This is a genomic window from Terriglobales bacterium, from assembly GCA_035567895.1.
Taxonomy (GTDB): Bacteria; Acidobacteriota; Terriglobia; order Terriglobales; family Acidobacteriaceae; genus Gp1-AA112.
Genome location: DATMPC010000088.1, coordinates 1 through 57671, shown reverse-complemented (window position 1 = coordinate 57671; position 57671 = coordinate 1). Strand labels below are relative to the sequence as shown.

The following is a 57671-nucleotide window of genomic DNA, read 5'->3' as shown; positions in this document are numbered from 1 at the left end:
GATGGCTTTCTTAAAAACGAGGCGATCAGGATTCTATTGCCGGAAAAACTTCGCAACGTAAGCAGCGGCTTGCGCGTCATAGGCATGGGCTCGCAGGTAGATTCGCTCGAAGTTGGCATGAATCGCGCCGCCGAGCAGGCCGCGCCCGCAGCAAAGCAGATCTTCATCAACGCCGTGACGAGGATGTCGTTCGCCGACGCCCGCCAGATCCTCTCCGGCGGCGACACCGCCGCAACCGAATACTTCAAACGCCAAAGCTCAGACCAGCTGACCGAAGCCTTCGCGCCCCTGGTTCACCAAGCCATGGAGAATGTTGGAGTCGTGCGGCAATACAACCAGTTCATGCGCAATCCCATGGCCGCACGCGTCGCCAATTCACAGCGATTCAACTTGGACGAGTACGTCGTAGGCAAGACCATGGACGGCCTCTTCTACGTGATGGCGGAAGAGGAAAAGAAGATCCGCAAGGATCCCATGGCGCAGACAACGTCATTGCTGCGCGAAGTGTTCGGCAGGAAGCAGTAAGGACCTTCCGGAACCCAGGAAGCCGAATCCGGCATTAGCGAATATACAGCGATGGCGAATAAAAGCAATTAGAAGCCCGTGGCGAGGTTCTTGCCGCCTCAGAAGTGTCCAGGAGCCACCGCTTCTCTCCGACGCCTCAAAACGCCTGCAATCGCAGATTTCCCAATCTGGCAAAATCACTGCCGGCGGCGGTAGCCGCTGGGTTCTGTAATAAGGATGAAAAATCGACTTCATCACACTCAGGACGCTGCAATAGCGGCGCCAGAGTTTTCAATCCATTTGCATGGAAGCCGCTGCGCGCTGGTGCGTTATTTTGAGGCAGAATCGCGCACTTTTTGGGGCACTAAAGCGCAGCTTACGAGGCATTTTGAGGCACCGGAAGGGCATCCCAAAGGCTTTGCGGTCGCTTGGCAGACGTTTTCAGCCGCTGTATTAAGGTGCCTCAGCAGCTGTCTTTCTGGAATTCGCCAATCTGTGATTAACTATGCGATTCGCAGTCGAACAGTCTGATGCGACGGAGGAGGATTTTTGAGGTCGCAATTTGCGACCTCAAAGAAAGCTCGCGCGAAGCGTTCCGGATAGAGGAATTCTAAGTGAGCAATCCTACGACTGCGCAGACAGATTACTGTCCCACCTGATACCTAAGCACCGACAAGGTTGAAAGATATGCGTATCTCGCATTCGTATTCCCGATCTGTGCATCAGTTTGCTGGAGCTGGGCCTGGCTGAGTTCCACGATGGAACTCAGGCCGAGGTTATAGCGCGTTTGGGCTAGATCGAGGGCCAGGCTTGCCTGCTGCAGCAGCTGGGCGGTTACGCTTACGCGCTGGTAGGCGGTGTTTGCTTCGAGCCAGGTGACGCGGACGTCGCGGGCGATGCGGTCGCGCAGGTCGCGAGTCTGCTGCTGGAGGGCTCCGGCGCGGAGATCGGCTTCGTGGGCGCGCCCGGAGAACAGGAATCCGTTGAAGATGGGAATGCTCATGTTGACGCCGACTCCGCCGTACCATGATGTGGTGATCTGGTCGGCCCGCACTGGGGTTCCTCCGACTGCGCCCAGCGCGCTTATGCTGGGGCGATTCAATTCGTGCTCGGCCCGGGCGAAGCGTTGCTGCGCTTGCCATTGATCGTCGATCGCGGCCAGGTCGGGACGCGATCTTAATGCTTGCTGCACCAGGTCTTCCTGATTGTCGGGTGGCTTGGGGACGCAGGCTGACGGCGCGTCCGGCTGACTCCCCGCGCACGACGCAGAAAAGCACCCCCGGCTACTGCAGGGGGTTCTGTCCTCAAGCACGTATGTCGCCTGCTTCTCGAATCCGAGGATCTCATTCAGATCGGCGAAGGCTCCGTCCTTCTGGTTCTGGGAGTCCAGAAGCAAAAGTTTGGCTTGGGCGAGATTGACGTTGGCAAAGCTGAGATCGAGGTCGGAGCGCAGTTTGTTTTTGGCCAGTGCCTCAACTTGGTCGGCCGTGGACTGGCGGGCGTTGACTGTCTGCTGAGCGACTAGCAGTTCGGCTTGTGCGCTTAGAGCTCCATAGAAGGCTCGATCGACGGCGAGGGTTACGTCGGCGGCTGTGGCTAGCTCGGATTGTTCTTGCGCCTTCTCTCGCAATCCGGCGGAGGCTACCAGGTTTTGGGTGCGGCCGAAGTCGGTGATCAGTTGTCCGATGGTGACGCCGGCGCCGGCGCGCTGAAAGACGCTGGGATTATTGAGGACGCCGGCGGTGATGCGCGTGCCCTCGTGGGCGTCCACTGCGGTGAGGTTCGCGGTGGCTGACGGCAGCTCGGCGGAACGCGTTTCGCGTGTGACCTGGTGCTGCGCGAGCGTCAGCAGCTTGGCGACGCTGATCTGCGGATTGTTCTTCAGTCCTAATTGTTCAGCGTCGTGGAGAGTGAGGCGGACTACGTCTGGAAGTTGGGGAGATGTGGTTTGCGCCAATGTCCAAGCCGACGCGCATAAGCACAAGATCAGCGCGGAAAAACAAAAGCGTTTTGTCATTTTCTTTCTCAACTCTGTTGTCCCACGGTCTGGGGCTCTTCGCGGCGATGTATAAGCAGGTAGGCAGCCGGAACCAGGAAGACGGTGACGACGACGGAGACGGTCAATCCGCCGATGATGGCGCGGGCTAATGGGGCGTACTGTTCGCTTCCAGCCTCCAACGCCAGAGCCATCGGGATCATGCCGAGGATGGTCGCGAGGGAAGTCATCAACACTGGCCTAAGTCGCATGCGGCATGCGGTGGAGACCGCCTTCTCCAATGGCATCCCTTCGCTGCGGAGGTTGCGCGCTACGTCGACGATCAGAATGCTGTTCGAGACTACGATGCCGGTCATCATGATTACGCCCATCAGCGACATGACGTTCAGGCTGGTGTGGGTGACCAGAAGAAAGATGATGACGCCGGCGATGCCGGGAGGAACTGCGAGCAGGATGATGAGTGGATCGATGAAGGAAGCGAATTGGGCCATGAGGATGAGATAGACGAGGACGATGGCCAGGAGGAGTCCGATGCCGAAGCTCTTGAACGACTGGCGCATGCCTTCGACGGATCCACGGACGGAGACCCGGACGTTGTCGGGGATTTTTGTTGCGTGAATGATTGCGTCTACCTTGGAGGCGATGCTGCCGAGATCTTCGCCTGAGGGCGCAACATAGACGTCGATCACGCGCCGAAGTTGATAGTGATCGACCTCGGTGGGCGAGAGGAACGCTGCGATGGTCGAAACTGCGCCTAGTTGCGTGGTGTCTTCGGCTTTGGGAGAGCGCAGGGGGATCTGCTTGAGGTCGTTCATCGACTGGATTTGGGCGTCGGGATATTGCACCGTCAGCATGTAATCATTGCCCGTTTTGGGATCGACCCAATAGCTGGGCGCGATCATCTGGTTGGAATTGAGCGCGGTGATTACGTTGTTGACGACTTCGCGCGATGAGAGTCCCAGGCGCGAGGCCATCTCGCGATCGACATCCACCTTGAGGGCGGGATAGTCGAGGTCCTGGGGAATGAGGACGTCGCCTACGCCTTTGAGGCCGCGAATTTTCGTTGCCAGCTCTTGGGCGGTTTTGTAGGCGGATTGCAGATCGTTGCCGCCAACCTGAATGTCGATCGGCGCGGGAAGACCGAGGTTGATGACGGCGTCGACTAGTCCGCCGGATTGGAAGTAGGTCGAGAGTTCCGGCAGGTCGCCGGCGAGCTTGGCGCGGACGCGGTTCATGTATTCGTAACTCCCGACTTCATGTCCGTCGCGCAAGCTTACCTGCACGGTCGCGGTATGTTGCCCGGAATTGCTGGTGTACATCGCCGAGTAATCGGGCACCACGCCGATGTTCGAGACGACCACTCCCAGATCGCGCGGCGACACGACATCGTGGATGTCCGACTCCACTTTCTTGATATACCTGTCTGTCATTTCAAGACGTGTGCCAGTGGGGGCCTTGATGTTGATGACAAATTGCCCTGGATCCGTTCTGGGAAAGAAGGAAACTCCAAGCAGCGGATAAAACGCGAAGCTGAAGAGACATACGCCCAGAATTCCGATCACTGCGGCTGCCGGCCGCAGAAGGGTGCGGCGAATGCTTACGTCATACTTCGATAGCATGCGCTCATAGCGCTTATTGAACCAACGAACGAATCGTCCGAACATTGAACGTCGCACGTCATGTCCCTCTTCTTCATCTGCCTCCAGCTTGTGAATGAACTTCGCGCAGAAGAGTGGTACTAGCGTCATCGCGACCGCATACGAGGCAAAGAGAGACAGCACGACGGCGAGTGCCAGAGCTATGAAGAGAAACCGGCTGACTCCGTATAAGAAGATGACCGGGAAAAAGACGATGGCTGTGGTGAACGTGGCAGCCAGAACCGGCAGCCCCATCTCCCGCCCGCCCTTCTCTGCTGCCTCTTCTGCGGATTCGCCCATCTCCAGGTGACGAAAAATGTTTTCCAACACCACAACCGAGTTGTCGATTAATCGGGAGAATGCGAGCGCTAAGCCACCCAACACCATCGTGTTGATGGTGCTTCCGCCGGCATTGAGCGCAAGGAAAGCTGCCAGTGCCGAAAGCGGAATGGAAAGCATTACGGCGACAGTGGCGCGCATGCTGCCCAGGAAGATCAATATCATTAGGGCAGTCAGCACGAGGCCGATGCCGCCCTCGACTCCGAGATTCTTGATGGCAGTTTTCACATAAACCGACTGATCGAAGACGACCTTAGCGACGAGGTGCTTGGGAACATCGAAAAGGTCGCCGAGAGCCGACTTGATTCCGCTAACGATCGCGATCGTATTGCTGTCGCCGCCTTGTTTCAGAACGGGAAGATAAACCGATTTCTGGCCATCGACGCGGACAATGTTGTTCTGTATCTGCGCGGCATCCATTGCGTGGCCAACGTCGCCGACCATCACAGAGGCGTTGCCAACTGTCTTCAGCGGGAGTTGATTGATCTCAGCCGTACTCGGCAGCTGGCTATTGGTATAGATGTTGAAGTCCTTCGGGCCAATGCGCACGTCGCCGGCAGGAAGGATCATGTTGGAATCATTGATCGTGCGGACGACATCCATCACGCTGAGCTGGTGCGCCTGCAGTTTTACCGAATCCACGTACACCTGAATCTGCCTGTACTTGCCGCCGAACGGTTGTGGAACCGAGGCTCCGGGCAGGTTCGCTACCTGGTTGCGCACGTTGTATTGCCCGAGATCGCGAAGCTCCGTCTCACTCAATCCGCTGCCTTTAAGCGTGACCAGGCAAACCGGAAGGCTCGACGCATCGAACTTCAGAATTACTGGCGGCAGAGTGCCGGGCGGTAAGCGTCGCAGATCGGCCATCGCCAGATTGGAAATCGTGCTTACGGCCGCATCGGCGTCTGTTCCCGGCTGGAAGTAGATTTTGATCAGGCTGACTCCGGGAAGAGAGCGCGACTCCATGTGATCGATGCCGCTGCCCAGCGTGAAGAAGCGCTCGAATCGTCCGGTGATGTCTGATTCAATTTGCTCAGGAGGCATTCCCGAATAGAACGTTGCCACGACCACAACGGGAATGTTGATGTTGGGGAACAGGTCCACCGGCATTCTGGAAACGGTGACCACGCCGACGACGAAGATCATCAGGCACAGCATGATCACAAAGAATGGATACTTGATCGCGAAGCGTGACATCGGCTATTCCTTCCCCTCGTCGCTCGCAGTCGCTGTAAGGGCACTTAGCTTTGGATCGACTAATTCTCCTGCCTGATATGAGCCAAGGTTGGCGACGATCACTCGCTCTCTCTGCTTCAAACCAGAAACGACTTCGGCGGAGTTGGCGTCCTCAATGCCGGTTTGAATCGCGCGCACTTCAACGCGATTGTCATTGCCGACTACCATTACCGTAGGATTGCCTGCGTGATTCACGGCCTGGATTGGAATCATCAGGGTGTCTGAGTGCTCCTGGACTCCGAGCACGACATTGGCAAACATTCCGGGAGCGAGCTTGAGCTTCTGATTGGGAACGTCGATTTCCACTTGCTCGGTACGTGTAGCCCGATCAAGAGCGCCAGTTGAACGTGTAACCTTGCCGCTGAAGTGTTCGCCTGTTGCCTGGACTGCGATGTCGGCTGATGCTCCAGAATGCACGCTGCTCACGAGCGATTCCGGAACGGGAATCCTCAAGCGCAAAGTGTTGACCTGCGCAATCTTTACTACGGGTTGTGCGCTGCTGCTCGACGTGCCTGCCTGCACTAGCGCGCCAGTGTCAGCGTAGCGCCAGGTCACCACTCCATCGAAAGGCGCGACGATTCGGGAATAATCCGACATCGCGGAAACCTGAGAATGATTCGCCTTAGAGACATCCAATTGCTGGCGTGCCGCTGAAAGCGCGGATTTCGCCCCCTCCACTTGCGCCTCGGAGGCGCGATCCTTCGCCTCTGCGTTGTCGAGTTCTTGAGCGGCAATCAGCCCCGGACGCGATTCAGCAGCGTGCTTGAGACGAAGGGCCGCGGCGTGGAGTGCTGCATGATCAGCTTCATCGCGTGCAACTTCGTTCTGTGCGCGGAGAATTTCGTCCTGACTGTGTCGCACGCCGGCATCGGCGCCTTGTACCTGCGCCGTAAGCTCGGGTACCTCAAGCACCGCAAGAACCTGGCCCGTGCGGACGCGATCGCCGATGTCGACATTGATCTTGCGAATGTAGCCTGCGACCTTGGCATGGAGCTCGACCTCCTGATAGGGCAGGAACTCCCCGGCAATCGACAGAGTGTTGGAGATATCTCCGCGACGAACCAGAGTGATAGGCGCGCGCGGCACAGTACTGCCGGCCACGTTTGATGGGGCATTCGCTCGCACGCGGGCTGCGACGACAAATCCGAGAATGACACAGACAATTGAGATCCCGACAGCTGGGATCATGTACCTGCGGTGGACTAACACAAGATTTCCTCGCGATCGTTAGTTCTCGGGCCACAGGAAATGCCGGATCAATGAAATGATCCGGGATGCTGCGCTGCGACTCGAGTTGGTGAATGATCAGTAAGCCCGAAATTCCAGAGTTCAGAGCCGGGCCGGAGAGGAGACTAGATGGCTGGTGGAGGTCTTAAGAATCTGTGTAGTTGAAGTAATTCGAATGCCGTGGGAGTGGACGTTTGAAATTGTGCTCGAGGCCAGCGCAACTTCTCGCGCAGCGGTCGCAAGAAGATGAAGGCCACGCTGAAGATTGCCAGCACCAGCGAACTCGGTGTCTGTGCTTCCATCTTCTGTCCGTTAAGCCAGAGCTTCGCACTGCTCGGTCCGTTCACAGATGGAGGGTAATCATAGGCGGACAACTTCGCATTCAGCGCCAGAAAGAACACCAGGAGCGACAGAATCACTATCCCAAATCGAAGTTGCGTCGCCCGGCGAGGCATCAGAGGAGAAACTCCAGCCTTATTATACTTCGTCAGCTTACTCAGGAAGTTGAACCGATTGTGAATCATCAGTGGGCCTCAGGCTCTAAGTCCTCCGAGTTACCTATTGAAACGCTGATCATCGTTGGCTTTGCTTCACGACGAGTCGTGTACTCTTAAATCCATTTTTGGGCATTCATCTCGTGAACCGGAGCTGCCGTGATGAGGTTGCTGCTGTCACTTCTGCTGATTGCGTCCTTCATTTCCCCCGCTTCGAAGCCATCGCCGCCGTTAGCCCGAATAGCGCACGTGGCGTTTCGGGTGAGTGATGTTGCGAAATCTCGAGAGTTCTACCAGAAACTGGGATTTGAGCAGTCCTTCGAGTTCAACGATCCCCGCAAGCCGCCGGTTTCCTACATGAAAGTCAACGACAGTCAATTTATCGAACTGTATCAACGCAAGGACGACACTCAGCCTCTTGGACTGATGCACGTCTGCTACGAAGCCAGTGACATTGAGGCCGTGCAGAAGGAGTACGTGCAACACGAGATCAAGGCTCCTGAGCCCAAGAAGGCCCGCGCCGGCAACATGCTCTTGGTTTTTCGTGATCCTGAAGATCAGACCGTCGAATTTACCCAATACATGCCTGGCTCACTGCATTTCGAGGATCGAGGAAAGCATTGGGCGGAGCATCGAATCGGATCGCATCTAGCGAGAGCCACGATCAACGTCCGCGATCTGCCTGCGGAGCGTTCTTTCTACAGCGACAAACTTGGATTCGAGGACCTTGGAGCTAAGAGCGCAGGCAGGCTGCGAGTGCCAGGCGCTGCTGCTGACGAAATCGAGCTTGACGCTGGTTCGCCGGCAAAGACGCGGATTGCGTTGTCGGTCCCGAATGTGGAGCGCGCGGGTGAGGAGTTGCGTCAGCGTGGGTTGCCTGTGCGGAAGGATGGCGAGGGAGTGGCGGTTGTTGATCCGGACGGGGCGGTGGCTGTATTTGCTCGTGGGCGGTGAAAAATCCCGACAAAAGCGGATGAAACCACGAAGGACACGAAGGGACACGAAGGATTGTTGTGGCTTCGTTCCGATCTCCTTCGTGTCCTTCGTGGCTAGCTTTGGCTTTCTTCGGTGACTCCGTGCATCCGGGCTCGCATCCATCAACAGCAGATCCCCCGCGCCGCAACCGCCGTGTTTCTCGAGTCGATCGACTTAATCGCGGGCGGCGCGAGGGATGACAGTATCAAAATGGGATTTGCGCGTTCATCGAAAAGCGACTGCTGAAACAATGCCAAGATCCTCCTAGGAGAGCCAGGACGCAGCAATCAAGTCCGATGCATTCCGGGAGATCCTTCGTCCGCCGCGGCGGACGAAGGATGACAGCCTTAAACTAGGGCCTCAGGATGACAATGGTATTGACACAATGTTCTCCACGGTATGCGTCGCTGCTTTTGTCAGCGGCAACACTTCCGCACTCAACTCGATTCGGACCTCTCTCCCGGGCTGGAGTGTTACGGCCAGTGGCAAACACTCGAATCCTGGGACCAGATTGAACGTTCGTTCGCTGGGCACCGCACCGAAGCCGTTCGGCGCATCAGTCCGCACGATGAGCGATCCTTTATTCTTAGCAATGCGTACTGTCTTCGGATCAATGCTGTGGGCCGTCTCCTCGCGATGCGCGATTACTGGAAGAATGAACCGCACCGGAGCCGGGCCAGCCTGATCAACTCCGGCCACGATCTCTACCTTGGTTGGTGTAAATCGGTAGGACAGTTGATAGTGCATCTCGTTCTTCGGCATTGGCTGATGCGAAGCTGTTAACAATCGTCCGTGCGCATCAAAAGCAACTTCGTCTGGACGACTGGTTCCCGTCAACGATGCGTCGAAGTCGCTCAGACTTGTGTATGTGAGATCGCTCGCGCACTCGATGCGCGGAGTGAGCGTCATGTGCGGATAGTCGCGATGCGCCTGCTGGTTTGAGATCTCGAGTGCCTGATACTCGGTCATACTCGCCGTGAGGATGGGGCCGAGCGCGCGATGATACAGGAGCGACAGGACTCCTCCACTCGCGTGACCGCCTCCGGCGCCTGCTCCTCCTGCCTGCACGTGTTCTACATACTCCCAATCGTTCTCGGTGACAGTGGCTCGCCAGTCGCCGATTGCAGCCAGCCGCGTGCCGATCTCTGGAAAGGTCTTCAGGCCATAGGCTTCGTCTCGGGGAAGAGTTAGCCGCTGCGCGGGTGCCAAATCGGAACCTGCGCGATCCAGTACCGTCGCCAGTGCCTTGGCATGCGTGAACGTGTGATGGATACAGGGCAGGTCTCCGTGGACGAAGTAATGCGGTCCACCGTACAGCAGGCCATTGTGGGTGCAGGCTGCCATGAGTTCAAGATTGCGCCATGCAACCTCGCCGAACTTTGGCTCGTGATGCGCCAGCAAAACAAACGCCGGATGGCAGCCGTCGCTGGTGCGGCTCCCCCACCATGTCCACTTGTAGTTGCGGCTTCCCCAACTGTTGTCCCAGGCGCCATCAGGCAGCATGAATTCCATGTGCGTTTTCAAGGCGGCGATCACACGGTCTAGCACCGGCTGATCGTTTGTCGCGAGCGCATAAAGCGTCAGTGAGGGCAGCGATTCTTCGACGTTGTAGCCGAGGTCAACCGGATGACATCCTTTGCGAGTCACAGCTTTCACCGGATGTCCCTCGCCGAACAGGATCCCATTCGGAGTGAAGTAGTCGAGGCTTGTGTGCGCCATCTGCCGCGCACGGTCGAGCAGGTGTGAGTCTTCCAGCACCTGACTGCAGAGAGCAAAGCAGTAGGAGCTGGTGACCGGATAGTTGATGTTTCCGGTCTCGATGGTCATGAAGCCATCGAGAAACTTGGCGGCTCGCGCCAGGCGATCAGTCCACTTGCGACGCGTCGCGGCATCGAGAAGCTCGCCGTGGTGATGCAGCGCCTCCGCCAGTGCAATGGTGTGGAAGACGGTAATGCCCTTCCATGAACTCAAATTGACGTCGTTCACCCAACTGCCATCGGGACGGCTTACCTGCTGCTCCGTCCATTCGTGCACGCGAACGGCCGCATCGAGGTATTTCGAGTTGCCAGTGCTCCGAGCCATGCGCAGGAAGGGATAAACGGCGTCGCCGCAGCGTCCGTGAATCAATACGCAAGCAGGACAGAGCAGACCGCCATAGAGTGCGGGTTCGTGGATAGCGGTCACCTGGCGAGCGATCATGCCATCGCACCATGTGGTCAAGAGATCGGCGTAAAGGTTTGCTGTTCCCTTGGATTGATCGGGAGTCTGCCTTTGCTTCTCGCCTGCGATGGTCCAATTCGGGAATGCCAGTGTGGCTCCAGCCGTGGCGGATAATCGAAGCATCTCGCGGCGTGTAAGTGCACTTCGTGAGTCGTCTTCATTCATGGAGGGGACATTCTAAAGAAAGGCTTGTTGAGTCCCCGAGAAGTTTCAGGCTTCGAAAAACCGTCGGATCTGCGGCCAGTACTTCCGGACGATGTAGTCGGTGCTCAAGTGACCGCCACGCGCGAGCAGCTTCAGCTGGATTCCAGAACGCAAGGCGAAGCGCTCGACCGATCGCCAGGGAATGTAAGGATCATCCTTCGCGTGAAACATCAAGATCTTTGACGCTGTGAGTTCGTGAATGTGGTGTGCTGGATTGAAGAAGGTGCCGTTGCTTAGCTTTGCCCAGTTCTTCTCTGAAAGCCGATAGCCGTTGCCAAAGGCTTCGCGGATGTATGCCACGTAACTCGGATTCGAGGTCTCTTTCTTTTGTTCCTTTGGAAGAATGCTCCAATCCACGACAGGGCAATTCGCGATCACCTTCCTTACTCGTGGATCGAGAGAGGAAAGGATGGCAGCAGTTCCGCCGAAGCTTCCTCCGATTATGTAAATCTCCTCCGGTGAAAGGGCAAAGGTCGTCCCAAAGGCAGCCTCGCGAATTCGACTTGGCAGCTCGTCAATGATGTCGCTCAGATCCTTAGCCGGCGACTTTTCAAGGAAGCGGCCGCCGCTCTCCCAGGCTCCACGCCAGCGTGGGTAGATCACCCAGTATCCTTTCTGGGAGAGAAACTGTGCCAGCGGTTGTTTCCGTGGAACAGAAGGCATTCCGTCGCAGAGAATGATTAATCTCTGTCGCTTAATTGAGCGAGCGGGAAGTAGAAACTCGGCGACGATTTCCTTGCTGAAAGTAGTCCGATACATCTCCGGGCAGTATAGGCGGATCGCACATTGTTAAGAGCACCTGGTCGTTGATTGACATGCTCCCCCTTCATGACCTACCTTCGCCTGTTTGTCCCAATACAACATGACTCGATCAATTGCAGCACTCCTGTTTGCGTGCGCCTCGCCACTTGTAGTCTCGCAAACATCTCCAAATCCTCTGACCACCAGCGGCGCTCCGCAGGCGCGCCAAGTTGAACGGGCGCAGCCACCAGCCGCACCTCCGGTTACCTTAGGAGCGGTGAGTGCCTCTCATCAGTTGCCGAATGGCGTGGAGATAGCCAGCGAAAACGGGCGCTTGCAAATCACTGTTCTCCAAAATGACGTGATTCGCGTGCGCGCAACTCGCGGCTCGGAGTTTCCGCAAAGGTATTCCTACGCTGTTCTGGCGGTTCCTGCTGGAGTGCAGTCTGCAGCGGCTAAGGCGCAGGTGCGAGATGCGCCGGATCGAATTGAGTTGAGCACAGGATCGCTGCAGGTGCGAGTCGATCGACGCGATTCAACCATCAGTTTTCTCGCTGCCGACGGCACTCCGATTTCACGCGACGCTGCGTCGATCACGTGGCAAGGCGAGACGTTTACGGTTACGAAGTCCATGCCGGAGGACGAGCACTACTACGGGCTCGGCGACAAGGCGGGACCACTGGACCATCGCAATCAGGCCTTCACCATGTGGAACACAGATGCTTACGCCTGGCAGGAGTCTACCGATCCTCTTTACAAGACTCTGGGATTCCTGGTTGCTCTGCGCAAAGGCACAAGCTACGGAATTCTTCTCGACAACACCTATCGCCAGCACTGGGACTTGGGGAAGGCGTCGGCAGACGAGTACTCGTTCGGCGCCGATGGCGGTGAAGTCGACTACTACTTTATTTATGGGCCGCGTCCGAAGCAGGTGGTGAGCACGTTTACTGCGCTGGTGGGCCGGTCTCCGCTTCCACCACTCTGGAGCCTTGGATTCCAGCAATGCCGGTACAGTTACTTTCCTGAATCCCGTGTGCGCGAAATTGTGCAGACGTTCAAGCAGAAGAAGATTCCGCTGGACGTGATCTACCTCGATATCGACTACCAGCGCGAGAACCGTGTGTTCACGGTTGATCCGCAAAAGTTCCCTAACTTCACCGGAATGGTTCGTGACTTCGCGAAGCAGGGCGTGCGTACGATCGCAATTACCGATCTGCACATCAAGCAGGAGCCTGGATACGCTCCTTACGATACTGGCAAAGCGATCGATGCTTTCATTAAGAACCCTGACGGCAGCGAGTATGCAGGCCGAGTTTGGCCCGGGACCAGTGTCTTCCCCGACTTCACGCGCAAAGCTGTGCGCGACTGGTGGGGCGGCCTCTACAAAGAATTTGTCAACAATGGTGTGGCCGGTTTCTGGAACGATATGAACGAGCCTTCCGTGTTCGACGTGCCGAGCAAGACCATGCCCGTCGATGCGGTCGATCGTGTGGAGGAACCGGGCCAACCCAGTCGTCAGACAACTCAGCGCGAGATCCATAACGTTCTCGGCATGCTGAATTCTCAAGGAACGTATGAAGGGCTGCTGAAGCTTCGCCCGAACGAGCGGCCTTTTGTGCTCACGCGCGCAACTTACGTCGGCGGACAACGTTTCGCCGCTACGTGGACTGGTGACAATTCGAGCACTTGGAACCACATGCGCATTTCGGTTCCAATGCTCCAGAATCTCGGTATCAGCGGCTTTCCCGTTGTGGGAGACGATATCGGCGGATATAAAGGCAGCCCGCAGCCGGACCTGCTCACGAAATGGTTGGAACTGGGCGCCTTCAATCCCATCGATCGCGACCATACCGAAAAGGGAAGCGCCGACCAGGAGCCCTGGGTGCATGGTCCGCAGCATGAAGCCATTCGCAAGCGCTACATAGAAGAGCGGTATCGTCTGCTTCCATACATTTACACGGGCATGGAGCAGTCTTCCCGAGATGGGATCCCGTTGATGCGTCCGATGTTTCTCGAGTATCCGGATCAGGAACCGCTACTCACCGAAGGCGAATGGGCGAACAGTCAATACCTGTTCGGCCACGATCTGCTGGTTGCGCCTCAGCCCTACGAATTCCTCCAGGATGTCCGCGTGATGCTGCCAAGCGGCAATGTCTGGTACGACTACTGGACGGGCAAACAGCTTCAATCCGGTGAGATCACGGTGAAGCCAGCACTCGACACCCTGCACGTCTATGTTCGCGGCGGCGCGATCATTCCACGCCAACCGCTAATACAAAGCACTGCCGAGAAGCCCCAGGGTCCATTGGAACTGCGTGTCTATCCCGACCGCACCTGCCAGGGTTCGCTGTACATGGATGATGGGGTGAGCTTCGATTACACGCATGGCAAGTATTTGCGCGTGGATTACACCTGCGAAGGATACGAAGACGCCCTGCGTATGAAGATCTCGCCACAGCTGGGAAGTTTCACGCCGTGGTTTAATGAAGTGCAGGCGGTGATCTATGGAGTAAAGCGCCAGCCCGTAAGCATCACCCTGGACGGCAAGGCCGTCAAGCGAGCATCGTTCGATTCTGGTTCGCAGACGCTGACTCTGCAGTTTCCATATACTGCGGGCGGCGGTGAGTTGAGACTGAGCTGCGGAAGTCCTGGTCAGAAATCAGAAGTGTGCTTTGCCATGGGGCAGCCCCCCAGCGTTCCAAAATGAGAGGGCCGTAGGCCCGACTGGCCAAACGTGAGCCCAGTCCCGGAAGGGCTGGGCTTGCGATTCGAAACAAACGAGCGCCATAGGCGCGGTACCTCTCCAAAATGCGAATACCGCGTTGCGGTTTAGACCTCGCCAATCGCAAAATTGATTTCGGCTAAACGCAGTGAGTGTCGCGCCTACAGCGCTCAATTCAACTCAAATATGGTCCCAGCCCTTCCGGGACTGGGCTCGCGTTTGGCCAGCCAGGCCTACAGCCCTCTGCCTCTGAGAGTGTCGGAGTTCTGGTAGTGACTAATCTTCTCAGTGGCTCCCAAAAATGGAAACGGCTCCGCTGTGGTTGCAGCGGAGCCGCCGGGGGACGAAGTCAGTGAACTAGTCTCCCGAAGGCATAAGCGCCACTTCTTCCTCATCGAATCGAGGAAATACCTCTGCTTTCGCTTCAAACTTCGCCGCATGACCGTTCGGCTTCGCATGCCCATTTGTCTTTTCATGGCCAATGCTGGCTGTATGACCATTCGTCGGAGCATGCGTCGTTACCGGCTTGCTTTCGAATTGCTCTGCCTCTGTGGATCCTTCGAGCGCGCGGGTGGAAGTCTGTCCGGCCGAGATTACGGTCGCTACTGCGTCGAAGTATCCGGTGCCAACGAAGCGCTGATGTTTTACTGCGCCGTACGCAAAGCGCTCTGCGAGATCGAACTCGCGCTGCTGTAATTGTGAATAAGCCGCCATTCCTGTGCGCGCATACTCGCGAGCCAGCTCGAACATAGAAAGATTCAGCGCGTGGAAGCCCGCCAGCGTGACGAACTGGAACTTGTAGCCCATCTTCCCCAGCTCGCGCTGGAAGTTGGCAATGTCGCTGTCCGAAAGCTTTGCCTTCCAATTGAATGATGGCGAGCAGTTATAGGCAAGCAGCTTGCCGGGGAACCTGGCGTGGATCGCTTCCGCGAAGAGGCGCGCTTCCTCCATATTTGGCTCCGACGTCTCGCACCAGATCAGATCCGCATACGGAGCATAAGCCAAGCCGCGTGCGATGGCAGCGTCGAGTCCGCCACGCATCCGATAGAAGCCTTCCACCGTGCGCTCGCCGGTGATGAACTCGCGATCGCATGGATCGCAGTCGCTAGTGAGCAGCTGTGCTGAATTAGCGTCGGTGCGGGCAACCACGAGTGTCGGTACGCCCAGGACGTCGGCAGCGAGACGAGCTGCGACCAGTTTTTGTACCGCCTCTTGAGTTGGGACGAGGACTTTGCCGCCAAGATGTCCGCATTTCTTCGCCGAAGACAACTGATCTTCAAAATGTACGGCGGCAGCCCCAGCCTCGATCATCGCTTTCATCAACTCAAAGGCGTTGAGGCACCCGCCAAATCCAGCTTCGGCGTCCGCGACGATGGGGAGCATCCAGTCGATGGTGTCGCGTCCTTCGCTGTGCGCGATTTGGTCAGCGCGCAGTAGAGCGTTGTTGATCGCTCGTACCACATTGGGAACGCTGTTCGCGGGATAGAGGCTCTGGTCGGGATACATTTGACCGCCCAGGTTTGCGTCAGCGGCCACTTGCCAGCCGCTCAGATAGATGGCTCTCAAGCCGGCGTTCGCCATTTCTACCGCTTGGTTCCCGGTCAAGGCTCCCAGGGCTGGAACATAAGGTTCTTCGTGCAGGAGTTTCCAAAGCTTCTCAGCCCCCTTGCGAGCAAGCGAGTATTCAATTCGGACGGTTCCGCGCAGGCGCTCAACATCTTCTTCTGTGTAGGGGCGAGTGATGCCTGCCCAGCGGGTAGCGTTCCAATCCCAATCTGCGGTTTGCGTTCGAATCATGGCTCTCTCCAGAAAAGTCTTGCTGCCTGCAAGTACGTCCCATTAGAAGCAAAAAGTGAGGATCCGGCAAGCGGAGTAGTCCGAATCGGACCAGTAAACGCTGGAGCCGCCTTCTGTGAAAACTAACAATATAGCGCTGATAAATAAGAGGTTACATACATAATCAACGGATAGAATAGCTGGAATCTCAGGCCGCTATAGACCGATATGGATGAGTGGGCTACAATCCGCCCATGTCGGCGCTACTCGGACTCACGGGCATCCTGAACCAAGCGCTCGCCCTTCGGCGCATCCAGGAGGGATTTCAAATCCTGGACGAGAACGCGAGTGAGCTCGAAAGGTTCGATCCTCAGCAAACTAGCGCGGCACATGCGGTGCTCTGTATTGCCGAGTGGGTGGATGCTGGCTATGCCGACCAGAGGTTGATCGAGTCTCTTCTGCACAAGTTTTCTGCCGAGCAGCGTCGGCGCATGCCGATCGGCGAATATCTGCTGCTGCGAATGGCGGAGGCGTTCAGTTGCATTGCAAAGGAGGACGCCGATTCCGCGATCAACCTGCTGCACTTCGTTCTTCAGGCGGAGCGTGAACTGAACGATCCTCGACTCGTGGTGCTGGCCCATTTCTGGAAAGGCCGCGCACACCGAAAGAAGGGTGAATACGATGCCGCGCTGCACGATATAGCTGAGGCTCGCCGCCTCGCGAGTCGCGTGCATGCCTCGAACCTTACTGCCTTGATCCACGTCCAGGAGGGCTGGATTAACTTTCAGCTAGGGCGTCCCAAAGAAGGACTGCGCCTGCTCGATCAGGCGGAAGCTGGACTCAAGTCCTCAGACGATTGGCTTGCCCTGGGAAACATCGAGTCGGCGCGTGGACGCATCGTACGGCGCTCCGGTGAGTATGCGCAAGCGCTTCATCATTTCGACAAGGCGGTTGCTATCTACGCCCGTCGCTACCCCAACCATCGCAATCTCGCGCGTGCTCTGGTGAACGCTGCGTACGTCAAACGATTGATTGCCCTGCAACTCCGCAAGCGCATTGATTCGCGTGTCCCTGGACCGAACAGAGGAGTCGATGAGGTTGAGTCGCGCGGCGCGACACATTCGCGCTACATCAAGCTCTGTCGTGAGGCCCTGGATCAACTACATCGTGCCGGGGAAATTTACGCTCATCATCAGAATCACATCGGCACTGGAACGGTGCTGGTGAACGCCGGACAACTCCATCTCGATCAGGGAGAGATTGATCGCGCTTCACAGGAGGCCGTAAAGGCGTACGAGTTAGCACAGCAAAAGCATGATCACATCCTGATGGCGCGTGCCCGCTTGCTGCAGTCAGCCGCCGAAAATGCGCGTGTGGAGGAGCAGATCGAAGACGCCGACCTTGCATTGCACGCCAACCTCGCCCGTCAGCATTCGGAAGAGGCCATTGCTCTGGCGAAACACACAGAGAATCGGCGGCTCACCGCCGGTGCGTACCTCGCTCGCGGAAACTGTGCGGCCAACGACTTCTTCCAGGATTGGGATGAAGCCAAGCAGTATGTCGAACTCGCGGCGTCGTTAATCGGAGTTGCGGATCGCGATCACCTGTGGGAAGAGATGGCCATGCTGAAATCGCGTATCCTGCGCGCATCCAAGATCGACGACACGCTCCGAGCCTGGTCCGAAGGAATGCTAGGGGAAAAGACTTTTCAGCAAGTCACCGAAGAATTCGCAGAGATCGTGATTCCAAAAGTCTGGATTCGCGAGGGCCGCAAAGTTTCGCGTGTGGCCCAACGACTGTCAGTGTCGCCCAAAAAAGTGCGCCGCATCCTGCGCAATGCCGGCTTGCTAGCTGCCGGAGAGTAGCGCGCACACAGTAGAGACGTATCCCTGCAGAATTGAAATTGTCCCCAGCCCTGCTGAAGCTTTTAAAAGGAAAGAGCTGCTTCCATGTGAAGCAGCTCACTCCGGAATTGAGACATGACATAAGCCGCGCGCTTGAGGTCAGCTACGACGGTTATCGCAAGCTCGGTTGGATCTGACTCAGTTCGCCGCAGCAGCTTGCTCAGGCTCGGCCTGTGCTGAGCGCAGGGTTAGCCAGTCTGTACGGACCTGATCCCATTCCTGCACCAGAAGGCCGTGGGACTCAAACAGCTTCCGGATTTTCAGCCGCGGCCATCCGACGATCTCCTGCAGGATTGGCGCCAGCACGGCGAGCGCGCTCGTGCTTAACAGCGTTCGCTTGGCAATGTGAGCTACGTGTTTGGCTTCGGACACAGCGATGGTAAAGCCATCGCGCGTGTTTACGTGCAGCATCACGTGAATGTCGGAACTTCCGTCGCCCACATACACAATGTGATCAGGCGCGATCTGCAGCGAAGCTTGCAACTGATCGAGCACTGCTACCTTGCCATAGCCGGCAGTCGCCCGCTCCAGCCTCTCAACCTGTCCGCTGCCGCTATACACGAGCTTTGTTCCAAAAATATGATCCTTCGGAACTATTCCTTCGAGAGCCGAATGAATTACTTCCTCCGGTGAGGCCGATAGCACATAGAAGTCAAAGTGGTGTCCATCGATATCGCCATCAAGAATTTCGTAGAGCAGCTTAATGTTCTCCTTGAGGCGAATCTGTTTCCCGACCTCGTACAAGTGCTCTTTGCGAACTTTAGAGTTGAATTCCGGATCATGCAGCAATAAATAGGCAAGTTCCGCGCCTTGCTGCACAAGGTTCAGCTTCGCCATTCCCTGAGCTCTGCGCTCGAATTCCGAAGTGGGAATTCCCACCATCTCGCTCAACACGTATCCGGTGTCATTGAACGTGAGGGTTTGGTCAAAATCGCTGGCGAAGATGTATCGTTTTGCGAGCTTTTCCGTCATATTCACATTAGATTAGCCGACACAGGTGAAAGGCTAATTAATAATACAAATCAGAGCTATTACAGCGTGGTAAGTCTCGCGCCTTTAGTAATTTGCAAGGGGTAATTAACAAACATCGCTTCCCAGAAAGGAACCAAACCGACATCCAACTGGGTATGCGAGCTTCACCCTTTCGGGGAACTAAGGTCTTTGTGCGACCAAAATCAATATCAACTTTCGTCCCGGTAATCTCATCACGCCCCCGTGAAAACTGACGTCGGCTCGGCTTACCATTTCTTCAAGAAACTACAGGGAGAAGCCATGAACAAGAGCGCAATTCTTCTAGCGATCTGCGGCGCCAGCCTGCTTGCCGCCTGCGGAGGTTATTCCGGGATGTCGAACTCGCCTAATCAGACTCCAGTTGTTACTGGAGCATGGAACATGACGTTCGCTCCCTCCGGCGCACAAGGCTCAACGCTACCTCCAAGCACCGGATTGACTGTGAGCTTTAGCCAGAACGGCAATAGTCTCAGCGGGACCGTAACCGCGGTGAACAATCCTGCATCGTCCTGCTTTCCCGCAATCGCGCCTTCGGGAACAACATTCAACGTGACAGGGCAGGTGAGTTCCGGAACGGGATCTAACTTGAGTGTCGCAGTTGCCTTCACGTCCGGCTCAACCAGTGGCACCATTATGGGAAGCGGATCGCTAGCTTACCTTGGTTCGTCCGCAAGCGGGACATTCAGTTCTTCGACGACCGTAGCAGGTTGTGGCAGCGGCATGTTCACAATGACGAGGGTCGGATAGCGGTTAGATCGTAAATTGGAAGCAGTACCAGCTACTTCGGGCTATCCCGGTGCTGAGCCTTCACCTTATATCCGGCTTTGCTTAGCCGCTTAGCTACATCCTCGGCGATCATCACCGAGCGATGCTGACCTCCCGTGCATCCAAATGCGACCGTCAGGTAGCTCTTGCCTTCGCGGATATAGTGCGGCATTAGATAAACCAACAGTTCCGAAATTCGGTCGATAAATTCCTGCGTTTGCGGAAATTGTCGAATGTATGCTGCAACTTTGGGATGTCGGCCGGTCAGAGGACGAAATTCGGGAATGAAATGTGGATTCGGCAGAAAGCGAACGTCGAATACCAAGTCGGCATCGTTGGGAACGCCATTTTTAAAGCCGAAGCTGACGCACGACACCAGAATCGTATTGTTGCTGGTTCCTTCCTGGAATTTCTCAATGATGTGCGAGCGCAGTTCATGAACATTGAACTTTGACGTATCGATGATCACGTCGGCGAGGTTGCGCAAAAAGTCGAGGCGCTTTCGCTCGGTGCTGATCGCGTTTGAAATCGATGAGGTCTTTCCCAGCGGATGAGGGCGACGCGTCTCGCTGAAGCGACGAACCAGTGAATCGTCCGAAGCCTCAAGAAATAACACCTGAGTGTTTTTGATGGTCTTCTTTACCTGCTTCAGAATCTGCGGAAGCCGATTCAGCGCTCCGCCTTCGCGAATGTCAACTACGAGTGCCGTACGCTCGATCTCTGGAGATTGTCGTGCCAAGTCAGCGAAGCGTTGGATCAGCTCCAGGGGAAGATTATCGACGCAGTAGTACCCGAGATCTTCAAACGCCTTGAGGACTGAGCCCTTGCCCGAACCGCTCATTCCAGTGATGAGCACTAGTTCGGTGGGGCCTCCCTTCTTCTTGGAAGGAGGATGGGAATTGCGGGAGATCTTCGCCGTATCGTGCGCGGCTTTGGCGACAGTTGCCATGAGCGAATGGTAGCAGGGAATCGGGCGATCGGGTCATCGGGTGAAGGAAGACTTGGAGATTCGGACTTCTCGATATATCCAGATGTCGTGACTCTGAACGACCCAAAAAAGCAAGTGAGTTCAGTTCTTACTTCACCCGATCACCCGATGACCCCATCACCCGATTCTGTTACGGCGCTTCTATCAGCTCCATCTTGCCGTCTTTCTTCCGGTGCAGCACCTTGACGCGGCCTTCGGGATCGCGGAAGACAAACACTTCGCGATCGCGGAATTCGGCTTCTTTGACGGCCTCTTCGAGCGTCATCGGACGCATCGCTACTGAGTCGTCCGACTTTACGACATGGGCCTCGGTGAGTTTGGCGACGGCGGGGAATGAATGAACCACAACGGGAACAGCAGTCGCGGCATTACTGCCGACGGCCATTTGCTGTGCCTGCTGCTTGTCCAGCGCCGGAGACCACTGCGTCTTGCGCGCGTGGCGCTTCTTTGCCCGCCAGCGCGTCTTGTACTTGATCGCCTGGCGATCGATCTTGTCGAGCGCTTCGCCGACGGCGACGGACATGTCGGTCGATTCGGCGATGCCGACGATCGGATGATTGCGAACTTTTACGGTAATTTCGGCGATATGCCGGTGTTTCTCGAGGGTGAGGATTACGTGTGAATCGAACGTGCTGCCGAAGAGCTTTTCCAGTTTGCCCAAGCCGTGTTCCACCTGCTTGCGCACTGCGGGAGTGACTTCATACTGCCTTCCGGTGTACTCGACGTTCATTAACTCCCTCCTGAATACATTGGTCCTTGTGAATCGAAAGGCTTTGCTGCACTCAGTTACATGTCTGTGTGAGTTCCGGTTCCTCCTCTCCAGCAAATCAGCCGCGTTGCCAATCGGCAACCGTCAAAATGGCCAGTTCTAGTCTTTTACGCGTCTCTGATGCGTACTTGGAATTTTCATATCCTCACGATACTTCGCCACAGTGCGCCGTGTCACGTTGATTCCTTGCGACTGCAGAATCCGCGTGATTTGCTCGTCGGTCAGCGGACGGCGCGAATCTTCTTCTTCGATCAACTTCTTTACCCGCCGCTTCAGGATCATCAGCGAGGTCCCGCCACCTTCCGGACCGTTCACGCTCTCACTGAAGAAGTAGCGCAGCTCGTAGACACCCTGCGGTGTATGCACGTACTTGTTGGCTACCGCGCGGCTCACGGTGGAAGGATGAACTCCAATTTCCTCGGCCACTTCTTTGATCATCATTGGCTTCAATTGGTCGATGCCGTGGTCGAGGAATTCTCGCTGGCGCCCGATGATTGCGTAGCAGGTCTTCAGGATCGTCTGCTTACGCTGCTCGATGTTCTTCATGAGCTGAATAGCAGACTTATACCGCTCTTTCACATAATTGCGAACATCTTTTTCGGCGGCGTCGCGATTAAGCAACTTTTTGTATCCGGGATTCAACCGGAGTACAGGAATATCGTCTTCGTTCATCAGCACGAAGTACTCATCGCCCTGCTTCACGAAGGCAACGTCGGGCTCGATCAGTCGCGGCTCTACCTGGTTGTAACGCTGCCCCGGCTTGGGATCGAGCGTTTTGAGGAAATTCAGAGCATCCATCACTGAATCCAGCGGACGCTGGATGGCACGAGCGATGTCCTTATATTGCCGGTTCTGCACATTGCGCAGTTGTGTCTCGACGATTGCTGTTGCTGTCTGAATCTGCGCCAAGTGCTGGTTCTGGATCTCGGAATCGCCGTTCAGAACGCGATTGTTTACCTGATGTTCCAGATCGCGCAGTTGCAGAAGCAGACACTCGCGAAGGTCACGGGCAGCCACGCCGATCGGATCCATCTGGCGAATAAGATCGATAGCCTCGCGCAGGTCGTCGATGGTGAATGGAGGTTCAACTGCTGGCTCGCGCTGCCCGGAAGTCAGCGAAGGACTTGGTAAAACTGCAGGCTTGAGAGTTGGCGCTGGTGCCATTGTCATCGGCTGGGCGCCAACGTAGCTGCCAACCAGAACTTCGTCGGGCTCGTGAATGAAGGAGTCGTCCGCGTCTGGATCAAGGACTGCATTCTTCGCCGCAGTGGCCGTTCCATTAGTCCCCGGGGGTGGAGTAGCAGTCTCAAGTTCAACACTCTCGCCGCGAGCAGCAGCCATCAGCTCTTCATCGGAGGCGACTAAATAACCATCGTCACTCAAGTTGCCGATCACGAGTTCAGCGGCAGCACGAACTTCCGGCAGCACACTCACGGCGCCGAGCTGCCACATCAGGTGATCGGTCAAATTACCAGGCTTGGAAAGAAAATTCTCAAACGAGGGACGATCGGAGCTTTCAAAATCCTGTGGGCTCCGGAATCCCGGATCGAGATAGTCCTTGAAATAGGAGCCGAAATCGATTTCTTCGAACGGATCCTTTTTCTCACCGGCCTGTTCTCCCGCGGTGAGCGGTGGCTGTTCAGGGGCTTCCGCACGCTCGCGATCAGCCTCCCTGCCAGCGACTTGATCGAGCAGCGGAATATTGGATTCGAGTTCCTCCAGAACGGGATTCTCGACGATCTCGGCATTGATCATCTCCTTCAACTCGAGCTTGTTCAGCGCAAGAACGCTGACCATTTGCACGAGCCCCGGTGTGAGGATCTGCTTCTGCGAGACCTTGAGATTAAGTTTGTTCTGAAGTAGGACCATTAACTTCCAATGAGTGCCCGGATTTCTTAACTTGGTTAAACGAGAGAGAAGCTCTCTCCCAGATAAACTCTCTTCACCTCAGGATCGTTACCCAACTGCTCGGGCGTCCCCGAGCGGAAGATCTTGCCTTGATTGATGATGTAGGCACGATCCGTTACCGATAATGTTTCGCGCACGTTGTGATCCGTGATAAGCACTCCGATTCCGCTGGCCTTCAGATCAAAAATGATCTTCTGCAGATCGAGCACCGCGATCGGATCGATGCCTGAAAACGGCTCATCCAGCAAAATGAATGTCGGGCGAATGCATAAGCAGCGCGCGATTTCCACGCGGCGTCGTTCGCCGCCCGATAACGCATATCCACGCGTCTTACGGATATGCCCGAGTCCGAGCTGTTCAATCAGGGTCTCCATGCGGCTGCGCCGGTTCTCCCAGGAGAGCGGCTGGGCCTCAAGGATGGCCATGATGTTTTCCTCGACCGTCAGCTTGCGAAAGACCGAAGGTTCCTGGGGAAGATAGCTGATCCCATAATTTCGCGCCCGCAGGTACATCGGGACATCAGTTATGTCCGCGCCATCGATCGCAATCCGGCCCGTGTCTGGCACCACCAAGCCGACGATCATGTAAAAACTCGTCGTTTTGCCGGCCCCGTTAGGCCCTAGCAAGCCCACTACCTCACCCTGATTTATGTGGAGAGTGACCCCGTTCACTACCCTCCGACCCCTGTAGGCTTTGCCTATCTGGTCGGTCGAGAGGGTTTGCTGCATCATTTCTTGAACCGAGTCTGGGTTATGGACGTTGAATTGCTACCATCCACGAGAACTCTACCATCGCGGTTGAAGAAGGTCAACGAAACTCCCGTAACTTGACCGTGTTCGGCATCAAAAATGCTAGGCGGAACGCTGGGTAGTCCGGTCAGAACGAACTTTCCTTCGTCAGTGGTATATACAAGACGCTCACCTATCGCTTTTCTGCTGGGTTGCTCAAGCTGAATATCACCCGTTGCGTCTATCGTTTGCACCTCGTTTGGAGCACCTTGTTGCTGAGCTTTAGGCGGTTGCGTTTTGGCTTCCTGACCAGCAGCTCGCGGCTTCAACGTGATTACTGCCTTGTTCGCGCGAAGTGTCGAATCGGCACTGTGGACAAGAATTGATCCCTCGAAAAACGCTTTTCTCTGGGCCTCTTCGTAACGCAGGCGATCCGCATTTACTTCGACGGGAGCGTTCTTCCCGTTCTTGTCCGGCTGTACAAAAACTGTGGAAACTCGCTGGCTGCCCTCCGCTCTGGCATCCAGAGTGCGCCCGTTTCGGTTGAACTCGATAACAGGCGCCTGAACGATATTGCCTCCTTGCCACAGCCGGGAGCGTCCTGAGTAACGGGCTGTGCCCGTAGAGTTCTTCGCCACCATTTGTTCGGCAGTGACGTGCACCGCCTGCGAAGCCGAAAGCACTCCTCCTGAGGGCGTTGCCTTTTGTTCGGCGTACGTCGTCTTGACGCCTCCGTTAGCGGACGTTTCCCCAGTCGCCCGGTTTAGGACCAAAGTGTCGCTGGTGAGTGCCGAGCCGGTCGCGTCATCCTTGTAGCGCACATTTCCGGTCAAGGCCATTGAATCGCTCGACTGATTAAACGTAGCCTGATCCGCCGTAGCCGAGCGCTTGGCTTCCTGCATCTGCACATCCCCGCTCTGGACTACTTCTTCGAGCGTCTGAGTCTTGCCCTTGCTGAACGTCGCGAGTAGATCGTGGCTCTGACTGATGCGGGCCGGTTGGCCCGGCGCTGCAGAAACGATTTTTACCGGAGAACTTCCAGCGAGTGTGGAGATTCGATTATCTTTCGCAAACTTCGCCTCAAATCGACTGGCCGTGATCACCGTCTTTCCGTTCTGTGGCTGAGCGCCCGTCAGTCCACTTTTTTGTGGAGTAGCCAGCGCGACTTGGGCGGCTCCGATGCTAGTCGCCGTCTGGACCTGGCTGCCGTTTATAACGACCAAGTCAAGCCCATCACCGCGAAACTCAGCGCTTTGCGGCTGTTCTGTTGCCTGTTGTTCCGGCACACCTGGCTGCCGCAAGGGCGGTTGTGGCAAAGCCGCCCTCGGCTGTGGGCCTTGTCCTATCAATGCCGCGTCCGTTTTCGTCGGAGATATCTGTTTCCCATTTTGGACCGAAGAAAATTGAACCAGATCTACGTTATCCCTGAGCTGCGCCGACTTGATCTGATTGTTAGGTCCGAACGCCAGAATGACGCGCCCGGCGTTCCCACGTGATGCCGTGGAGCCGCTGGTCTCCCATGTGACTCCGCCCGCGAGCCGCCCGCTGATGGCCTGATTCTGCGCTCCGAATGTGAAACTTGCCTCAGCGGCGTGAAGCTGCGCACGTCTTACTCCCTGCACAAGGGCATTCACTCCTCCGCTTGCGTCGGCACGCTCTACCGTATTGTCATCGCGCAAATGCAAAATCACTTGCTGCGCTTCCAAACGGCGAATGCCAGATTGCGCCCGCAGGTCTGTGAGCATCAATTCCTGCGATTCCTGCTCAAACAGAGCACTATCGGCTCGCAGGTTCATCGGCTTCGGCCCACTGGTCAACAGATGAATGTCAGAGCGAAGCTGGAACGTGTTTTTCTTCGAATCGTAGGTCGCCCCAACCGCCGAGCCACTTCCCTGAGGCAAAACGAACGCGATCTTCTCCGAGGTTTTTGCGACACCAGTAATCTTGTTGAATATGAGGCCGCTGGTCTCAAGGTGCAGCGGACTCCCGACCTTTTTGGGACTCGTACCGGGAGTGGCCGTTGCCGGCTGTACAGCCTGGAGTTCAATCGAGACCCTTCCTTTGGCGGTTATGTCCCCGCTCTCCGCGTCGTACTCGAAGTCGTCTCCAGTGATTTCATCCAGCCGGTCCGACTGCCGCCCGTAGGAAATGATCTTGACTTTGTGCAGCTCGGCCTTGCCGCCCTGCTTGTAGCGAATGGCGTTCGCGGCGCTGATGGAAAAAATGGTGTGCCCGCCTGCAGCCTGTGAGTAAGTGAAGCCTTCAGTGTTCTGCTGAATGTCTACGCCGAGTTTCGCGGGAAGCTCATGGATGGCCCGCTGCACACGGTAGCGTGCGTAGACATAGAACCCAGCGACAACCGCCACCATGAGCAGTGTCGAGAGTCCTACCCAAAATCGCAGGCGAGAGAAAACCGAAGCCACAAGATCAGGTTACAGGGTACGAGGCGCAGGGTACAGCCGCGAGCAAGATGGCTAGTTCGCTCTGGCTCGCAGCGCTGCGCCAGATTTGCCGAATGAAAGCCGCGGCGACCGCGTGACTGGCGGGTCGTGCGCGATGGGCATTTGGTTGTGACTAGGGTTCATGATTGAAGGGGGTCTATGATCTGTAGGCCATCGACTTCCTGCCCCGCCAGAAAATCTTTTGTCATACGGCTGCCGTTCCCTGCGCAGTCTCATCTATGCGTTGGTTCCCACTGCGAAAAAAATCGCACACCCGAAGCTCGATCCCGCCAAACTCCGGATGAGTATTTTCGTCCAGCGTAAAAGCGACATCGACACAGTCGTTGGCGAGGATGCCTTCGTTCGAGATTCGTTCGGCCATGCGCCAGGCCATGGCGTCGAAGCGCATGGCTCTTCCGTTAGTTTGTTCCACGCGGAGTTTTGTGTGCTTTTCTTTCAGGACCTTTGGCGGCAATAACACGCGCAGATTGCGCGAAATAAACATCGGCTCGCGGTTGCCGACACCGAACGGCTCCATGCGCTGAACTGTGCGAATCAATTCGGGAGTGATGCCGCTTAGCTCGATTTCTGATTCCGCTTCGAGCACGGGGATCAAGTCATTTGGCGTGAGGCGGTCGCGCGCATAATCGTCGAGTCGCTGACGCAGTTCTGCGATGCGCTCAGACGGTAGTGAGAAACCTACAGCGTGCGAGTGGCCGCCAAAGCGGGTGAAGAGTTCGTGGCAGCTTTCGAGTGCCGCCAGCAGATGGAATGCTGGAATGGAACGGCCGGAGCCGTGTCCTTCGCCATTCTCGCGGCTGATGACGAGGGCGGGCCTGTACGTGCGCTCGACCACCCGAGTGGCGGCGATACCGATCACGCCACGATGCCAGCCATCGCCATCGAGAACAATGCAACGCGCATCCGCGAACTGAGGTTCGGTGAGACGCTGCTCCAAAGACTGCACGATCTGCTGCTCGCTCTGTTGGCGGTCGGAGTTGAGCTGATTGAGCCGTGACGCCAGATCGCGCGCCTTATCTTCTTCTTTAGCCTCGAACAGTTCGATAACAGTTTGAGCTACATCCATGCGCCCAGCGGCGTTCATGCGCGGAGCGATGCGGAAAGCAACATCAGATGCCGAAAGCTGTCGTTGCTTGTCCGCGAGCTGGGCGACTGTCATGAGTGCGCGGAGTCCTGGGTTCCGGGGATCTCGCAGTCCTGCGAGTCCCAATTTGGCAATCACACGGTTTTCGCCGACCAGAGGGACAGCGTCGGCGATGGTGGCGATTGCCGCCATCTTAAGGAACGAGGGCAGCAGGCGTCGTCGGGCGTCGGCTTCATCGCGTGCTTCAAGCAAAGCTTGCGCTATCTTGAAAGCGATCCCCGCGCCGCAGAGAGACTTGCATGGATAAGTACAGTCCGGCTGATTAGGATTGAGGACGGCGAGCGCATGGGGAAGCTGTCCACTTTCGGGAAGGTGATGGTCGGTTACGATCAGATCGAGTCCGACGCGTCGGGCGGCCTCGGCTGCTGCGAATGCGCGGATGCCGGTATCGACGCTGATCACCAGCCGCACTCCGTCGGCAGCGGCGCGCTCGATCACGTCATCTTTCATCCCATAACCATCGCGAATGCGATGTGGCACGTGGAAGTCTGCAGCTCCACCCAGGATTTCGATCGCGCGTTTCAGGATGACGATGGCGGTGGTGCCGTCGACGTCGTAATCGCCATAAATAAGGATGCGCTCACGCGTACTGATCGCCTGTTGAATACGCGCGACGCCTTCGCGCATTCCCTTCATCAGATAAGGCGAATGCAGATGGTCTAGCTTGGGATCAAGAAAGCGAACTGCAGCGTCGGCTGTGGTTACTCCACGAGCCACAAGTAGACGGGCAACGAGCGGAGAGAGTCGGGCTTCGCGGGTGATTAGGCTGGTGAGCTGTTCGTCGACGAATCTGGTGGTCCAGCGCAATGCTTCCTCGGTGCCGCCTGCGGTAGCGGGCGGGGTAAAGCTCGTTGACCCATCCGCTACCGCGGATGGTACTGACGCGCCTGCCGGCAGTTGTACTATCTGACCCTTGCCAACACCAGTGTTACGTCATCGGGCTGTTCGTTCTCGCCGATCCAATCCTGGACCGCAGCGATCACGATCTCCGAGATCCTTTCGAGCGGCAGATGTCGATTACTGCGCACTAAATCGAGCAGGCGCTCTTCACCGAATTCTCCGAACTCATTCTCTGGCTCGGTAACGCCATCGCTAAAAGCAACGAAGATGTCGCCCTTCGAGAGCTTTACTTCCTCTTCTTCGAGCACGATTTCGGGAAATAGGCCAACTACCAATCCACCGGTTTCCAGTTTCCTCGAAGTGCCAGAATCGTGAATGACAAATGGAGGCAAGTGTCCGCCATTGGAATATGTGAACTTCCGCGATGGGCCGTCAAAAATTCCCAAAAAGAGCGTAGCGTATTTTTCCGGCGTAGTGCTGTTGTACAGGTGCCGGTTCAATAGAGTCAGAACATCCGCCGGCGATTGCATTCGCTCTGCGGCTACTGACCATCGTCGCGTCCGTGTGTTTGCTGTGGAGGCGATTGCCGCCGCTCCGGCTGCCACAAGCTGTCCACGCTCCGGCTCGGCGCCCAGCTCGAAGACGCGAACGGCTGAGTGAATTGTCGCCATCAGTAGTGCCGCCGAAATGCCCTTTCCGCTGATATCGCCCACGGCAATTCCCAATCGCTCTTCACCGAGTGCGACAAAATCGTAGTAGTCGCCGCTCACCGTGCGCGCCGGCTTGCAGATGCCATGGAGCTCCAGCGACTCCAGAGCCTTCGGATCGCGCGGAAAGAGTTGCGCCTGCACCTCTGCGCCGATTGCCAATTCGTTTTCGAGGCGCTGCTTCTCCTTCTGCTCCTGGAGCAGCCGCTCGAGAGACTGAGTCATGGAATTAAACGATGTTTCCAGCGATGCCAATTGGTCGTCGGACTCGACCTTGATGCGATGCGTCAAGTCGCCTCGATTTACATATTGTGTGGCTCGATACAGATGCGCGATCGAACCCGTAATGGTTCTTGTCAGTCTCACACCAATGACGAGCGCAATGAGTTCGATGATGCCGAAAGCAATCGCAACTGCAGTGAGAGCGATCAGAACTGCCGATCCGACATCGCCCAGATCAGTGAACACGCGATGATTCAAAACCGATGGACGCGTGTCTACCGTTACCAATGTTGGAATACTGCTGGCTGTGTGCCACTCGCTTGCAGGAAAAACGGATCCAAAGTGAAGTCGTGGATCAAACCTGTACTCCGGAACCGGCGCTGAACCGGCACTTACCGCCGGTATAGGCGTGAAGTTCTTATTTCCTTTGGCGTTCTTATCGGTGAAAGTAACCGAAACCTGGCCTCCAGTCTTGCTCTCTACCAATTCCATCGCGTATAGGGTGACTTGTCCCAAGTCGGGAACAGCTCTGGAAAGAAGCGCCTCGCTAATGGGTACCACCATTACGACCTGCAAAGTCCCGGCCGGTGATTTGTGCTCGCGGAAGCTGCGAATGATTAATCCGTGGTTGTAAGACACCACGCCACGTAGCGTGCGCGAGGGATCGGCCAGTTCCTCGCGAGGGGAACCGGCATTCATGATCTCGATTCGTTGGGCGTTCAACCAGGCTGCAATCGTCCACTGCGGGAAGTGCGCTGTCGGTCCGCCTGGAGCAAGGGTGGAAAGCTGAATTGGACCTTTGGCCTTCTTCTCCAAATGGCTTGCGATCTCCGCGGAAACCGTCGAGGTCAGTGTGTCCAAGCTCTGTACTTCTGCCAGCAAATCGCGATGTACGAGCAGCGTCGTGAGCTGGTTTCCGAGCAGATATCCGGAAATCGCGAACATCGCGAGGATCAGTACGACCGGGATCACGCCGATGAACACATAAGTAACGATGAGCCGGTTGCGCAGGCGCCACAGAAGCTTGCGTCTGATCCAACGAATCAGAAGCAGAATGCCGGAAAGGATGAGGACAAACTCAAAGAATCCGCCCCAGGCCGCGAAGATTCCCGCCCACTTCGACTTTGCCGGCGTAGCGAACGCGAGAATCTCTGACGCAATGTAGAGTGCGGCTACCCAAACCGTGAAGCGCGCGAGTCCGCTGCGCGGGTAGGAACCCCATTCGACAAGACGCCCTTTCAGTTTTCGGAGCAGCGCATTCATGGAGCTTAAGTGGGATTATATGTGCGCGGAAGATGAGTTATCGGCGCGCAAAACACTCAATTGTGCGCCCGCAAGCAGCAACATCCCGGACAAAAATGCCCAGAACATGAGCGTTACCGATAGCGCGAAGGGGCCATAAACGTCCTGAAAATCGAGCCAATGGAGCGAAAGAATGTACGCGTACTTGCTCAAATCCCAGATCAGACCGGTGAGAACTGCGGCGGGAACCACCGCCAACGGGCGTACTTTGCCGTTCGGCAGCAGCCAGTAGACAAGGAAAAACATGGCAATACTGGCGGCTACCGCAAACAATTTCATCACCAGAAATGCCGCGATTCGGAAGATAAGGTGATCACGGGAGCCGAATAGCGACAGCAACCATGTCTGGTTCTTAGCTGTTATTGCGACAGAAAGCAGCGCCAATGTGCCGCAGGCGAGCGCAATAACGAGCGCCATTGCCTGATTTCCAAGGTATTTTCGGTTGCTGGTGAATCCCCAAACGCGGTTTAGCGCGACTTCCAAGGGTACGAACACCCCAGTAGAAGAGATCAGCAGCATGATTAAGGAGAAAATCTTCATTCCACGATGCGGTGTGAGAGCCACCACACTGCGAACCACAAAATCCTGTCCCGCCGGGAGATAGCTGCGGAGCAGTTGCAGCACCACGTCGTACATGGCTTGGGAGTGAAATACCTGACGCGTAAGCGTCAACAGCAGCACAATGAACGGAAAAAACGACAAAATCACGTTTGCCGCGACGCTAAATGCAAACGTATGCACCTCTGTCTGCATGAGATAACGCATGAGTGAACGCAAATGGAATCGTCTGGCGTTTTCACGGAGGACAGACGAGAAGCGAACCGACGCATTAGGCGTCAAAGACGGTTCCGATGCCGCAGTTTTTGCTGCTGTTACTCCCGTGCCGGGGGTGGAAGACATGCTGTGGAAATCGTAGCAGAGCACATTGTTTTCATCGCTCAGGTGTTCAACCGTAAAATTTCCGGTTTCATGACGGAGACAGTAGCGCACGGAGACAGGCGATCTGGGATCAGACAGTCAAAGCTCGCGTGCTCGTCGTGGCGCAATGTGAGACGGCGAGCGATTCCGTGTGGTAACTCGCATCTCATTACTGGTTTTTTCTGTCTCCGCTCGGCGTGAAGCAGAGTTTGTGCAATTCTTCTTTACAAAATCGTGAGTCTCTGAATATCATGCCCTCGCTCGCATTCAACGCAGCATTGTCGCGTAACGATTTCTTCTAAACGGATGGAGATCTGCACGACAGTTTTCGAGGTTGAGGTTCTTGTTCGTCGTCGCAGTCTGTAGAAAGAGAACGCACGCCGGTTTTGCTTGTGACGGTTGCTAACGGCCGCCAGTCGCAGCGAAATCGGCTTTTCTTTTTGCACCGGTTAAACGAACCAGATCCTCGATTGCGACTACTCACTTCAATGGAGTCTGGGATAACCAACCTGGGGACCATTAGGGGGAGACTTTTGATTCGAAGGCGAAAGGAGTTTTCGTGAATAAAGAGAAGGGTACAGTGAAGTGGTTTAACGGAGCCAAGGGATACGGTTTCATCCAGCGCTCCACAGGCGAAGACGTGTTCGTCCATTTCTCCGTCATCCAGGAAAATGGATACCGCACGCTCAATGAAGGTGAAGTTGTGGAGTTCGAACTCCTCAAAGGTCCCAAAGGACTCCAGGCGTCGAACGTTGTGCGCGGCAACGCTTAACCCACCCCACCCCCAGTCCTCCCTTCCAGCATTTCTGCTTCCGCAGAGGCGAAAGACAGAAACGTTGGAAGGGATTTCACGTTTTCTAGCTGCTAAGCTCCTTAGCTGCTAAGCTTTCGATTCAGTCTTGCCATTGCCCAAGTGGCATGCTCGGCTACCACTGGATCACCATCCGCCGCCATCTCTTCAAGCGCGTCGACATATCCCTCGTGCCCACTATTACCCATCGCTACGGCGACATTGCGCAGAAATCCAGAATGCTTCGCGCGCGAGATGGGAGAGCCGCGAAAACGTTCGCGAAATTCTTGTCGAGACATTCGTGCGAGCTGAGCGAGATCAGGATTCACTAGCGACTCATCCACCTGAAAATCCGGATTCGCTGTGAACGGAGCCCTGCGATTCCAAGGGCAAACATCCTGGCAGATATCGCAGCCGAAGACGTGTCTGCCGATCTGCTCGCGGAAATCTTCGGGAATCGCTCCTCGTTTCTCGATCGTGAAATAAGCGATGCAGCGAGACGCGTCGAGTTGGCTCGGAGCAACGATCGCCTCTGTGGGACACGCATCGATACAACGCGTGCAACTGCCGCAACGATCGGCCGCGATCTCAAGCTTTTCATCCGCGACAAAAGCAGAGTATTCGAGCGATGTCACGATCACGCCGAGAAAGATCCAGGAACCAAGCTGCTGATTAATGAGGCAAGTGTTTTTCCCCAACCAGCCGATCCCCGCATATTTTGCGTAGACACGCTCAAGCACAGGACCAGTATCAACATACGAACGAACGCTTACATCAGCACCCACGCTGCGCATGTGTTCCATTAGCGCGGACTCAACGCGGCGCAGTTTATCCAAGACGGTGTCGTGATAATCGCCCGGACTGAGAGCGTAACGCGAGATCCATCCCTGTGTTGGAGCGGCAGGTTCGGTTGACTTTGGGACCGGCGGATTGTAGTTCATCGCGGCTACTACAACTGACTTGGCCCAAGGCAATGCCTGTTGCAGCGAACTGCGTTTGTACTCACCAGAATCGCTGCGGCGCTTCAGATACTCCATCTCACCGGCATAACCGGCATCGATCCACTCAGGGAAATACTCCAGCTCGCGTATCTCAGGATGAGAAGCCGGAGCTACGCCAACGCGCTCGAAACCCGCGGCACTAGCGGCATTCTGCACGAGTTGGAAGAGTGGAGTGTGCACGTGACCATTTTCGCATCGCGAGCGAGCATTCACCACGGAGACACGGATTCACGGAGAAAGACGGGTGAAACTACGAAGGACACGAAGGATCATGAAGGAACTCGGGACGAGCTGGAACAATCCTCTGTGATCCTTACGTGTCCTTCGTGGTTAGCTTTGGCTTTTCTCCGTGACTCCGTGACTTTGGAGTGAAGGGATCTACTCTGGATTAAGGGCAAATTAAGGGCAAATTCTTGCGAGCCGCAGGAAGCCCATGGGCAGCAGCTTTGAATCTAACTTGGTACGCTACTGAAAGCCGAGGTGTCCTTAATTTATGCGTTGCGAGCGGTGTGGCTACTCCAGTCCGGAAAATCACAAGTTTTGCGGTATGTGCGGCGCGAAGCTCTCATCGGCCGCGAGTTCAGTTGCGATCGACGACAAAGATCCCCTCGATATCGAGACGCCTGCGCGGGAGCCATTGCAGTTTCGCGAGCTTGATCGCCGACGTGAGCCTGCGCGCGATGCTGCTCGATCATCCGGGCCGAACGGGCGCACGAATTATTCGTCAGTGACGGTCGCAAACCTCCCACCCGATACCGTGCAGGAAGAAGAAGCCGCAGAGGAAGTTCACCAGCGCAAGCCTGCGACTCGTTCGACCGGCATCGGCGGTCCATCGTTCCTCGGCCTCGGATATGAGGACAGCAACAGCGGCTTCGTCTACGACAAACCAAAGGACGACGGATTCGTTTATGACACCGACAGTGAGACCCCTGAATATCTGCTGACGGAGGTATCGCGCGGAGTTTCCTGGCGAGCTTGGGCATTTTTCTTGCTGCTGATTGTTGGAGGCGGGCTCGGCTATGTCCAATGGCGCGCCAGTCATAACCAGGGTCCCGACATCGCCGCTATCCTCTCCGGCAATGGAGCGACTGTCGATCCAAGCGGCCCGGACATGACCAACAAGCCGGCTTCGCTGAAGCCACCTGCTCCGCCGACCGACTCTTCCTCAACGAACGCCGCAAAGAGTGGCACGGATCAGGACGCGTCTGCCGAAGCTGAATCTTCGAAGTCATCGTCTCAATCGGAGAACTCCGCCGCCTCGAAGGAATCCGCTGAAGCGAAGAGTGCAACCACGACAGACAAGGCAGGCAAAACGGACAAGACAGCAAAAGCGGGCGAAGATGCCGCGGACGAGAACTCGCACGGCAAATCAGCAAAAGTCGCCGCCGCTAACGCGAGCGATGAAGAAAGCGACGCTTCAGTCAAGCCTGAATCCGACGGACCCGTAGGCAAGGCCACGAAGGCCAAGCGGATTCCACCGGCGCCTGTGGAGGAAGAAGCACCTCAGCCGAAGTCGCTTGGCGAGAAGGACCCACTCATCGTCCAAGCTAACAAGCAGCTTCGTGCGAAGAATTGCTCGTCGGCGGTAAATCTGCTGCGGCAATCCTCCAGCGCGGGCAATCCTTCAGCCGATGTGAAGATGGGCGCGCTTTACTGGAGCGGCACCTGCGTCACGCAGAGCAACTTTGTTGCGTATCAGTGGTTCGCACGTGCTCACGCGCTTGAACCGAACAATCGCTGGATCGAACGCAGCCGAACGTCACTGTGGGCGAGATTGAGTCCGGCGGAGAGACGCCGCGTGGGATACTGATTTGCCTCTCTCCTTATGTCATTCCGAGCGCAGTATCTCCGCGTGATTCTCGCGGAGATGCGGAGAGAGGAATCCCTAGCGACTTCAAGAACGATGGTGCGAACGAAGATCGCTTAAGCAAGCGCACTGGGCACTATAGGGATTGCTCGCCTACGGCTTCGGAATGACAAGACAGAAGCCGACAGAAGCTAGATCCCCAGCTTCTTCACTTCCTCGTTGTAGTACTTGCGATACAGGATGTCCCACTCCTGCGTGCCTTCGGTGATGATGCGCTTCTGGCTCTCAATCTTCTGACGCGCAGAGGCGTCGATGCGCTCTTCGGCTTTGAGCAGCTCTTCCAGAATCCGGCGGGCTTCGGTGCGGATCGTGTTGCGATCCTCGATGAACTCTACGTCGTCGAGCGTAGCTAGAGTATCGGCCACAGTATGGGCAAGCTTGTTGACTTTGTCGCGCGAGATCCTCACAGTACCGCCTTGTACTTCTGCACGAGCTGTTGCTTTACCTTCTTGAACATCTCCTGGTAGCTCGCGCCGGTAGTGCGCATCTCGTCCTGGTAGGCCTCGAGGATCAGCCGAACCTCGTCGTTGATGCGGTCTTCGAGCTGCATCTCTTCGAGCACCGCAGCGTGCACGCGCTCGGTAGTGGAGTTCAGGTTCTTGGTCTCGATGAACTCGCCTTCAATCAGTTTTTTTGTGACTTGGCGGGCTAAGTAGCCCACATATTCTTTGGAAACCAGCATGTTCCGTCTGTGAGAGTGGGATAAACATTCGAGTGTAACAAGAATCGGGTGATCGGGCCATCGGGTGATCGGGCGAAGTAAGAACCGAGTGCAACTCCTAACACTGTCATCCTGAGTCCGCCGTAGCGGACGAAGGATCTCCCGAAATATTTCAAACTGATTTGCTGCTTCGCGGCTCTTACACGAGGGTTTCGTGAAAGAGCCTGGACACAGCATTTAAGACTGATGCATCGCGGGAGATCCTTCGTCCGGCGGACTCAGGATGACAGTTCAAAAGAGAGTCTTCAGTGGGTTTTAGGTTCTCACTTCGCCCGATCACCCGATGGCCCGATCACCCGATTTCTTCCTGTGCTCGCAACTCGTCGTATTAACGCACTCATCTTTCATCCGCAGCCGCTGCACCGGAACTCCGCCAACGATGTGCGACTCAATGATCTCAGCCACATCTTCCGACGTCACGCCGCCATACCAAACCGCCTCCGGATAGACGACTACATTCGGACCATGCTCGCACTGATCGAGGCATCCGGCCTTGTTGGCCCGCACTGTCGCCTTCAGGCCTCGTGCCGCCACAGCCTCCTTGAAGGCCTTGTGCAGCTCTCCGCTTCCGTCAGGATTGCAGCAGCCCCGCGGACTTCCCGGCTCGCGCTGATTCGTGCAGACAAAGATGTGGTGCTTGAATCCGGGCATTGTTAGCAGCCTAGCAGAATTGGGCATCGTCCAAAATTTGGTGTATTGTCGAATTTCTGCTGCAGCCTGATAGGTGGGCTATGGCAGCTTTGCAAGATGGGCAGCGACGATCTACATCACGTGAAAGACGACATGACCGCCTTCATCGAAGGACACGGCATGCGCCGCTTTCCCGGTTACGTTGGCGACGAGATGCCCAGCGTGCTCTGGAAGGACAGCGGCAATCCCGAAGCGTGGAAGGATTTCGTCGAGCTGGCAAAGGCCTCGGGCGCTCCATTTCTCACCATGGAAGACTTTGTCCTAAACAAAGAGGACCTCGAGTTCCTGATCGACCGCCTGAAGGACGAGGTCTACAGCGAAGATCTCGACGACGCCCGCTGGCTCCGAACCTACATCGGCAAGACCGGATTCCTGCAGCTAGGCTTCGCCTACCAAGGCACGCTCTTTCTCTACGAAGTCTCCACCGAGTGGCACGAGCGCTATCTGCGCGTCCTCGAAACCGCAGAAGCCATCAGCGGCCTGCTTATCGAGGATGACGATGAGGACGAGTAGCTAGGCCCTTCGCTCCCACGGACCGTGATTTTAGAATTTGCTGCTCTTCACTGTTAGGCCTCGGAACAGCGAATTTATCAGCGAAAATATCAGCGAAATTTTCTTCCGAGCCTCAACCCCGCATAAACACTGGAGGAAAAGCAATCGCTGAGGGAATTAGCAGCGAATTTGCAGGGAACGCTGTACAGCGCCAATTTCCGCGGCTCTTTTCGGCCTGATCCAAACTGAAATCCCCTACTCATTCTGGGACAGCCATATCCACGCGACCTTGAATCGACCTGCGGAGTACAAGAACTGGCTGCAACAAGAACTAAGACAGTCGAGATGAGTGTTCGCATGTTTTTTCATCGATCCCATGATCTAAAGGACTTACGCGACGAGATCCCATGAGATCCCATAGTGAATCCCACCCGCCCAATGGGATCCGGTGGGATAATCCCACGATCGTGATGGGATCGGCATGGGATTATCCCATTCCTCATGATGGGATCTCGATGGGATCGACTTCGAGCTTGCAGAGCGAGGGCATCTCGCTCCTGCCAAGTTGGGCAGGACCGCGGCCGCGAGCAGCTCTGCCACAGATTCGTAAGCGAGCTCTTCGGCTGCAGTTCCCGAAATGGAAACTCCGTGCAACATCGCCCTTCGCATGATGGCATCTGGAGCGCGCTCCAGGCAAGCTTCATCCGTTGCTCGCAAAAGTTTTTCGCGCAGACGCAGCAACAACTTGTAAGCGAAAGAAAAAATATTTTCACAATCCGTTGCTCTAGGAAATTCCGCCAGCCGATTCGCAGCAAAGCGAGGACGGTCACTCCAAGGCAAGCTAACATGCCGGCCTTTATTTTCTTAGGGATAGCCAGTCGCAGGCGAGCCGTCATTATTGTAGGAGCGAGTAAGAGTCGGCGTCATGCATCGTGACCCACATCGGTCGCATCTTTAAATGTTGCCACTCGGGCCATCAACTGAAGACGTGCACTACCTGCCTACTTTGCGACTGTTCTTTGACGGCGGCGTGAGGAACGACTACCGCCTAAACGGTGATCGTGTCGAGTTTCGGGCGAACGAAGGCCCGTGGCGAATGCTGGATGATTCAGACGTGGCCATGCACTTTCGGTTCGACACGGAAGTAGCCCGCTGGTTGCGAAGATACTCGATCGAAGCCAATCCCTACGGGAGCAATGCGCGCTAAAAAAGGTTTCATGCTCCCACAATTGCTCGCGGAGAAGTGAGCGGTGTCGGGTTCTGGTAGTGGGTCAGTTTGAATCCACAGACCTTCGGGCGTGTTTGACCAGCTTAGCAAGGGCGAAGATTAACAGGATGGGCCACAAAAGAAACCACAGATAGATAGTCAAACGCGGCGCGGCAGCTATGAACATGTGGTGTAGGTAAAAGACGTAGAAGTTAACCCATGTGAAGAATAGCCCCACGGCACTCAGGGCCGCGTACCAGGCTAACCATAAGCTCCTAGCTCCAGTCATTTGCTTTTATGCTATCGCCAACCCGTCAAGGCCTTCTGGCTTTAGCCGCGCTTCCCTCGTGTTCCTTCGTGTCCTTCGTGGTTAGCTCTTCTTGCTGTCGGGCGTTCTGGCCAACCTACGTTCGCCCCGTCCGTTCCCGAACACCTGTATCGCTGGGTGGACGAATCCCGTATGCGCAGGAATTTTCGGCGAGCGTCTTTTCAGCAGCTTAGGTATGGGTTTTCTCGGACTGGAAATTGCTCACGCAAGCTAGCGAGAACTCCGTGAGGTGCGAGTGATGAATGGTTTCCTGCATGACGTGCGCTATGGATTTCGCATTCTGCTGAAGACACCGATTGTCAGTGTTGTTGCGATCGTCACGCTGGCGCTTGGGATCGGCGTTACCACGGCGATCTTCACCTTTGTCGATGCCGGCCTGCTCCGCGCGCTGAACTTCCCTGATTCCGACCGACTCGTGCAGGTCACAATGATTAAGCATGGCGAATCCACCGGGAATCAGGCCGCGTACCCAACCTACGTCGACTGGCGCAATCAGAATACGGTGTTCTCTTCCCTCGCCGCATATTCCAGCAATGGAACCACCATGCACACCGCCACCGGCGTCGAACTGGTCTCCGGCGGCATAGTGACGGACGATTTCTTCCAGACGCTCGGAGTTCAGCCCGAGCGCGGATCCTGGTTTCATGCCGGCAGCCCAAGCGCTACGCATGAAATTGTCATCAGCCACGGATTTTCGCAGCGGGTATTTGGCGGGAATTCAGCCATCGGGCAGTCGCTCACACTGCAAAATTTTGCCGGGAACGACGAACCCTACACCGTGGTTGGCATCACGCCGCCAGACTTTGAGTTCGCGCCCATCGGACAAGCGGACTTCTTTGCTCTCCCACCAAACACCGGATTCATGGTTGAGCGCCGCAATCTTCATTGGTTGAATGTTGTGGGAAGGCTGAAGCCGGACGTCTCGCTCAAGCAGGCATCGGCAGAGATGGAAACCATCTCCGCACGCCTGGCCGCCGCCTATCCGCTGGCGAACGGCGACTTGACAACGCGCCTTCAGCCGTTGCGCGATGCCATTGTGGGACAGATTCGCCCCGTGCTCCTGCTGCTCCTCGGCGCCGCTGCATGCGTGCTGCTCATCGCATGCGCCAACATCGCGAATGTGCAGCTTGCCAAAGCTGCCGGACGCTCCCGTGAAGTCGCCGTGCGCAGAGCGGTCGGAGCCTCGGCCAGCCGCATCGCCCGTCAGTTTCTTGTAGAGAACGTGCTGCTCTCGTTAATTGCGGGGATCGCGGCAGTTGCGGTTGCCCGCTTTGCGGTAACGATGCTGGTTGCGAGTGTCCCAGCCAGCGTTCGCCAGAGCATGCCATTCCTCGAGCGTATGCACATTGATGTGCAGGTCCTGCTTTTCACCTTCTTCCTGGCAGTCGTCGCAGGCGTCACTTTCGGGCTGGCTCCGGCACTGCGCGGAGGCAGCGCGAACCTGCATTCCGAATTGGCACAGGATACCCGCACCTCCACCGGCAAGAGCTGGCTACGCGATGCTCTTGTGGTTGGAGAAGCCGGTTTGGCGGCCATGCTGCTTGTCGGATCCGGCTTGCTGGTCATGGGCATGTGGCGACTGGTGAATGTTTACCCCGGATTCAACCGTCACAATCTTTTGACTCTCGGGTTCCAGGCGCCTCCTGCGCATTATCAGGATCCCGAGCCGCCGAAGACCAATCCTCCCACTCCGCAGCGCTCGACAAAACTAATCGCGTATGAGCGCGCCATCGAACAGGCGATTGGCGCGATTCCAGGAGTGGAGGGAGTCGCGGTCGTGAGCGTTCTTCCGCTTAGCTGCAACGCGTGCAATACCATTCGTTTTCGTCCTCAAGGCTACGCGGCTCCCACTACCGCAGTGCAGCCGGAGGCCAACATCCGCAACATTACCAACCGCTATTTCCCCACGCTGCAGGCGCGCATGCTCAAAGGGAGAATGTTCGACGATCGCGAGACCGACATCTCGCAGGAGGTGCTCATCGTGAATCGCGCGCTGGCCGATAAATACTTTGGCGGCGATGCCGTCGGCAAGACTTTGACTTTCACCTTCTCGCCAACCCAGAAGCCGCGCGAGATCGTCGGCGTAGTGGACGAAATCAAAGACGGATTCTTCGACGCTCCTGACAGTCCCACGGTTTACGAGCCGTTCGCACAGTCAGCGAATCCTTTCGGGAACCTGATTGTGCGCACTTCCGGCGAACCGGCCGTGGTGGCAGAGAGCGTCCGCCGTGCGCTGCTGCAGATCGATCCTGACACCGCGATCTATCGACTCGGTACCCTCGATTCCAAAGTGGAAGGCTCTGTACCAATGTTCGTGCGGCGCCTGCCCGCGATGCTGGTTACCCAATTCGGCGCTCTCGCCCTGCTGCTGGCAGCAGTCGGCGTATACGGCGTGGTCTCGTATTCGGTTTCGCAGCGGACACGCGAATTCGGCATCCGCATGGCACTGGGCGCCAATACAAGCCAGGTGCTGCGCCTGGTGATGGGACGCGGCGCGCGCCTGGTAGCCGCCGGCGCATTCCTCGGCCTGATCGGCGCAGCCGCGCTGGTAAAAGTCGAGGCGAGTCTGATTTATGGTCTGCGCATCCGCGACGCGCTGACTTTTCTGCTGGCCGCTTTCCTGATCTTCTTCGTCGCTCTCGCAGCCAGCTACATTCCGGCACGAAGAGCGTCCCGCCTGCATCCGCTGGACGCGCTCAGGTACGAGTAAGAAAAGAGGAACGGGGGAAAGACGTTCGGTTGCCTGCGATACGATTCTTCCTCTACTTAAGCGCTCGCTCTTATTTCGTTTGGGGCAGACGGGTGGCCCAGCCTTTTTCCCGTTGCGGTTTCTGCATCAGACTCCCAGACAATGGGTGCCCACTCTCGCGAAGTTCCATATTGAAACAGGAATAGAAGGCGGGCCACCCGCCCAACGAATGTGAGTACTTGTCGTTACTGAACGTGAAACCCTGAGAGGTACTCGGCGCCGGCGCTGTCGCTCAAAACAAAGTTTCCGCCGTCCCCTGTGCCGTTCATGCTGAATGCGCCGGAGGCGTTGCCTTGCGCGTCCGTAGTCAATGTGCCTATGGCGGTGCAAATTTGCATGGTAGGTCCGCAATTATTCACGGTAAAGTTCTGGGCTGCACTTGCATTGCTAAGTGAAACGTTCGCCGTGTTTCCCGTGACAGTGACCCTGCCGGTTCCGGACGCGCTTCCCGTAGGCGTGCCAATGCCCCCGGTGATACTTGAGGCCGGCAGAAGCGGCGTCGAGTACGACTGACCTGAGTTCAAGGGATTCGGGCCGCTGGCCAGGCACAAGTTCGAGCCTGTGGGCGGTTGCAGATAAACCTCGAACAATCCGGCGAAGTTGCCTTTCAGCGGGAATTGAAATGTTGCGTTCGCCGTGTCATCTGCGTTCGCTGTAAACGTACCCACCTGAACCTGTTGCGCAAATGTTCCGCCAAAAGGCCAGAAATTCAGAACCAGATTTGCATTTGGTCCTCCACAGTCGCCGATGAGCTGTAGTCTTATGCTGCCGTTGTTAGAAGTAGCATTCAGCCCAATCGTTCCCGCGACGCCGTTGGTTCTTCCCACCTCAAACGTCATGTCTGCCTGGTAATTATCAGCAGCAGGAGTGGGTGTAGGTGTCGGGGAGGGTGTTGGAGTTGGACTGGGAGCCGGCGAAGGAGACGGTGATGGGCTTGGAGGCGGAGCAGACGAAGTCGTGCCTGTCGAGCCACAGGCGGCCAGCGCGATGGCAATGCTCGCGGCGAGAATAAGCGATGCGATTCGAGAAAGCATTAAGGGCCCCCAAAGCTTGCTTTTTTAATGGGATGCGCTGACCGGCTGCAGGTCTGGCTCGTGCTGCCAAGAATCGCAAGTCTCTGGCGTGAGCATCCGGTTGCTCCCCCCGCCGCCAATACAAGCCAGGTGCTGCGCCTGGTGATGGGACGCGGCGCGCGCCTGGTAGCCGCCGGCGCATTCCTCGGCCTAATCGGCGCTGCGGCACTGGCGAAGCTCGAGGCGAGTCTGATTTATGGTCTTCGCGTCCGCGACGCGCTGACGTTTGTGCTGGCTGCTTTCCTGATCTTCTTCGTCGCTCTCGCAGCGAGCTACATTCCCGCACGAAGAGCGTCCCGCCTTCATCCGCTGGACGCACTCAGGTACGAGTAAGAAAAGAGGAACAGGGAGAGGCATCGGCACAGTCCCGAAAGCGCACCCTTCGAAAACCGAAGGGTGCGGCACCCGGCGATTTGCTGCTTGTCGAAGCCGACTCACCCATCCGCTACCGCGGGACGGTTCTGATTCCGCGGCCGCGGTAAACAATCACGGAGTCTCCGCCAGGCGCGTGACAGCAACTTCCGTTTGAATCGTGTGCTTGCTGGCCGGATCGTCGAAGCTGTTGAGGATCATCGGCTTGTCGAGGGTCAGAACTGGTTTGGCGTCGATCGAAAATTGACGGCCGTCATTTGCTCGGCCAGCTTGGTCTCCGAAAGACTCTGAGAATGTACCTTTGATAGACAAAGCAACAGTCTGTTCGCTCTCTGACGCGATGACGCAGTCAATCTTTTGATACGACCCGGACTCCCGGGCGTCTTTGCTTTTATCGGAAGTCGTCTGGCTCTCAGCCGGAGGCGGCACGAGCATGTACAAACTTTGCGGCTGGTTCGATTGAACGAACAGTCTGTAGCTTTTGGAGTTCAGCTTCGTTTTCCCATCCATTTCGCTGACTCTTACCTCCACCCGATACCGGTTCAGCTTCGGGCGCGCTTTGCGAATATCGTCGATGAGCTTGGTTGCGAGGCTGATCTGGTCAGGCGTGCCGCGGACGATGATAGTGCCGGCCTCTGCCATCGGCTGCACGCGAGTAATGTCCAGTGCTAAGCGCAGCGTATTGGCCAGATCCTGCAACAGAATTGGAGTTGGGTTAGGAATCGGGAAGACTTTGATTACGCTTTGTTCAAGATCCCTGCGCTTTGTCATAGTGTCGGCGGCGATGAGAATCGAGTTTGGCGTGACTGGCCGCCAGAACGTCTTTGACTCAAGGGCAACCGCTTCTAGCGCATCCCGGAATGGAACGCGGTGCAAATCGACACGGATCTGCCGCGACACATAATCCGGATCGAACAAAACCGTCACTCCGCCGACCGCGGCGATATCTTCGTAAATTTTCTTACTGTCATCCTCCCTGGCCAGCGTAATGGTGGTGGAGACGGACTGTAGCTCGACCGCTCTGAAACTCGGTGCAGTCGTAGCAGATGAAAAATGTGTTTCCACCTCACGCGTTTCACCAGAACTCTTGTCCGGTGCGTTAGCTTGTACTTTGTTCTTTTCGGCGGGTGCCTGCGGCCAAGCTGGCAGAACCGTTATGGGAAGTACTGCGATCAGGAAGACAACTCTCAAGATGCTGGAGATTCTTGTGTCCATGTGGGTTTCTCCCGAGTGCACGTCTAGGGAACGGTATCGGCCTTACAGGTTGCGGAAAAAATGTTGCAGATTCCGTTGTCGTCGGGCAGTGCAAACATTACACCGGAACGCCATTACATTTCTGCAACAATGCGGTTGCCTCAGCGGGCAGAACCTTGAAAAACAGCAACCTGCCAAGACCACACTTCATAAGGATGGTGTCCGCAACCCAAGTTGAAATGGATTTGCGGCCTGCCCGGCCATCACGTGCCACGACGTTGCCCCGATGTGCCGTATTGGGAAGAAGTTGAAGCCGAAACCGGTATTGAGCGGGCTGGTCGAGGCCACAATTCCTTGACCATCCACTAAAGGATGCCCATTTACCGTTTGCCCATGACCGAGGCTGGCCTGGGCTACCTGGACACCTTCAAACAAAGTTCCCGAGGTTTGCACATCGCCGTGGAAGCTGGGAATATCTTTTTCGCGGGGCAGCCGCCGAGCCAGCAGCGCGGCGGCCACATGTGCGGTTCCTTCACACCACACAGCATCGGGATCGACGCTTGCATCGCCCAGCAGCGTACCGATCTTGCTCAGGCTGGCATACGTCGAGCCGTACACCCGGAAGTTGCCTTTGAAGCCCCAACCGTTATTCAGAGCGAAGGAAGTATCCGTAGCCGCGAGATTCGTTTTCACCCACTCCAGCGATGCCTGGAAGTCAGGATCGAGCAGGGCCATGTACGACCACGTCTGAACGTCTTCCGGAGAATTGTCGAAGAAGATGTGAGTTGGATCGGATGTGCCGGTCCAGAAGTGTCCCGACGGCGCGTCCCACATGGCTTCGATGAATCCCCGCGCATGCTGTGCTCCATTGAGCCAGCTACTGTCACCAGTAAGCTTCGCCAGCATGGTGAACAGCGCGTAGACATCAATATTGTGCTCAGTCGACTTATTGCTCTGGCCGTTGCCAAAGAAATAGCCTCCCGGAGGAACGTTGCTGTTATCGCGCGTTGTAGTTTCGATAAACGTAGCTGCCTTGACTGCGGCATCCAGATAGTCCTTGATCCCAGTTCGGGCGAAGAGTTGAGCCAGCGCGATCCCGGCCCACGCCACATCGCCCACAGCGCTGCCCTGCAAGAAACTCAACCCTGGCTTGACGAATACGCCATTTGAGTCTGCGCTGCCGACAGAGTAGGTCTGGCGAAAGCGGCCATCGGCCTTCGCGTCCGTCTTCTGCGCATAGACCAGAGCATTGCCGAGCACCTGCGCACGAGCCATGTCGCCTCGCCGCCCGCGAGTGAGATATGCAAGCAACAGCAGCGCATTGTCGTACGTGAAACCGGTACCGGTAAACAATCCACCAGCAATCTGGTCAGCGTAGCTCTGGGCCAGCCGGACAGTATTGCCCTGCGCATAGGCATCCATCATCTGATCCAGAAACGCATACGCGTTCTGGATAGATTTCGCTAGCTCCCGATTTTCCCGAAATGGATTGTCGTCATGATCAAAATCCCAATGAGCCAGAGCAGGCTGAACCAGACCGACGACCGCCGCAGAAGTCAATCCCGCCCCGGCAGCCGCCCCAAGACCAAGCTGAACCAGTCGCCGTCTCGATAGCTTCGCGTCTTCCATGGAAACCTCCGCAATCCTCGTTGAGTTTGGCTTGCCGCTAAGAATGCTATGCAGGTTCCCGAAAAAGATCAACTCGCAGTGACGCGAAGTCAGAGCACGTTGACCGCGCGTGCGGCGAGCAGAACCACTATCGTCAGCGAGATCAGCGATTGCAGCATCATGAGGCCTTTTGCCCAGCGGGCGACGGGCGCCGTGTCGGTGGGAGAAAAGGCAGTGCTGGTGTTGAAAGCGACAAACAGGTAGTCCACGAAGTTCGGACTCCACCTGGCAAGTTGTGACTTATGGCGCTCGACTTCCTCCATCATGAAGTGAGGGAAGAGAAATGCCGAAGTGCGATGACCTTCCTGTTGCTCACGCTGCCCCGGGCCGCCTGCGTCGAGCCTCCAGTACCAGAGCGCAAACACCAGAATGTTGGAGATCCACAACCCGCCGGCGCTGCGTAGAAGCGTGCCGGGCGGTTCTTTGTGCTCGGGCAAAGCCTGCACCAGCAAAACTACCGACCAGATGAGATCGACGGTGAGAATCGAATTGCTGACGATTCCGAGCCACCGTGCCTGCCTCGCGAGTCCGGCGCGATGCATGGCCAGGATGGGAATCGTGAGCGCGACCATCACGGCAAGAAGAATCCAGCGCGGCCCCAGACTCAGATATTCCGGGATGGCAACGTAGATTCCGCCCACTGCCAGCACGGCGATCACCGCGGGCCAACGTGGTTCCGCTCTCATCGGGAAAGTGACAATGGGATAGGGGACGAAGGTGAAGGATTCTGACTAGGACTCACCGGCGCTTTGGCTAGCATCATGAATGATTTCGATCTTTCGCCAGATACTCTAACCTGCGCTTGTGCGTTGTGGGAAGACCGGACGCAAAGTCGTAACCCACGTTACGAACGACACGCAAGCATGGGAATCCATGTGCTCAAGTTACCGTGGTAAGAAGTTCCTTTTCATTGAGCGCCCACACGGAGTTGCATTTCGGGATAAAATGCGCGCCTAGGAGAGGCGCCCCAAATGTTCCCAAACGATGCAATGGTCCACGAGAACGTGATGCCTGAGATGGTCAAGAATGGCACGCTGGAGCTTCGGCAGGACGTGCTTGGCCGAGACTACAAAGGCAAGAGCAGCAAAGCGATTGCAAAAAAGACCTCCGGCTTGATCAAGAAGCTGCAGCCTGCGCTCGGGAAGTTTCTCGAACCCGGCGAGCAGGTGCTGTATGTGGCCCGCGTGCAGCGGCATGCTTCCGGACTGATTGTGTACACGATGGGATGGTATATCCGCTACGCCTCGGCCACGGTGATCGTACTCACCAACCGCCGGCTCCTCCATCTGCGAGTGAAGAGCAACAACCAGTGGGACAAGGGAATTCGCAGCTGCGCATGGTCTGAGATCGAGTCTGCAGAGGTAAGGGGTTGGCTCAGCCGTATGCTGAAATTGACGTTCAAAAACGGGACAAAGTACCGTTACTGGCGTATCTCGCGGGCCGACGCTCTGAATATCCAGAAGATCCTGCCTCTGCTCTTCAAGGCCCACGAAGGCGTGCCACAAAAGGCCGGCGCAATGATGTCGTTGTGTCCGGAGTGCAAGCACGTACTCGCGGAAGGAATGGAGCAGTGTCCGGGTTGCGGCCTCTCCTTCAAGATCAAGAAGACCATGTACTGGCTGTCACTGGTGCCGTCTGCCGCCTACATTTACACCCGCAAGTGGTTCCTGGCTTTCGGCGACCTCATAGGCCAGAGTTATGCATACATACTTCTAGGCTTCGCTGCGTTCGCCTTCATCGGCGCGGCGCTGGGCTGGAAGAGAGCTGACGGCAAGCCTCTCTCGATGAATGAGGGTGTTTCGTTTTTGATGATTGGCCTGGTTATCTTTGGCTTGGACGTACTCATCACTATCCATCACAACAACTACTTCATCGAGGATTTCATTCCGAGCGATAAGAAGGCACAACCGGCGGAGTCGGTGAAGAGCTTAGCGCTTGGCGGCACGATTGGGTGAGAAGCGGCCTGGGTGGTCCCTCCTTCTTCCCGTTTCGGTTTTCACATCAGACTCCAAGACAATGGGTCGCGGGTGGCCGGCCTTTTCTTGTTTCAACGTGAAACGTCGAGAAATCGTGCATCCGATTTCAGGAAGTCTCATGCAAAGGACCGACACGGGAACCAAGTCGGCCACCCGGCCGTATGATTCCCAGACAGTACGTGAACTACAATTGAAGATCGTTTCAGCTCTTCTGTAATGTTGGGCTTTTCTCCGAAGTTGCCAATTAGTGACGAAGATCGCCAGTGGGTGGATGACGGCTTCCAGCGCCTGGAGAAGCTACTGGGTAGGAGACGTCTGGTAGAAGCGAAAGTTGCTTTGCCCACCGCTGAGGATTTCCCCGACCCCTACGACGCGACACCCGCCGCCGCAGCCATACTCTTCCGCCGCGTTTGTGGATACCTGAAGGTGGACCGCAGCAAAGTCGAACTTGAAGTATTTCCGGATGAAACCGAGCACCTACGCGAGGCTCTTCCATATTGGCGGGGTGATGGTGCAAATCGCCCCGCCGGATTGTACGTCGATCATGGAACAAACTATAACCGCGACGAAGGGCTAAGCGAGGATGAACAGATGGTGGTCGCGATAAGGAGCACACAGCTTAAAGACCCTCTTTCTCTGGTTGCAACGCTTGCTCATGAGCTCGGCCATGTCATTCTCCTTGGGGGACGCCTACTTGATCCCAAGTCGCCGGACCACGAGCCGCTAACTGACTTACTGACGGTATTTTTGGGCCTAGGTATCTTCACCTCCAACTGCTCGGCGCGATTCAACCAGTATCAAGACGACAGACGACAGGGATGGTCGATGCAGCGGCTTGGCTATCTTCCTGAGGAAGTCTACGGCTATGCTCTTGCTAAATTTGCTGCCGAACGCGGTGAGACCAAACCTGAATGGTTAGAGCACCTTTCCACGAATGTACGGGCATACTTCAAGCAGTCACGTAGTTGGTTAATCAAGAACAACCCGTACCTCGGTTAATTTATTCCCCTTGGACGGGTGGCGCACCCTTCGCCATTTTCTTCAAGTCCCCCTCTGTTATTTGAACCGATTGGAGGTCCTTCCCGGCAATCTGTACCGCTGCAGGCTGTTGCGCAACAAGAATGCATGGGACCGGCAACAACGAAAGAAGTATTAGAACCTCGCGGACGCGTGTTCTCATGAAGTCCTCCTGGCGAATCGACTGCAAGCTTATCTGCTATCTTCGCGGAATTGACCGCAACGATGTGAATCGTATTGAATCGATTCTGCAGTGAGAATTGATGTGTACTTTGCGATCAGCGATGGAGACGGAGGTTGGGTATGAGAGCTGCCGTGCGCACCAAACTGTATCCCGTGAGTGAGGCAGGCAAGATCCTGGGCGTGAGCTATCCCGCCCTGAAACAATGGATTTACAGAAGAAAAATCAAAACAGTCAAAACGCCCGGCGGGCATCACCGGATTCCGGAGTCTGAAATCGACCGACTAATGCCCGATATTCCCGCGCGCGATCCTCTGTTTAAGAAGCGGGATAGGTTTCGCAGGATCAGCGGGCGTAACCAACTCGTGGGACGAGTGATCGACTTGCGTGTCGATGGACTCATGGCACAAGTCACGCTCTCCATCAGCGGACAGCGCCTCACCTCGATCATCACCGCCGCCGCCGTTCGCGAGATGCGTCTTGCAAAAGGTCAGATTGCGGCAGCGCTGATCAAGTCAACTGAGGTTATGGTGATGCGACCACAGTGATTGCCGGGCAGAGCGTTTGACGATGCGATTTGAGTCATATACATTCGTTAAACTCCAATTTCCGCTGTTTACTGCAGCACCATGGGAGTTCGAACGTGACTCGCTTCCACCTAGCCTCTGTTTTCTTATTCCTTCTCGTCTTTTCAACTGCTGGAGTCGCGCAGGTTCGTGCCGGCCTGCATGGTCGGGTTCTGGATACTTCCGGAGCAGCGGTCGCAAATGCAGACGTTGAACTCATCGAAATCACAAAAGACATCCACCGATCAACGAAGAGTTCGGCGTCTGGCGACTATATCTTCGACGGTCTCAATCCTGGCGAGTATCGACTGGAAGCGGTTGCGGCCGGCTTCCAGAAGCTAACAGTGAGCAATGTGACACTCGCTGTTGGTCAAACCACGAGTGTCGACTTGTTAATGAAGGTTGGGGGGACGAAAGATGAGGTCACAGTAGAGGCGACTTCTCCGGTATTTCAATCTCAGACCAGCAATATTCAGACCAATATTCCGACGAAAGCAGTAGTCGGGATGCCTCTGAACTCGCGCAATTTCGTTCAACTCACGACGCTTGCTCCGGGAGTTGAGTTACCGCCGGGGACGGTTCTTCCGCGTATCAATGGCGGACGACCACGCACGAACGAATACTTGTACGACGGAATTTCAGCACTGCAGCCCGAGCCTGGGCAGGTCGTCTTTTTCCCAATTATCGATGACATTCAGGAGTTCACGGTTGAATCGAATAATGTAGCGGCTGAGTTTGGCCGCTTCAATGGAGGGGTGGTGAATGTTGCGACCCGTTCAGGCTCAAACGAGCTGCACGGAAGCTTGTACGAGTTCTTCCGCAACGAGGCTCTGAATGCGCGTAATTACTTCGCCACGACTGGCCCCAAGCCTGAGTATCGGCGCAATCTTTACGGCGGGAGTATTGGTGCTCCCATCGTGCGAAATCGACTGTTTGTTTTCGCTGGATATCAGGGAGTAAAACAACTCATCGGGGTAACTCGCACTTCGACTGTTCCGACGCTCGCGGAACGGCAAGGAATCTTCACGGGCGTAGCCCACATTTTCAATCCAGCGACTACGACGTTCACCGGAGGCAAGTTCGTACGCCAGGAGTTTCCGAACGATGTGATCAATGTTCCTATGGATCCGGCGGCCTTGAAATTGCTGTCACGGTTCCCAACGCCTACGAATCTAACTGCCACTGCGAACAACTTCACTCGCACGGCGAACGACGCCGATCACCAGAATCAATTCGATGTGCGTGTAGATGGGCTACTCACAGCTCGTGATCGAAGCTTTGGCCGTTATTCCTACTTTCACGACGTTGAGCAGCCGGTCACTCCGCTTCCCGATGGTAGCGGGGCAATCACCGGAGCGGTAATCGGGACTGGTGGCGTAAATGGTTTGTCAAACATTACCGGCCAGCAAGCGGTATTCAGTGAGACGCACACGTTTTCCGACCGCCTCCTCAACGATCTTCGGTTCGGTTACACCCGGCGTGGCAACACCAGTGTAGGAACTTCCTTAAGTGACACGGCTTCTTCGGCTCTGGGCATTCCGGGTATTCCCACGAACGCGGCATTCAATAACGCTCTGCCTTTGTTTACCTTCACGGGATTTCAGCAGCTAGGTTCGTCCGCCAGCACATCCGCCAGTTTTCGAACCTCCGTCTGGGAGTTGGTCGATGGAGTCTCGTATGCTCGCGGCGCGCACACGATCAAGGGAGGTATTGACTTCCGCTGGTATCAGCTCAACAGCGTGGCGCCCCCTAATCCGACCGGTTCGTTCGCATTTGCCGTTACGGGAACAAATCAGCAGGGAGTCACAGCAAGCGGCAATGCTTTTGCCAGCTTTCTCCTCGGGCAAGTTGATACGTTCCAGATTGACCTGCAGCAGAAGGTGATTCAGCCACGTGGCCAAATTGAGGAGTTCTATCTTCAGGACGACTCGCGCGTCACCAATCGGCTTACCGTCAATCTAGGGGCGCGCTGGACTTTGCACTTTCCATCAACCGAGGCGGACAATCAGGGAGCCGTTTTCAATCTGCAGACGCAGCAGCTCAATTATCTAGGTCAAAACGGATTTTCTCGCTCCGCGCGCGAGCTGCATTACAGCAATCTCGCTCCGCGGGTAGGGTTTGCGTATCTCCTAACGCCGAAGACGGTCGTCAGGTCTGGTTATGGAATTGTCTTCATCGATCAATCCGGCATCACCACTCCGTTTACTACTCCGCAGTTTCCCTTCATCCAAAACGTGCAACAAAGAACGCTGGACAACGTCAATGCTGCGTTTCCGCTTTCTCAGGGTCCGAGTGTTGCGCCAATCCCGCTTACACCGGATGCTGGACTCGGACAGAGTGTCTATACCGTCACTCGCGATGCGGGTTCGGGTTACGCCCAGCAGTGGAACCTCGCCGTGCAGCGGCAGGTTACCAACAATATGTCGTTCGAAGTTGCGTATGTGGGATCGCACATCGTGCACGTCGGGATTCCCGACTTCAACTTGAACCAGCTCACAACGGCTCAGCTTGCGCAGGGAGCATCGCTGCTGGCGCAAGTTCCAAATCCGTATTTCGGGCAGATCCCGGCGTCCAGTCCCATTGGCGGAAAGACTGTGAGTGCGGCGCAACTGCTGAAGCCTTTTCCACGTTTCCAGAATGTCGCGATTTACCGCAACAACACAGGAAGCACCAACTACAACGCCGTCGAAGCGAAGTTGGAGCAGCGGTTCAGTCACCGGATGTACCTGTTGTTTGCGTACACGCATTCCAAACTCATTGATTCTGCATCGTCGGTGTTTTCAACGACTGTACTTTCCTCTCCGAACTCCAGCAGCCTTGTTGCGGCCGATACATACCGACCTTCGTTGGAGCGCGATTCGTCAAGCGGGGATATGCCGAATGTCTGGTCCGTAAGCGGAATCTATGAACTTCCAGCCGGTCGAGGGCACCGGTTTGCATCATCCGGAGTGATGAACGCGTTTCTGGGAGGATGGTCCCTCAACGCCATCGCGTCGCTGCAATCTGGTATGCCGGTAACGGTGACACAAGCCACAAACTCCAACGCGTTTGCCGGCTTCGTGCTTCAGCGCCCAAACATCGTAGGCGACGTTGCGCTGTCTCCTGATCAGCGAGCACCTGGTCGATTTTTCAACACAGGCGCATTTGCAACCACGCCTCAGTTTGCGCTGGGAAACGCGTCTCGAAACCCTGTGCGCGGGCCGGCGTATCGCAATCTCGACATCGCTCTCGCGAAACATACGAGGCTGACCGAACGCACCGACATGGAATTTCGAGCCGAGATGTTCGACATAACAAATACTCCGGCATTCGCACAGCCAAACGGCAGCTTCGGGACACCAGCTTTCGGCAGCATTATAAGTACTGTGACCGATCCGCGCGTCGTGCAGTTCGCCCTTAGACTGAGTCGGTAGCGTACGTTGAAGGGACGGGCGGCGGACGGTTCGCCAGCCTTTTCCCGTTTCGGTTCCAATCAGACTCCAGACAATGGTTGGCCCAACTCTCGCGCGATTTGGTTCACTGAAACAGCCCGGCCGCCCAGCCTTCGCAAAACGAGCGAAAGGTGGGCGACCGGTTATTAGCGTGAACTCCAACTCGAGAGAGCTACACGGCAGAGTCTAACGATCGTTGTCGTGACTGCCATCGCGATCTTTGTCTTTGTCGAAATGGAACATGTCGAAGAGATCGCCGACGGCCGGCATGTTGAGCGGTACGTACGGGTTGTCGGTGGCGGCAACCGGGTTTGGCAGATTGTCGCGGCTGCGGCCGGTCAACGGCTTCAACTGCCAGTTTCGTTCGATGAATTTCACGATGGAGGCGTGGTCGGTATAGGTGTGGCTGACATGGCCGCCCTTCGTGAATGGTGACACGATGATCAGCGGGATGCGCGGTCCATCGCCGAAGAAATCGATGGGCTGCATGAAGCCGGAGTCGTAGTAGCCGCCGCCTTCGTCGAAGGTGATGATGAACGCGGTGTCTTTCGCGAGTTCCTGATGTCTCTGGAGCCCATCAAGAACGCGGTCCATGAGCGCCTCCAGCACGTCAAGCTTGGAACTCGCAGGATGGCCGTCGCCAAAGCTGTCGGGCTTTAGATAGGACACAGAGAGCAGATGGCCGTGCTCCAGACCGTCGAAGAAATCGGTGGCGTCCTTGATGTGCGCCTGGCGCTGCGCCGGATCCCCCATGATCGACGATGCGTATTGGAATGGGTTACAGATGTCGCAATACCAATCGCCGCCGGTGCCGATCAACACGTCGACCGGATCGGTGGAGCCGTTGTCAAAGCGGGCCGCAGCATTGAATCCGCCGCCGTAGAAGGCCCAGCTGATGTTCTTTTCGTTGAGAGCGTCGCCGATGGTGCGCAGCGAAGACGGCGGCACAGCAGTGCCGGCGTTGATCGCGGCGGTGTTGAGCTGGCCGTTCGAGAGGAAGCCGGGACGCGTGTTGTTGATCATGTAGAAGGTGTTCGGGGCGCAGTTGCTCTTGGTCTGGTCCGGGTGCCACGGCAGGGACTTTAGATAGTCCATGATCGGCTGGATTCCCGGCTGAGTAGGATCGCCGCATTCGGTCCAGCGTGCGTCGACCGTATAAGCGTCGTTGGTCGCGCTCTTGGGATTCGGATTAGCGACTTGTTTCACCGGCGGCTGCGCCGGGAAATTGCCTACCTGCTCCCAAGGCAGGGCATCGGCGGTGCCAATCATGGTGTGCTGAACGGCGGTGCCGCCCATCACGGGTTGATGGTAGTTGTCGCTCATTGAGTATTCGTCAGCCAGGCGCTTGAACAGCGGGGCGTCGCCCTGCTGGACGTTGTAGAAGCCCATCGAGTTGCTGCCGCTGTCGTCACCGCGAGCGATGCCCACGAATGGATACAGGTCGTTCTTGCATCCGGACGGATTTTCTTTCGTCGCGTCGAGCACGCTGCAATCCGATTGCTGCCACATGTGGAACAGACGGTGCACCATGTCGCCGCTATAGGCGTCGTACGGCACCTTCGGTCCGGTGATCTGGAACGAAGTGTTCGCCAGAGTGTTGAAATTCGCGATGCGCGTGTCTGGCTCGGCACAAGGCGTAGGCGGCAGGGTCGGGTCCGCGGCGCAGTTCTTAAGACCGGTTGTTCCTGTCGTTAGTAGCGGCAGGTGCTCGAATTCCAGCGCTGGAGAGATGGTATGTAGCTCCGAGACTGAGAATGTATTGGCGTCGAAAGGTGGAGCGCTGTCCGCTGGATCCTTCAGGAACTGGCTGAAGGTCACCGGTTGTGGAGGCGCGAATCCGGCTTCAGGTGTAGGCAAGAATGGCGAATAGGCGGTCTTGCCGGGGTTGTTTAACTTTCGAGTGTCGATGAAGTAGCTGACCGGGTCGATGTTCTGGATTTGAAACTGCCTTGCCAGGCCAGCATTCGGGCCTGGCGAGCCATCAGATTTGACGATTCCCTTGGAAAGTAGATTCCAGACGCTGCCGTGCTTTGGCTGATAAGTAGCGTAAATATTGTCGAAGGTGCGGTTCTCGCCGATGATCACAATCACGTGTTTGATCGGCGTTGCAGTGTCGTGACGATCGACATCGTTGTCGGCGCTGAGGCTCGACGCAGGAACGGTAGTCAGGGTTAGGGCAGCCATTAACGTGCTGACCTTCGCACGCAGCCACCACTTGCTCGAAGAAGACATGGATACCATGGTTCCCTCCAGAATTCGCGTTGGTTGTGTTTGGTGAGTGACGAACGAGTTTGTGAGTCGACGAAGGAGGCGAAGAGAAAACGCTATTCCTCCCGTGTTGTCGATTCGTGAAGGTAGGGTTAAGGATGAATGAAAATTCGTGGCGAAATTATTTTGGGACAAAAAGGACGTTCACGAGGCCCAATGCTAGAGTGCTTCCCGAAAGGGGAAAAGTGTGGGGGCTGGCGGCACGGTAGTGGCCACCACCGACGCAATCACATTGTCGGACGACGATAACGCGTAAATCGACGCGCAGATCAGCGCGCCCGTCGGCTTCTTCGCTCTGGCTTTGTGAGTGTTCCGGATAATTCGCAGGATGATAAAGACGAGCACGGGAATTAAAACTTCGGACCCGTTGAAAAGGCCGGTTTATCTCAAGGAAAATTGAGCCAACGCCGGCCATGAGGCCTACAAACTTCCGTCTTAGCAATAGAAAAAGCCCGCACAGTGCGGGCTTTCTCAGTCATGACTCCCAAAAACCGCGGATTCGGGCATGACTAACCCAGTTAGAATTCTCGTTGCGCCTGATCCGCTTCGTTCGCCAGGTCAAGCAGCAACTCAAGAAACTGTTTTGGCTGTCCGATGAAAAGGCCGTCAGCAATGAAACCGTTGATGGCACCGGCCGCGTCGATTTGTCCTGCACCCGTTGGACGAATGATCGCGCATTCTGGCAGCCCTTTAATGAAGTCACAAGGCTCAGGCATGATCAAGTTGGCTTGCAGCGATTCCGGTTGATTGTCAGCGAGATTCACGAACGTCAACGTTCCACCCGGCTGGTTATCCGTTAGCGCAACCGCATTCCCTGCCTTGTCGTGCCAGACCTGAAAATGCATGATTTCCGATCCGCCAATGCTGATCGTGATTCTCAAGACCTCCGGACTGGACACTCGCTGGCTAAGAGTCGCATAGAGGCTGGTGCCGGCTTGTTCGATAAATCCAAAATGAAACCCGGCCGTGTTAGCGATTGCCTGAATGTGGTTACTGTCGTTGAGGTCCGCAGCCGAGACAGGAATTGCTGGATGCTGTCCCTGGTTCAAGCTCGGTACTGCTTGAGGAAATGTTGCACCCAGATCGGGATTCTCCTTGCTGCGATAGCGAGTCCACCAACTGGTATCTACACTGAGCTGCTTTAGATTTGTAAGTCGTCCCGTTTGCGGAACCCCAGGCACCGAAGATGGTTGCAAGTTAAAAAAATGACTGAGGTCGACCGGCTGATGGCCCTTGGATTTCAAATAGGCGTGCAGGAAGGCCACATGGCTCATCTCGTCGTCTGTGTTGTCGGAGATGTATTGAGGCATGTCGCCATCGAGGTTCTGGAGAGCAGCCACGTAGCTGTTGCTGGCGGCAACTCCTCCAAGTTCGTTGTATTGCTGCCACAAGTCTGTCTCAATAATTTCCGCGGCAAGAAGAAGCTGCAATATCGCAGCATCTCCCTTCGAGAGACTGCGCTCCCTTTCATCGCGATCGCGGGCAGACGCGTTTGTTAATAGTCCGGCGCCGGCTGCGGCTACGCCGGCGGCCAGCACTCCATTCTTAAGAAATGAACGGCGATTCGATTGCAGTGTGGGTGTCGCTTTGAATTCCTTCATTCTTTCACTTCTCTTTCTTATTCAAGATTGAGTTGATGGATAGCTCCGAGCAGCTCGCGCGAAGCATATGGACTTGCATAGGAACGAAACATGAATTCAGAGACTCCGAGCTCACAACGTATAAACCGAAGTCTCTCAGCAGCTATTCCGGGAGACAGGTTAATAAACGTTAAGCATGGGACGACGCGCGTACTATGCGGGGCAAAGGATCGCCGAAGTTCGATTTGTTGGGAGCAAATGGCTGAGATAGTGAATCGACATTATTTGTGGGACGAGGCGGGCGATCGTCGATTCAAGTCGGGAATAAATCTCCACGCGCAGAGTACATTCCAAAAGAGAGCGCCTAAGCCAGTCCCGAAGTGGGCAATACAACTCCGGACCCGTCATATCCGGGTGCTCACGCTGTAATCAGCGCAGCAGGTGCAGCGGTCCTGATTTCCTTCTTTCATCGCGACCACTTCAATTTTCAGGTTACGTCGGAGGTCATGCCGGGAGTGCAACGGTCGTTCGATTCGTTCTCAGATGCTGCTCAGGAGGCCACTCTGAGCCGGATCTTCGCCGGAGTGCACTTCCGTTTCGACTTAACTCAAGGTCAGCGCCTTGGCCGGCAAGTGGCTGACTTCGTCGCTGAGAACTTCCTGGCTGAGCGGTGAGTCGTTTGGTCAGACATTCCGATCCCAGGTTGCACGAATCGTTTTCAACATGGCCGGATAGATAATCCATTTTCGGAACGGATCGAT

Annotated in this window: 43 protein-coding genes (1 of these 43 running past the window's edge); 17 read left to right on the top strand and 26 right to left on the bottom strand. The window is 56.1% G+C overall.

The features are described from left to right. Nucleotides 1–525, top strand: partial view of a DUF4197 domain-containing protein gene (locus tag VNX88_18360; GenBank protein ID HWY70637.1) — the 3' portion only. Its footprint begins 213 nt before the window's first position; only the last 525 of its 738 coding nucleotides appear in the window; the start codon falls outside the window, past its left edge; it ends in the stop codon at nucleotides 523–525. 622 nt (nucleotides 526–1147) lie between these two features. On the opposite strand, the gene VNX88_18355 is transcribed toward VNX88_18360, so the two are convergent. From VNX88_18355 to VNX88_18340, 4 genes are all read right to left on the bottom strand, one after another. Further along, nucleotides 1148–2521: a TolC family protein gene (locus tag VNX88_18355; GenBank protein HWY70636.1), complete on the bottom strand. Its 1374-nt coding sequence runs from the start codon at nucleotides 2519–2521 to the stop codon at nucleotides 1148–1150. 8 nt (nucleotides 2522–2529) lie between these two features. Beyond that, nucleotides 2530–5673: an efflux RND transporter permease subunit gene (locus VNX88_18350; protein HWY70635.1), complete on the bottom strand. Its 3144-nt coding sequence runs from the start codon at nucleotides 5671–5673 to the stop codon at nucleotides 2530–2532. Between the two features lie 3 nt (nucleotides 5674–5676). Beyond that, nucleotides 5677–6900, bottom strand: coding sequence for an efflux RND transporter periplasmic adaptor subunit (locus tag VNX88_18345; GenBank protein ID HWY70634.1), 1224 nt, complete (start codon nucleotides 6898–6900; stop codon nucleotides 5677–5679). Nucleotides 6901–7064: 164 nt separating this feature from the next. Next, the gene (locus VNX88_18340) at nucleotides 7065–7394 is read right to left on the bottom strand and encodes a hypothetical protein (protein ID HWY70633.1); all 330 of its coding nucleotides are present in this window, start codon (nucleotides 7392–7394) and stop codon (nucleotides 7065–7067) included. A 201-nt stretch (nucleotides 7395–7595) separates the two neighbouring features. On the opposite strand from VNX88_18340, the gene VNX88_18335 reads away from it, so the two are divergent. Continuing rightward, nucleotides 7596–8387 carry a VOC family protein gene (locus VNX88_18335; protein HWY70632.1) on the top strand — a complete coding sequence of 264 codons (792 nt, stop codon included), beginning with the start codon at nucleotides 7596–7598 and terminating at the stop codon, nucleotides 8385–8387. 381 nt (nucleotides 8388–8768) lie between these two features. Here the strand turns inward: VNX88_18335 and VNX88_18330 are convergent, their stop codons facing one another. Then, on the bottom strand, nucleotides 8769–10793 hold the full coding sequence (locus VNX88_18330) for a hypothetical protein (protein HWY70631.1): 2025 nt from the start codon (nucleotides 10791–10793) through the stop codon (nucleotides 8769–8771). A 45-nt stretch (nucleotides 10794–10838) separates the two neighbouring features. Beyond that, entirely contained in the window at nucleotides 10839–11495 is a 657-nt protein-coding gene (locus tag VNX88_18325) for an alpha/beta fold hydrolase (protein ID HWY70630.1), read from the bottom strand. 199 nt (nucleotides 11496–11694) lie between these two features. On the opposite strand from VNX88_18325, the gene VNX88_18320 reads away from it, so the two are divergent. Next, on the top strand, nucleotides 11695–14280 hold the full coding sequence (locus tag VNX88_18320; GenBank protein HWY70629.1) for a TIM-barrel domain-containing protein: 2586 nt from the start codon (nucleotides 11695–11697) through the stop codon (nucleotides 14278–14280). A 372-nt stretch (nucleotides 14281–14652) separates the two neighbouring features. Here VNX88_18320 and aceA read toward each other — a convergent pair whose 3' ends face one another. Continuing rightward, nucleotides 14653–16092: an isocitrate lyase gene (aceA, locus tag VNX88_18315; protein ID HWY70628.1), complete on the bottom strand. Its 1440-nt coding sequence runs from the start codon at nucleotides 16090–16092 to the stop codon at nucleotides 14653–14655. Nucleotides 16093–16307: 215 nt separating this feature from the next. On the opposite strand from aceA, the gene VNX88_18310 reads away from it, so the two are divergent. Continuing rightward, nucleotides 16308–17936, top strand: a complete 1629-nt coding sequence (locus VNX88_18310) for a hypothetical protein (GenBank protein HWY70627.1) — start codon at nucleotides 16308–16310, stop codon at nucleotides 17934–17936. 177 nt (nucleotides 17937–18113) lie between these two features. Here the strand turns inward: VNX88_18310 and VNX88_18305 are convergent, their stop codons facing one another. Further along, nucleotides 18114–18947 carry an HAD-IB family phosphatase gene (locus VNX88_18305; GenBank protein ID HWY70626.1) on the bottom strand — a complete coding sequence of 278 codons (834 nt, stop codon included), beginning with the start codon at nucleotides 18945–18947 and terminating at the stop codon, nucleotides 18114–18116. Nucleotides 18948–19247: 300 nt separating this feature from the next. Between VNX88_18305 and VNX88_18300 the strand changes: the two genes are divergently transcribed. Beyond that, nucleotides 19248–19733 carry a hypothetical protein gene (locus VNX88_18300; GenBank protein HWY70625.1) on the top strand — a complete coding sequence of 162 codons (486 nt, stop codon included), beginning with the start codon at nucleotides 19248–19250 and terminating at the stop codon, nucleotides 19731–19733. A gap of 31 nt (nucleotides 19734–19764) precedes the next feature. Here the strand turns inward: VNX88_18300 and rapZ are convergent, their stop codons facing one another. The 8 genes from rapZ to VNX88_18260 form a co-directional block, all read right to left on the bottom strand. Further along, complete coding sequence (rapZ, locus tag VNX88_18295) at nucleotides 19765–20700, bottom strand: RNase adapter RapZ (GenBank protein ID HWY70624.1); 936 nt, start codon at nucleotides 20698–20700, stop codon at nucleotides 19765–19767. A gap of 169 nt (nucleotides 20701–20869) precedes the next feature. After that, complete coding sequence (gene raiA / locus VNX88_18290) at nucleotides 20870–21469, bottom strand: ribosome-associated translation inhibitor RaiA (GenBank protein HWY70623.1); 600 nt, start codon at nucleotides 21467–21469, stop codon at nucleotides 20870–20872. Nucleotides 21470–21607: 138 nt separating this feature from the next. After that, nucleotides 21608–23377: an RNA polymerase factor sigma-54 gene (gene rpoN / locus VNX88_18285; protein ID HWY70622.1), complete on the bottom strand. Its 1770-nt coding sequence runs from the start codon at nucleotides 23375–23377 to the stop codon at nucleotides 21608–21610. A gap of 35 nt (nucleotides 23378–23412) precedes the next feature. After that, a complete protein-coding gene (gene lptB, locus VNX88_18280; protein ID HWY70621.1) occupies nucleotides 23413–24147 on the bottom strand; it encodes an LPS export ABC transporter ATP-binding protein in 735 nt (244 codons plus the stop codon). Then, on the bottom strand, nucleotides 24144–26567 hold the full coding sequence (lptC, locus tag VNX88_18275) for an LPS export ABC transporter periplasmic protein LptC (protein ID HWY70620.1): 2424 nt from the start codon (nucleotides 26565–26567) through the stop codon (nucleotides 24144–24146). Before lptC ends, lptB begins: the two co-directional genes overlap by 4 nt. A gap of 223 nt (nucleotides 26568–26790) precedes the next feature. Next, entirely contained in the window at nucleotides 26791–28557 is a 1767-nt protein-coding gene (gene recJ / locus VNX88_18270) for a single-stranded-DNA-specific exonuclease RecJ (GenBank protein HWY70619.1), read from the bottom strand. Between the two features lie 95 nt (nucleotides 28558–28652). After that, entirely contained in the window at nucleotides 28653–30782 is a 2130-nt protein-coding gene (locus VNX88_18265) for a PP2C family protein-serine/threonine phosphatase (protein ID HWY70618.1), read from the bottom strand. A 15-nt stretch (nucleotides 30783–30797) separates the two neighbouring features. Next, the gene (locus VNX88_18260; protein ID HWY70617.1) at nucleotides 30798–31586 is read right to left on the bottom strand and encodes a YihY/virulence factor BrkB family protein; all 789 of its coding nucleotides are present in this window, start codon (nucleotides 31584–31586) and stop codon (nucleotides 30798–30800) included. On the opposite strand from VNX88_18260, the gene VNX88_18255 reads away from it, so the two are divergent. Together VNX88_18255 and VNX88_18250 are read left to right on the top strand one after the other, a co-directional pair. After that, a complete protein-coding gene (locus VNX88_18255; GenBank protein HWY70616.1) occupies nucleotides 31585–31737 on the top strand; it encodes a hypothetical protein in 153 nt (50 codons plus the stop codon). The genes VNX88_18260 and VNX88_18255 overlap by 2 nt on opposite strands. Nucleotides 31738–32298: 561 nt before the next feature. Continuing rightward, entirely contained in the window at nucleotides 32299–32511 is a 213-nt protein-coding gene (locus tag VNX88_18250; GenBank protein ID HWY70615.1) for a cold-shock protein, read from the top strand. Between the two features lie 101 nt (nucleotides 32512–32612). Here VNX88_18250 and queG read toward each other — a convergent pair whose 3' ends face one another. Continuing rightward, the gene (gene queG / locus VNX88_18245; GenBank protein ID HWY70614.1) at nucleotides 32613–33710 is read right to left on the bottom strand and encodes a tRNA epoxyqueuosine(34) reductase QueG; all 1098 of its coding nucleotides are present in this window, start codon (nucleotides 33708–33710) and stop codon (nucleotides 32613–32615) included. Nucleotides 33711–34023: 313 nt separating this feature from the next. Here queG and VNX88_18240 point away from each other — a divergent pair, with 313 nt between their 5' ends. After that, nucleotides 34024–35340 (top strand): zinc ribbon domain-containing protein, encoded by a 1317-nt coding sequence (locus VNX88_18240; GenBank protein ID HWY70613.1) that lies wholly within the window; start codon nucleotides 34024–34026, stop codon nucleotides 35338–35340. A gap of 188 nt (nucleotides 35341–35528) precedes the next feature. Here VNX88_18240 and VNX88_18235 read toward each other — a convergent pair whose 3' ends face one another. From VNX88_18235 to VNX88_18225, 3 genes are all read right to left on the bottom strand, one after another. Continuing rightward, nucleotides 35529–35804 (bottom strand): DUF507 family protein, encoded by a 276-nt coding sequence (locus VNX88_18235; protein ID HWY70612.1) that lies wholly within the window; start codon nucleotides 35802–35804, stop codon nucleotides 35529–35531. Next, complete coding sequence (locus VNX88_18230) at nucleotides 35801–36079, bottom strand: DUF507 family protein (GenBank protein ID HWY70611.1); 279 nt, start codon at nucleotides 36077–36079, stop codon at nucleotides 35801–35803. Before VNX88_18230 ends, VNX88_18235 begins: the two co-directional genes overlap by 4 nt. Before the next feature lie 315 nt (nucleotides 36080–36394). Then, complete coding sequence (locus VNX88_18225) at nucleotides 36395–36769, bottom strand: (2Fe-2S) ferredoxin domain-containing protein (GenBank protein HWY70610.1); 375 nt, start codon at nucleotides 36767–36769, stop codon at nucleotides 36395–36397. 96 nt (nucleotides 36770–36865) lie between these two features. Here VNX88_18225 and VNX88_18220 point away from each other — a divergent pair, with 96 nt between their 5' ends. From VNX88_18220 to VNX88_18210, 3 genes are all read left to right on the top strand, one after another. After that, the gene (locus tag VNX88_18220; protein HWY70609.1) at nucleotides 36866–37321 is read left to right on the top strand and encodes a hypothetical protein; all 456 of its coding nucleotides are present in this window, start codon (nucleotides 36866–36868) and stop codon (nucleotides 37319–37321) included. A 937-nt stretch (nucleotides 37322–38258) separates the two neighbouring features. Continuing rightward, nucleotides 38259–38507, top strand: coding sequence for a hypothetical protein (locus tag VNX88_18215; GenBank protein HWY70608.1), 249 nt, complete (start codon nucleotides 38259–38261; stop codon nucleotides 38505–38507). 566 nt (nucleotides 38508–39073) lie between these two features. Continuing rightward, nucleotides 39074–41545, top strand: coding sequence for an ABC transporter permease (locus tag VNX88_18210; protein ID HWY70607.1), 2472 nt, complete (start codon nucleotides 39074–39076; stop codon nucleotides 41543–41545). A gap of 224 nt (nucleotides 41546–41769) precedes the next feature. Here the strand turns inward: VNX88_18210 and VNX88_18205 are convergent, their stop codons facing one another. Beyond that, entirely contained in the window at nucleotides 41770–42618 is an 849-nt protein-coding gene (locus VNX88_18205; protein ID HWY70606.1) for a hypothetical protein, read from the bottom strand. Nucleotides 42619–42678: 60 nt separating this feature from the next. On the opposite strand from VNX88_18205, the gene VNX88_18200 reads away from it, so the two are divergent. Next, the gene (locus tag VNX88_18200) at nucleotides 42679–42990 is read left to right on the top strand and encodes a hypothetical protein (protein ID HWY70605.1); all 312 of its coding nucleotides are present in this window, start codon (nucleotides 42679–42681) and stop codon (nucleotides 42988–42990) included. 153 nt (nucleotides 42991–43143) lie between these two features. Here the strand turns inward: VNX88_18200 and VNX88_18195 are convergent, their stop codons facing one another. The 3 genes from VNX88_18195 to VNX88_18185 form a co-directional block, all read right to left on the bottom strand. After that, nucleotides 43144–44244, bottom strand: a complete 1101-nt coding sequence (locus VNX88_18195) for a hypothetical protein (protein ID HWY70604.1) — start codon at nucleotides 44242–44244, stop codon at nucleotides 43144–43146. Nucleotides 44245–44430: 186 nt separating this feature from the next. Then, a complete protein-coding gene (locus VNX88_18190; protein ID HWY70603.1) occupies nucleotides 44431–45852 on the bottom strand; it encodes a hypothetical protein in 1422 nt (473 codons plus the stop codon). An 89-nt stretch (nucleotides 45853–45941) separates the two neighbouring features. After that, nucleotides 45942–46577 carry a hypothetical protein gene (locus VNX88_18185; protein ID HWY70602.1) on the bottom strand — a complete coding sequence of 212 codons (636 nt, stop codon included), beginning with the start codon at nucleotides 46575–46577 and terminating at the stop codon, nucleotides 45942–45944. Nucleotides 46578–46862: 285 nt separating this feature from the next. Between VNX88_18185 and VNX88_18180 the strand changes: the two genes are divergently transcribed. The 4 genes from VNX88_18180 to VNX88_18165 all read left to right on the top strand — a co-directional run bounded on the left by VNX88_18180 (nucleotide 46863) and on the right by VNX88_18165 (nucleotide 53044). Then, complete coding sequence (locus VNX88_18180) at nucleotides 46863–47846, top strand: hypothetical protein (protein HWY70601.1); 984 nt, start codon at nucleotides 46863–46865, stop codon at nucleotides 47844–47846. 237 nt (nucleotides 47847–48083) lie between these two features. Continuing rightward, a complete protein-coding gene (locus tag VNX88_18175; GenBank protein ID HWY70600.1) occupies nucleotides 48084–48866 on the top strand; it encodes a hypothetical protein in 783 nt (260 codons plus the stop codon). A gap of 321 nt (nucleotides 48867–49187) precedes the next feature. Then, on the top strand, nucleotides 49188–49613 hold the full coding sequence (locus VNX88_18170; GenBank protein ID HWY70599.1) for a helix-turn-helix transcriptional regulator: 426 nt from the start codon (nucleotides 49188–49190) through the stop codon (nucleotides 49611–49613). 95 nt (nucleotides 49614–49708) lie between these two features. After that, the gene (locus VNX88_18165; GenBank protein HWY70598.1) at nucleotides 49709–53044 is read left to right on the top strand and encodes a TonB-dependent receptor; all 3336 of its coding nucleotides are present in this window, start codon (nucleotides 49709–49711) and stop codon (nucleotides 53042–53044) included. Nucleotides 53045–53248: 204 nt separating this feature from the next. Here VNX88_18165 and VNX88_18160 read toward each other — a convergent pair whose 3' ends face one another. Both VNX88_18160 and VNX88_18155 read right to left on the bottom strand, forming a co-directional pair. Further along, nucleotides 53249–55294, bottom strand: coding sequence for an alkaline phosphatase family protein (locus VNX88_18160; GenBank protein HWY70597.1), 2046 nt, complete (start codon nucleotides 55292–55294; stop codon nucleotides 53249–53251). 554 nt (nucleotides 55295–55848) lie between these two features. Then, a complete protein-coding gene (locus VNX88_18155) occupies nucleotides 55849–56931 on the bottom strand; it encodes a ferritin-like domain-containing protein (GenBank protein HWY70596.1) in 1083 nt (360 codons plus the stop codon). A 359-nt stretch (nucleotides 56932–57290) separates the two neighbouring features. Between VNX88_18155 and VNX88_18150 the strand changes: the two genes are divergently transcribed. Next, nucleotides 57291–57584 (top strand): hypothetical protein, encoded by a 294-nt coding sequence (locus VNX88_18150; protein ID HWY70595.1) that lies wholly within the window; start codon nucleotides 57291–57293, stop codon nucleotides 57582–57584. Nucleotides 57585–57671 lie beyond the last annotated feature (87 nt).

Bases quoted from the DNA above. Each gene is read 5' to 3' on its own strand.
- VNX88_18240 (HWY70613.1), top strand. From the start codon at position 34,024: ATGCGTTGCGAGCGGTGTGGCTACTCCAGTCCGGAAAATCACAAGTTT.
- VNX88_18225 (HWY70610.1), bottom strand. From the start codon at position 36,769: ATGCCCGGATTCAAGCACCACATCTTTGTCTGCACGAATCAGCGCGAG.
- VNX88_18175 (HWY70600.1), top strand. From the start codon at position 48,084: ATGTTGGGCTTTTCTCCGAAGTTGCCAATTAGTGACGAAGATCGCCAG.
- VNX88_18255 (HWY70616.1), top strand. From the start codon at position 31,585: ATGAGTGAACGCAAATGGAATCGTCTGGCGTTTTCACGGAGGACAGAC.
- VNX88_18220 (HWY70609.1), top strand. From the start codon at position 36,866: ATGGGCAGCGACGATCTACATCACGTGAAAGACGACATGACCGCCTTC.
- VNX88_18350 (HWY70635.1), bottom strand. From the start codon at position 5,673: ATGTCACGCTTCGCGATCAAGTATCCATTCTTTGTGATCATGCTGTGC.
- VNX88_18345 (HWY70634.1), bottom strand. From the start codon at position 6,900: ATGATCCCAGCTGTCGGGATCTCAATTGTCTGTGTCATTCTCGGATTT.
- VNX88_18180 (HWY70601.1), top strand. From the start codon at position 46,863: ATGTTCCCAAACGATGCAATGGTCCACGAGAACGTGATGCCTGAGATG.
- lptB (HWY70621.1), bottom strand. From the start codon at position 24,147: ATGATGCAGCAAACCCTCTCGACCGACCAGATAGGCAAAGCCTACAGG.
- VNX88_18330 (HWY70631.1), bottom strand. From the start codon at position 10,793: ATGAATGAAGACGACTCACGAAGTGCACTTACACGCCGCGAGATGCTT.
- rpoN (HWY70622.1), bottom strand. From the start codon at position 23,377: ATGGTCCTACTTCAGAACAAACTTAATCTCAAGGTCTCGCAGAAGCAG.
- aceA (HWY70628.1), bottom strand. From the start codon at position 16,092: ATGATTCGAACGCAAACCGCAGATTGGGATTGGAACGCTACCCGCTGG.
- VNX88_18325 (HWY70630.1), bottom strand. From the start codon at position 11,495: ATGCCTTCTGTTCCACGGAAACAACCGCTGGCACAGTTTCTCTCCCAG.
- VNX88_18210 (HWY70607.1), top strand. From the start codon at position 39,074: ATGAATGGTTTCCTGCATGACGTGCGCTATGGATTTCGCATTCTGCTG.
- VNX88_18320 (HWY70629.1), top strand. From the start codon at position 11,695: ATGACTCGATCAATTGCAGCACTCCTGTTTGCGTGCGCCTCGCCACTT.
- VNX88_18335 (HWY70632.1), top strand. From the start codon at position 7,596: ATGAGGTTGCTGCTGTCACTTCTGCTGATTGCGTCCTTCATTTCCCCC.
- VNX88_18185 (HWY70602.1), bottom strand. From the start codon at position 46,577: ATGAGAGCGGAACCACGTTGGCCCGCGGTGATCGCCGTGCTGGCAGTG.
- VNX88_18215 (HWY70608.1), top strand. From the start codon at position 38,259: ATGTTGCCACTCGGGCCATCAACTGAAGACGTGCACTACCTGCCTACT.
- VNX88_18195 (HWY70604.1), bottom strand. From the start codon at position 44,244: ATGGACACAAGAATCTCCAGCATCTTGAGAGTTGTCTTCCTGATCGCA.
- rapZ (HWY70624.1), bottom strand. From the start codon at position 20,700: ATGGCAACTGTCGCCAAAGCCGCGCACGATACGGCGAAGATCTCCCGC.
- VNX88_18155 (HWY70596.1), bottom strand. From the start codon at position 56,931: ATGAAGGAATTCAAAGCGACACCCACACTGCAATCGAATCGCCGTTCA.
- VNX88_18190 (HWY70603.1), bottom strand. From the start codon at position 45,852: ATGGAAGACGCGAAGCTATCGAGACGGCGACTGGTTCAGCTTGGTCTT.
- VNX88_18300 (HWY70625.1), top strand. From the start codon at position 19,248: ATGAACAAGAGCGCAATTCTTCTAGCGATCTGCGGCGCCAGCCTGCTT.
- VNX88_18230 (HWY70611.1), bottom strand. From the start codon at position 36,079: ATGCTGGTTTCCAAAGAATATGTGGGCTACTTAGCCCGCCAAGTCACA.
- VNX88_18265 (HWY70618.1), bottom strand. From the start codon at position 30,782: ATGAATGCGCTGCTCCGAAAACTGAAAGGGCGTCTTGTCGAATGGGGT.
- VNX88_18205 (HWY70606.1), bottom strand. From the start codon at position 42,618: ATGCTTTCTCGAATCGCATCGCTTATTCTCGCCGCGAGCATTGCCATC.
- VNX88_18355 (HWY70636.1), bottom strand. From the start codon at position 2,521: ATGACAAAACGCTTTTGTTTTTCCGCGCTGATCTTGTGCTTATGCGCG.
- VNX88_18170 (HWY70599.1), top strand. From the start codon at position 49,188: ATGAGAGCTGCCGTGCGCACCAAACTGTATCCCGTGAGTGAGGCAGGC.
- raiA (HWY70623.1), bottom strand. From the start codon at position 21,469: ATGAACGTCGAGTACACCGGAAGGCAGTATGAAGTCACTCCCGCAGTG.
- VNX88_18160 (HWY70597.1), bottom strand. From the start codon at position 55,294: ATGTCTTCTTCGAGCAAGTGGTGGCTGCGTGCGAAGGTCAGCACGTTA.
- VNX88_18340 (HWY70633.1), bottom strand. From the start codon at position 7,394: ATGCCTCGCCGGGCGACGCAACTTCGATTTGGGATAGTGATTCTGTCG.
- VNX88_18305 (HWY70626.1), bottom strand. From the start codon at position 18,947: ATGACGGAAAAGCTCGCAAAACGATACATCTTCGCCAGCGATTTTGAC.
- VNX88_18260 (HWY70617.1), bottom strand. From the start codon at position 31,586: ATGCGTTATCTCATGCAGACAGAGGTGCATACGTTTGCATTTAGCGTC.